This window comes from Metabacillus sp. B2-18, assembly GCF_021117275.1.
GTDB lineage: Bacteria > Bacillota > Bacilli > Bacillales > Bacillaceae > Metabacillus.
In genome coordinates, this window is record NZ_CP088245.1 from 3438774 (window position 1) to 3496444 (window position 57671).

General features: G+C 35.7%; 58 protein-coding genes, 1 pseudogene and 1 other annotated feature (1 of these 60 only partly in view). Of the genes and pseudogenes, 8 read left to right on the forward strand and 51 right to left on the reverse strand.

Annotation, left to right across the window (positions count from 1 at the left end; translation table 11 throughout):
* Nucleotides 1–25: 25 nt before the first annotated feature.
* The 4 genes from sodA to LPC09_RS17540 form a co-directional block, all read right to left on the reverse strand.
* The gene (gene sodA / locus LPC09_RS17525; protein ID WP_098799556.1) at nucleotides 26–634 is read right to left on the reverse strand and encodes a superoxide dismutase SodA; all 609 of its coding nucleotides are present in this window, start codon (nucleotides 632–634) and stop codon (nucleotides 26–28) included.
* Between the two features lie 152 nt (nucleotides 635–786).
* On the reverse strand, nucleotides 787–1272 hold the full coding sequence (locus LPC09_RS17530) for a DUF456 domain-containing protein (RefSeq protein ID WP_098799557.1): 486 nt from the start codon (nucleotides 1270–1272) through the stop codon (nucleotides 787–789).
* A gap of 183 nt (nucleotides 1273–1455) precedes the next feature.
* Nucleotides 1456–3252, reverse strand: a complete 1797-nt coding sequence (locus LPC09_RS17535; protein WP_231307900.1) for a methyl-accepting chemotaxis protein — start codon at nucleotides 3250–3252, stop codon at nucleotides 1456–1458.
* Nucleotides 3253–3454: 202 nt separating this feature from the next.
* Nucleotides 3455–5086: a Na/Pi cotransporter family protein gene (locus LPC09_RS17540; RefSeq protein WP_176551087.1), complete on the reverse strand. Its 1632-nt coding sequence runs from the start codon at nucleotides 5084–5086 to the stop codon at nucleotides 3455–3457.
* 238 nt (nucleotides 5087–5324) lie between these two features.
* Here LPC09_RS17540 and LPC09_RS17545 point away from each other — a divergent pair, with 238 nt between their 5' ends.
* The 3 genes from LPC09_RS17545 to ispG all read left to right on the forward strand — a co-directional run bounded on the left by LPC09_RS17545 (nucleotide 5325) and on the right by ispG (nucleotide 7840).
* Nucleotides 5325–6104 (forward strand): DUF1189 domain-containing protein, encoded by a 780-nt coding sequence (locus LPC09_RS17545; protein WP_098797464.1) that lies wholly within the window; start codon nucleotides 5325–5327, stop codon nucleotides 6102–6104.
* Nucleotides 6105–6257: 153 nt separating this feature from the next.
* A complete protein-coding gene (locus LPC09_RS17550; RefSeq protein ID WP_231307901.1) occupies nucleotides 6258–6590 on the forward strand; it encodes a LysM peptidoglycan-binding domain-containing protein in 333 nt (110 codons plus the stop codon).
* A gap of 152 nt (nucleotides 6591–6742) precedes the next feature.
* Nucleotides 6743–7840 (forward strand): flavodoxin-dependent (E)-4-hydroxy-3-methylbut-2-enyl-diphosphate synthase, encoded by a 1098-nt coding sequence (gene ispG, locus LPC09_RS17555; protein ID WP_176551092.1) that lies wholly within the window; start codon nucleotides 6743–6745, stop codon nucleotides 7838–7840.
* A gap of 40 nt (nucleotides 7841–7880) precedes the next feature.
* Here ispG and LPC09_RS17560 read toward each other — a convergent pair whose 3' ends face one another.
* Both LPC09_RS17560 and LPC09_RS17565 read right to left on the reverse strand, forming a co-directional pair.
* Nucleotides 7881–8075 carry a hypothetical protein gene (locus tag LPC09_RS17560; RefSeq protein WP_098797467.1) on the reverse strand — a complete coding sequence of 65 codons (195 nt, stop codon included), beginning with the start codon at nucleotides 8073–8075 and terminating at the stop codon, nucleotides 7881–7883.
* 81 nt (nucleotides 8076–8156) lie between these two features.
* A complete protein-coding gene (locus LPC09_RS17565) occupies nucleotides 8157–8543 on the reverse strand; it encodes a DUF4190 domain-containing protein (RefSeq protein ID WP_098797468.1) in 387 nt (128 codons plus the stop codon).
* Between the two features lie 139 nt (nucleotides 8544–8682).
* Between LPC09_RS17565 and LPC09_RS17570 the strand changes: the two genes are divergently transcribed.
* The gene (locus LPC09_RS17570; protein WP_231307902.1) at nucleotides 8683–9258 is read left to right on the forward strand and encodes a hypothetical protein; all 576 of its coding nucleotides are present in this window, start codon (nucleotides 8683–8685) and stop codon (nucleotides 9256–9258) included.
* Nucleotides 9259–9291: 33 nt separating this feature from the next.
* Here the strand turns inward: LPC09_RS17570 and LPC09_RS17575 are convergent, their stop codons facing one another.
* From LPC09_RS17575 to LPC09_RS17585, 3 genes are read right to left on the reverse strand one after another with little or no spacing between them, the layout of a single operon-like run.
* Entirely contained in the window at nucleotides 9292–9699 is a 408-nt protein-coding gene (locus LPC09_RS17575; protein WP_098797469.1) for a zinc uptake transcriptional repressor Zur, read from the reverse strand.
* A complete protein-coding gene (locus tag LPC09_RS17580) occupies nucleotides 9696–10541 on the reverse strand; it encodes a metal ABC transporter permease (RefSeq protein ID WP_098797470.1) in 846 nt (281 codons plus the stop codon). The genes LPC09_RS17575 and LPC09_RS17580 overlap by 4 nt, the downstream gene beginning before the upstream one ends.
* Nucleotides 10542–10556: 15 nt before the next feature.
* Nucleotides 10557–11318 carry a metal ABC transporter ATP-binding protein gene (locus tag LPC09_RS17585; RefSeq protein ID WP_098797471.1) on the reverse strand — a complete coding sequence of 254 codons (762 nt, stop codon included), beginning with the start codon at nucleotides 11316–11318 and terminating at the stop codon, nucleotides 10557–10559.
* 183 nt (nucleotides 11319–11501) lie between these two features.
* On the opposite strand from LPC09_RS17585, the gene LPC09_RS17590 reads away from it, so the two are divergent.
* Nucleotides 11502–11756 (forward strand): DUF2624 domain-containing protein, encoded by a 255-nt coding sequence (locus LPC09_RS17590; RefSeq protein WP_098797472.1) that lies wholly within the window; start codon nucleotides 11502–11504, stop codon nucleotides 11754–11756.
* 122 nt (nucleotides 11757–11878) lie between these two features.
* On the opposite strand, the gene LPC09_RS17595 is transcribed toward LPC09_RS17590, so the two are convergent.
* Together LPC09_RS17595 and LPC09_RS17600 are read right to left on the reverse strand one after the other, a co-directional pair.
* A complete protein-coding gene (locus LPC09_RS17595) occupies nucleotides 11879–12772 on the reverse strand; it encodes a deoxyribonuclease IV (RefSeq protein ID WP_098797473.1) in 894 nt (297 codons plus the stop codon).
* A 13-nt stretch (nucleotides 12773–12785) separates the two neighbouring features.
* Entirely contained in the window at nucleotides 12786–14102 is a 1317-nt protein-coding gene (locus LPC09_RS17600) for a DEAD/DEAH box helicase (protein ID WP_098797474.1), read from the reverse strand.
* Between the two features lie 199 nt (nucleotides 14103–14301).
* On the opposite strand from LPC09_RS17600, the gene LPC09_RS17605 reads away from it, so the two are divergent.
* Both LPC09_RS17605 and LPC09_RS17610 read left to right on the forward strand, forming a co-directional pair.
* On the forward strand, nucleotides 14302–14952 hold the full coding sequence (locus LPC09_RS17605) for a YqfQ family protein (RefSeq protein ID WP_231307903.1): 651 nt from the start codon (nucleotides 14302–14304) through the stop codon (nucleotides 14950–14952).
* 153 nt (nucleotides 14953–15105) lie between these two features.
* The gene (locus tag LPC09_RS17610) at nucleotides 15106–16053 is read left to right on the forward strand and encodes a 4-hydroxy-3-methylbut-2-enyl diphosphate reductase (RefSeq protein WP_098797476.1); all 948 of its coding nucleotides are present in this window, start codon (nucleotides 15106–15108) and stop codon (nucleotides 16051–16053) included.
* 47 nt (nucleotides 16054–16100) lie between these two features.
* Here the strand turns inward: LPC09_RS17610 and LPC09_RS17615 are convergent, their stop codons facing one another.
* The 39 genes and pseudogenes from LPC09_RS17615 to gpr form a co-directional block, all read right to left on the reverse strand.
* Nucleotides 16101–17222, reverse strand: coding sequence for a Nif3-like dinuclear metal center hexameric protein (locus LPC09_RS17615; RefSeq protein WP_098797477.1), 1122 nt, complete (start codon nucleotides 17220–17222; stop codon nucleotides 16101–16103).
* Nucleotides 17219–17935, reverse strand: coding sequence for a tRNA (adenine(22)-N(1))-methyltransferase (locus LPC09_RS17620; protein ID WP_098797478.1), 717 nt, complete (start codon nucleotides 17933–17935; stop codon nucleotides 17219–17221). Before LPC09_RS17620 ends, LPC09_RS17615 begins: the two co-directional genes overlap by 4 nt.
* Before the next feature lie 123 nt (nucleotides 17936–18058).
* On the reverse strand, nucleotides 18059–18421 hold the full coding sequence (cccA, locus tag LPC09_RS17625; protein WP_098797479.1) for a cytochrome c550: 363 nt from the start codon (nucleotides 18419–18421) through the stop codon (nucleotides 18059–18061).
* A 440-nt stretch (nucleotides 18422–18861) separates the two neighbouring features.
* Nucleotides 18862–19398 carry a hypothetical protein gene (locus tag LPC09_RS17630; protein ID WP_098797480.1) on the reverse strand — a complete coding sequence of 179 codons (537 nt, stop codon included), beginning with the start codon at nucleotides 19396–19398 and terminating at the stop codon, nucleotides 18862–18864.
* A 121-nt stretch (nucleotides 19399–19519) separates the two neighbouring features.
* Nucleotides 19520–20632 carry an RNA polymerase sigma factor RpoD gene (gene rpoD / locus LPC09_RS17635; RefSeq protein WP_098797481.1) on the reverse strand — a complete coding sequence of 371 codons (1113 nt, stop codon included), beginning with the start codon at nucleotides 20630–20632 and terminating at the stop codon, nucleotides 19520–19522.
* 123 nt (nucleotides 20633–20755) lie between these two features.
* A complete protein-coding gene (dnaG, locus tag LPC09_RS17640) occupies nucleotides 20756–22582 on the reverse strand; it encodes a DNA primase (RefSeq protein WP_098797482.1) in 1827 nt (608 codons plus the stop codon).
* 32 nt (nucleotides 22583–22614) lie between these two features.
* Nucleotides 22615–23014, reverse strand: a pseudogene (locus tag LPC09_RS17645) (YaiI/YqxD family protein).
* Between the two features lie 403 nt (nucleotides 23015–23417).
* Nucleotides 23418–24230: a pyruvate, water dikinase regulatory protein gene (locus LPC09_RS17650; protein WP_098797483.1), complete on the reverse strand. Its 813-nt coding sequence runs from the start codon at nucleotides 24228–24230 to the stop codon at nucleotides 23418–23420.
* A 33-nt stretch (nucleotides 24231–24263) separates the two neighbouring features.
* The gene (locus LPC09_RS17655) at nucleotides 24264–24893 is read right to left on the reverse strand and encodes a transcriptional regulator CcpN (protein WP_098797484.1); all 630 of its coding nucleotides are present in this window, start codon (nucleotides 24891–24893) and stop codon (nucleotides 24264–24266) included.
* A gap of 324 nt (nucleotides 24894–25217) precedes the next feature.
* Nucleotides 25218–27281, reverse strand: coding sequence for a glycine--tRNA ligase subunit beta (gene glyS / locus LPC09_RS17660; protein WP_098797485.1), 2064 nt, complete (start codon nucleotides 27279–27281; stop codon nucleotides 25218–25220).
* On the reverse strand, nucleotides 27274–28164 hold the full coding sequence (glyQ, locus tag LPC09_RS17665; RefSeq protein ID WP_098797486.1) for a glycine--tRNA ligase subunit alpha: 891 nt from the start codon (nucleotides 28162–28164) through the stop codon (nucleotides 27274–27276). Before glyQ ends, glyS begins: the two co-directional genes overlap by 8 nt.
* Before the next feature lie 156 nt (nucleotides 28165–28320).
* Nucleotides 28321–28492, reverse strand: a binding site (T-box leader).
* A 56-nt stretch (nucleotides 28493–28548) separates the two neighbouring features.
* Nucleotides 28549–29301 carry a DNA repair protein RecO gene (recO, locus tag LPC09_RS17670; protein WP_098797487.1) on the reverse strand — a complete coding sequence of 251 codons (753 nt, stop codon included), beginning with the start codon at nucleotides 29299–29301 and terminating at the stop codon, nucleotides 28549–28551.
* 33 nt (nucleotides 29302–29334) lie between these two features.
* On the reverse strand, nucleotides 29335–29478 hold the full coding sequence (locus tag LPC09_RS17675) for a YqzL family protein (RefSeq protein WP_098797488.1): 144 nt from the start codon (nucleotides 29476–29478) through the stop codon (nucleotides 29335–29337).
* Between the two features lie 157 nt (nucleotides 29479–29635).
* Nucleotides 29636–30547: a GTPase Era gene (era, locus tag LPC09_RS17680; protein ID WP_098797489.1), complete on the reverse strand. Its 912-nt coding sequence runs from the start codon at nucleotides 30545–30547 to the stop codon at nucleotides 29636–29638.
* The gene (locus LPC09_RS17685) at nucleotides 30537–30974 is read right to left on the reverse strand and encodes a cytidine deaminase (protein WP_098797532.1); all 438 of its coding nucleotides are present in this window, start codon (nucleotides 30972–30974) and stop codon (nucleotides 30537–30539) included. The genes era and LPC09_RS17685 overlap by 11 nt, the downstream gene beginning before the upstream one ends.
* 189 nt (nucleotides 30975–31163) lie before the next feature.
* A complete protein-coding gene (locus tag LPC09_RS17690; protein ID WP_098797490.1) occupies nucleotides 31164–31550 on the reverse strand; it encodes a diacylglycerol kinase in 387 nt (128 codons plus the stop codon).
* On the reverse strand, nucleotides 31522–32004 hold the full coding sequence (ybeY, locus tag LPC09_RS17695; RefSeq protein WP_098797491.1) for an rRNA maturation RNase YbeY: 483 nt from the start codon (nucleotides 32002–32004) through the stop codon (nucleotides 31522–31524). The genes LPC09_RS17690 and ybeY overlap by 29 nt, the downstream gene beginning before the upstream one ends.
* Entirely contained in the window at nucleotides 32001–34169 is a 2169-nt protein-coding gene (locus tag LPC09_RS17700; RefSeq protein WP_098797492.1) for an HD family phosphohydrolase, read from the reverse strand. Before LPC09_RS17700 ends, ybeY begins: the two co-directional genes overlap by 4 nt.
* 274 nt (nucleotides 34170–34443) lie before the next feature.
* The gene (locus LPC09_RS17705) at nucleotides 34444–35406 is read right to left on the reverse strand and encodes a PhoH family protein (RefSeq protein ID WP_098797493.1); all 963 of its coding nucleotides are present in this window, start codon (nucleotides 35404–35406) and stop codon (nucleotides 34444–34446) included.
* 3 nt (nucleotides 35407–35409) lie between these two features.
* The gene (gene yqfD, locus LPC09_RS17710) at nucleotides 35410–36597 is read right to left on the reverse strand and encodes a sporulation protein YqfD (protein ID WP_231307904.1); all 1188 of its coding nucleotides are present in this window, start codon (nucleotides 36595–36597) and stop codon (nucleotides 35410–35412) included.
* 158 nt (nucleotides 36598–36755) lie between these two features.
* Entirely contained in the window at nucleotides 36756–37043 is a 288-nt protein-coding gene (gene yqfC, locus LPC09_RS17715) for a sporulation protein YqfC (protein ID WP_098797495.1), read from the reverse strand.
* A gap of 70 nt (nucleotides 37044–37113) precedes the next feature.
* On the reverse strand, nucleotides 37114–37653 hold the full coding sequence (locus LPC09_RS17720) for a hypothetical protein (RefSeq protein WP_098797496.1): 540 nt from the start codon (nucleotides 37651–37653) through the stop codon (nucleotides 37114–37116).
* Between the two features lie 68 nt (nucleotides 37654–37721).
* Nucleotides 37722–38714 (reverse strand): flotillin-like protein FloA, encoded by a 993-nt coding sequence (gene floA / locus LPC09_RS17725; RefSeq protein ID WP_098797497.1) that lies wholly within the window; start codon nucleotides 38712–38714, stop codon nucleotides 37722–37724.
* Between the two features lie 27 nt (nucleotides 38715–38741).
* The gene (locus tag LPC09_RS17730; RefSeq protein ID WP_442919997.1) at nucleotides 38742–40058 is read right to left on the reverse strand and encodes an NfeD family protein; all 1317 of its coding nucleotides are present in this window, start codon (nucleotides 40056–40058) and stop codon (nucleotides 38742–38744) included.
* Nucleotides 40059–40244: 186 nt separating this feature from the next.
* Nucleotides 40245–40691, reverse strand: coding sequence for a GatB/YqeY domain-containing protein (locus LPC09_RS17735; protein ID WP_098797498.1), 447 nt, complete (start codon nucleotides 40689–40691; stop codon nucleotides 40245–40247).
* Between the two features lie 14 nt (nucleotides 40692–40705).
* Entirely contained in the window at nucleotides 40706–40879 is a 174-nt protein-coding gene (rpsU, locus tag LPC09_RS17740) for a 30S ribosomal protein S21 (RefSeq protein WP_015595024.1), read from the reverse strand.
* A gap of 236 nt (nucleotides 40880–41115) precedes the next feature.
* Nucleotides 41116–41784 (reverse strand): deoxyribose-phosphate aldolase, encoded by a 669-nt coding sequence (deoC, locus tag LPC09_RS17745; protein WP_176551089.1) that lies wholly within the window; start codon nucleotides 41782–41784, stop codon nucleotides 41116–41118.
* Between the two features lie 609 nt (nucleotides 41785–42393).
* On the reverse strand, nucleotides 42394–43755 hold the full coding sequence (gene mtaB, locus LPC09_RS17750) for a tRNA (N(6)-L-threonylcarbamoyladenosine(37)-C(2))-methylthiotransferase MtaB (protein WP_231307905.1): 1362 nt from the start codon (nucleotides 43753–43755) through the stop codon (nucleotides 42394–42396).
* A 5-nt stretch (nucleotides 43756–43760) separates the two neighbouring features.
* Nucleotides 43761–44516 carry a 16S rRNA (uracil(1498)-N(3))-methyltransferase gene (locus LPC09_RS17755; protein WP_098797501.1) on the reverse strand — a complete coding sequence of 252 codons (756 nt, stop codon included), beginning with the start codon at nucleotides 44514–44516 and terminating at the stop codon, nucleotides 43761–43763.
* Between the two features lie 17 nt (nucleotides 44517–44533).
* Entirely contained in the window at nucleotides 44534–45472 is a 939-nt protein-coding gene (prmA, locus tag LPC09_RS17760) for a 50S ribosomal protein L11 methyltransferase (protein ID WP_098797502.1), read from the reverse strand.
* Between the two features lie 32 nt (nucleotides 45473–45504).
* A complete protein-coding gene (gene dnaJ, locus LPC09_RS17765; protein WP_098797503.1) occupies nucleotides 45505–46626 on the reverse strand; it encodes a molecular chaperone DnaJ in 1122 nt (373 codons plus the stop codon).
* Between the two features lie 157 nt (nucleotides 46627–46783).
* On the reverse strand, nucleotides 46784–48613 hold the full coding sequence (dnaK, locus tag LPC09_RS17770; protein ID WP_098797504.1) for a molecular chaperone DnaK: 1830 nt from the start codon (nucleotides 48611–48613) through the stop codon (nucleotides 46784–46786).
* A gap of 33 nt (nucleotides 48614–48646) precedes the next feature.
* Nucleotides 48647–49225: a nucleotide exchange factor GrpE gene (grpE, locus tag LPC09_RS17775; protein WP_098797505.1), complete on the reverse strand. Its 579-nt coding sequence runs from the start codon at nucleotides 49223–49225 to the stop codon at nucleotides 48647–48649.
* A 102-nt stretch (nucleotides 49226–49327) separates the two neighbouring features.
* Nucleotides 49328–50359, reverse strand: coding sequence for a heat-inducible transcriptional repressor HrcA (gene hrcA, locus LPC09_RS17780; protein ID WP_098797506.1), 1032 nt, complete (start codon nucleotides 50357–50359; stop codon nucleotides 49328–49330).
* 140 nt (nucleotides 50360–50499) lie between these two features.
* Nucleotides 50500–51642 (reverse strand): radical SAM family heme chaperone HemW, encoded by a 1143-nt coding sequence (gene hemW / locus LPC09_RS17785; protein ID WP_098797507.1) that lies wholly within the window; start codon nucleotides 51640–51642, stop codon nucleotides 50500–50502.
* 108 nt (nucleotides 51643–51750) lie between these two features.
* Complete coding sequence (gene lepA / locus LPC09_RS17790) at nucleotides 51751–53574, reverse strand: translation elongation factor 4 (protein ID WP_098797508.1); 1824 nt, start codon at nucleotides 53572–53574, stop codon at nucleotides 51751–51753.
* A 169-nt stretch (nucleotides 53575–53743) separates the two neighbouring features.
* A complete protein-coding gene (locus LPC09_RS17795; RefSeq protein WP_098797509.1) occupies nucleotides 53744–54091 on the reverse strand; it encodes a YqxA family protein in 348 nt (115 codons plus the stop codon).
* Nucleotides 54092–54113: 22 nt separating this feature from the next.
* Nucleotides 54114–55313, reverse strand: coding sequence for a stage II sporulation protein P (gene spoIIP, locus LPC09_RS17800; protein WP_231307906.1), 1200 nt, complete (start codon nucleotides 55311–55313; stop codon nucleotides 54114–54116).
* A gap of 108 nt (nucleotides 55314–55421) precedes the next feature.
* Nucleotides 55422–56531 (reverse strand): GPR endopeptidase, encoded by a 1110-nt coding sequence (gene gpr / locus LPC09_RS17805; RefSeq protein ID WP_231307907.1) that lies wholly within the window; start codon nucleotides 56529–56531, stop codon nucleotides 55422–55424.
* Nucleotides 56532–56764: 233 nt separating this feature from the next.
* On the opposite strand from gpr, the gene rpsT reads away from it, so the two are divergent.
* Nucleotides 56765–57031, forward strand: a complete 267-nt coding sequence (gene rpsT, locus LPC09_RS17810) for a 30S ribosomal protein S20 (RefSeq protein ID WP_231307908.1) — start codon at nucleotides 56765–56767, stop codon at nucleotides 57029–57031.
* Nucleotides 57032–57120: 89 nt separating this feature from the next.
* Here rpsT and holA read toward each other — a convergent pair whose 3' ends face one another.
* Nucleotides 57121–57671 carry the 3' portion of a DNA polymerase III subunit delta gene (gene holA / locus LPC09_RS17815; protein ID WP_231307909.1) on the reverse strand. 472 nt of this gene lie beyond the right edge of the window, so 551 of the gene's 1023 nt are visible here — the last part of the coding sequence; its start codon lies off the right edge, out of view — the gene reads right to left on this strand; it ends in the stop codon at nucleotides 57121–57123.

The window sequence follows — 57671 nt, forward strand, 5'->3', positions numbered from 1 at the left end:
GTTAGCCCTTCTCTTTAACTTCTTATTATTTCGCAGCGCTGAAACGCTTAGAAACTTCATCCCAGTTTACTACATTCCAGAAAGAAGCGATGTAATCTGGACGGCGGTTTTGGTAGTTTAAGTAATAAGCATGCTCCCAAACATCTAAACCAAGGATCGGTGTTTTTCCTTCCATTAAAGGAGAGTCTTGGTTTGGAGTGCTTGTTACTTCTAATTGACCATTGTTTACAACTAACCAAGCCCAACCTGAACCGAAACGAGTTGTTGCCGCTTTAGCAAACTCTTCTTTAAAGCTGTCGTAGCTGCCGAATTTAGCATTAATTGCTTCACCAAGTTCACCAGTTGGCTCACCGCCACCATTTGGAGATAAGATTGTCCAGAATAGACTGTGGTTTGCATGTCCACCACCATTATTACGTACTGCTGGACGAATAGCTTCAGGTACAGCGTCTAGATTAGAAACTAATTCTTCAACACTCTTACCTGCTAGATCAGCATTTCCTTCTAAAGCAGCATTTACATTTGTAATGTAAGTGTTGTGGTGTTTTGTGTGATGAATGTTCATTGTTTCTTTGTCAATATGTGGTTCTAGTGCATCATAAGCATAAGGTAATTGTGGTAATTCGTATGCCATTTTTAGTTCCTCCTTAATATATGTACGTGATAAAAGCCTGTGTAAGCTTTTCAAGTTTAAGGTTACCAAAATTGCCCTGTACTTTCAATTGAAAAGCATTCAAACACATAACAGTTTTCTCACAAGTAATAAATTATATACAATAGAAGAACCTATCTTAAAACCTGAAAAAGAAAATACGCTATCATACTTAATTGAATGAATCCTTTTGCAAACACACCTGAAATAAATCCTAATAGAGAACCAACACCTGATTTTATAGCTAATTTAAATTCCTTCTTATGAAATAATAACTCTGCAATTACAGCGCCTATAAAAGGCCCAATTATTACACCGATAAACGGAACAATAAAAGGTCCAACTAATAGACCAATCGTACTTCCCCAAATAGCCGCTTTACTACCGCCAAATTTTTTTACCCCTAACAGATTTGCTAAATAATCTGCTCCGAATAGTAATGCAATAAAGAATCCCTGTATAATCCAAAATAACCATGTTAGTTCAGTAAATTCAAAAAACCATCCATATAGTAAAAATCCCGCAACAATAAAAAGAACACTTGGAATAATTGGATAGATAAGTCCAATAAAGGAAACAACAAACAATAAACTAATAACGGACCAATAGATTATTTGCATAAAAGAACCTCCTTAAAGTAAATAGTGGCTAATACAGACTTCTTTTATTACATTATTCAAGTACTCTTTTCTAATAATATATGATGAAACAAAATAAACGGTATCCCATAGAACCGCACAATTTAATATGAATAATTAAAAGACAGATTGCCTAAATATGAGTGTTTAGACAATCTGTCTTTTTTAGTTTACGTTAAATTGTTTTGAAATACTAGACAATGAATTAGATAAGCCTTTTAATTGTAAACCAATTTCATGGGTGCTTTCCATCTGCTGTATTTGATCACCACTAGTTGAAAGCATCTGTTCTGAACTTGCAAGAGTTTCTTGTGAAATGGATGCAAAGCTTAACGTTCCTTCCTCCAGGTCTGGGAGAACTGATTTTAAGCCTTGAAGTTCTCCTTGCATTCCTTGCAGTCGCTTACTCACCGTCTCAATTTCAACCATTAATTCATCAAAAGATGCTTTTGATGAATTTGCTGTTTCTAAGTTGCGTTTAATTTTCATAAGCATATCATCGAATTCTTTTGTAGCCCGAATCGTTACATCTTCCATTTCAGCAATTGATTTTGAGATATCTACAGTTGCCAATGATGATTGTTCTGCTAGTTTACGTACCTCATTTGCAACAACAGCAAAACCTTTTCCTGCTTCCCCTGCTCTTGCCGCCTCAATCGTAGCATTAAGAGCTAATAATTTCGTTTGATCGGCGACACCTTTAATTAAACCTACAAGATTTGTGATTGAAGAGGAATGATTCTTTACTTGTTGAATCGTTGAGGTCATGTGCTCAAAATCTTGTTCAAAACTATGGATGGTATTGATTAAATATGTGTTGTTCTTTTCTCCTCGCTTTGCAGATAAATTCATATCTTCAGAGCTCTGAAAAACTGTGTCCATCCCTGAAATCAAAAGTTCAATTCTATGTTTCATTGATTGAAAGCCATTTACACTGCTTTCTGAGCTACTTGCTGTTTGTTCTGCACCTTGTTTCACAACATTAATGGCTTCAATTAGCTGACGGCTATAAGAAAGAGCATATTCTGAAGAATGGCTCAGATTTTCCCCGGTATTTTCTAGCTCTGTTGTTGTTTCATTGATTTCATTTATCACGACTCTCATCTGTTCAATCATCATATTAAAACTAACTTTGAGAGATTGAAGCTCAGGAATTGTTGTATTAATTAAGGCTTTTTTATTTAGATTTCCCTCACGCACCTCAGTCATAACATTTTGAAGCTCATTAAGTGGCTTTGTTAGACTTCGTACAAACATAATTAAAAGGATAGTTGAAATAATTAAGCTAACAGCCATTACAATAATCATAAATTGTGCCATTTCATTTACTGGACCTAAATAAGATTCAGTTGGAACCACAAGAAACGTTTTCCCATTAATCTCTGGCACTTTTATGACAGAAATTGTATAGTCTTTTCCATCAATTGTTTGATGAAAAACAGCATTTTTTCCATTTGCTATTTTTTCTTTAAAAGACTCAGTAAAAGGAATGTATGCTTTATTACTTATTTTAAATGGTTTAATTACATTTTCCGAATAAAAAAATATATCCGATTGGATGCCGTCTGATTCTAACTGTCGTTGCTGGTCACGAATACTAATCTCTAATTGTTGCATAAAATATAGGTCATCACTCACATATAAGAACTTTAAGTTCTTAGCAACGTATGCCATCACTTCTGATTCACGGCTTATTCGGTTTTCAATCGTCTCAATCGTTGTATCTTTTGCCTTTAGGTAAGAACTAATTCCAACAATATTAATAGAAACAATCAGTAAGAAAATAAATAAAAACAATAAACGATCTTTTAAACTGAATTTTGAAAAAACTCTACTCATTACAGAACTGGTTTCTGGTATCTTTTCCTTTTCTGTATTCTTTCTCTTTTTTAACTTTTTCGGTGTGAATTTCTGCTTATGTATTGGTGTCTTTTTTATGTAGTTCGCCCATTTCAATCCCAAGTTGAGCCCTCCATATCTCGTGTAATTTCGACTAATTATAACATCGAAATGTTAAGCTAGTGTTAAGATTAAAATCCACGTCAATAAGACCTTCTTCATATTTTTTAAAAAAAGATCCACCAATTTAGCTATTTTAATGGTAATTATATAAAAAACACCACTGCTACTATAGCAGTGGTGTTCTGATATTTTAATGAATAGATTAATCTCTGTATCCTAAAACAGCTTCTGCGATGTTAACTGAATGATCACCAATTCGTTCTAAGTTGCTAATAATGTCAACAAATACAATACCAGCAGAACCTGTACAGCTTCCTTCATTAATTCGCAATATATGTTTTTTACGAAGAGTTCTTTCCATTTTATCAATTTGCTCTTCTGACCTTAAAACCTTAGATGCTAAAGATGTGTCTTTATCATCTAAAGCTGCTATTGCATCTATTAATGTTTGAATTGTTAAGTCAAACATTTCTTGAAGATCCTGCTTTGCTGAATCCGTAAGTTTCACTTTATTTGTTATTTGATAACCAACCAATTCGACCACATTTTCAAAATGATCTCCGATGCGTTCAATATCTCTGACTGTATCCATTAGCATGCTGTGCTCTTCTGATTCAGCTGTCGACATCTCACTTCTTGAAATCAGAATTAAATAATCAGTTATTTTTCGATCTAAGTTGTTAATGGCATCCTCAAGTTGCAAAGCAGTGTCCGCATTTTTTTGAGAGAAGGTCATTTGATAATCCCTTGCAGCTTCTAAACCAACAGTTGCAAATTTCCCCATTCGAAGTACTTCTTCTTTTGCTTGCCCTAGGGCAATAGAAGATGATTGTTCAATAAAAATTGGGTCAAGGTGCTTTGCTTTATATTCAATAACTGAATCTTCACCTGGGATTAATTTTGTAACAATCCAGGCTAATACACCAATTAGAGGTAATTGAATAATTGTGTTAGAAAAGTTAAATGTTCCATGTGCAAAAGCAATGGTCATTTCAGGGTTAAGATTTAATTTTGCTTGTAAAAATTGCATGAGAACCGTAAAAAGTGGTAAGAAAATTAAAAAGATCGTCGTACCAATTAAATTAAAAATAACATGCGTTAAAGCAGCTCTTCTTGCAGCAACAGAAGCTCCAATAGAAGCTAATACAGCTGTAATGGTTGTACCAATATTATCACCAAAAAGTACCGGTAAAGCTGCCTTAATATCTAATAGACCTTGACCAAAAAGCTCCTGCAAAATTCCAATTGTCGCGCTTGAACTTTGAACAATAACTGTAAAGATTGTACCTACTAAAACACCAAGCAGCGGATTAGAGCTCATACTTACAGTTAAATCATGGAAGGCCTCTAAAGATCTCAACGGCTTCATTCCGTCACCCATTAATTCTAAACCAAAGAAAAGTGCTCCAAAACCAAACACAATTTGACCGATGTTATGTATTCTTTTATTTTTAAAGAAGAATAAAAGGATTGCACCTACAGCAATAATAGGTAAGGCATAATCAGAAATCTTAATTCCAATAATAAATGCTGTAACAGTGGTTCCTATATTAGCTCCCATAATAACACCAATAGCTTGTCTAAGTGACATAAACCCAGCACTAACTAAACCAACAGTAATAACTGTTGTGCCACTACTTGATTGAATTAATACTGTTACTATAATTCCAGCTAAAACACCCATTAAGGGGTTTGTCGTAAACTTATCCAAAATATCTCTTAGTTTGTCACCAGCGGAGCGTTGCAGACCATCTCCCATATATTTAATTCCAAATAGAAATATCCCAAGTCCACCAATGAATTCAAATATCATCTTCTGGATATCCAGTTCCAAAATTTCCAACTCCTCATTTCGTCTTTTGTCGACAAACATCTACAACCCTTACAATTATTAACGATATTCCGTTTTATTGTAAAGATGTTTTTCTAAAATATTTACAAAAAATTTATAAAAACTTTACAAAAGATCCTTAATTTAAAAATAAACCTTAACTTTGACTTCATTCCTTGTCATATTTCTTTTTCATCTATAAAATATAAGACGTATAAATTATAAGGATGTGTTTCATAACATGAACGTTTTTAAACAGTTATATACTAGCATATACTCACCTAAAACCATATCCACTTTTCGCTTTCAGGGAATAGGAAAAACTATTTTATATGTCTTTATCTTATCGTTACTTAGTACAATTCCGACTGGTTATCACTTTTCCACTGGCTTAAGTGAGGGTATAAAAGGGTTTGATCAAACATTACAAAATGAACTTCCCGACTTTATTATTGAAGATGGTCTTCTTTCAGCTGACACAGAAAAGCCAATAGAAATAAAAGTAGATGATTTTATCATTATTTTAGATGAATCAGGTGCTTTCGGTGTAGAAGAAATCGAGGCAAAACAAAATGCTATTGGTATTTTGAGCGATCGATTTGTATTCTCTGCAAATGGGCAAGCACAATCATACGAATATAGCCTATTGAACATGTCAATAACAAAGAAAGATTTAATGGAAATCACTTCACAGTTTAATCAACTTCTACCTATTGTTTTAACTATATTATTTGTTGTTATGTACTTATTCGGAGCATTCGTAAAGTTTATAGAAGTAACTTTTTTAGCATTGCTGGGATTAGCCATCAAAAACAGCTTACAAAGGAAACTTAACTTTAAGCAGGTTTGGGTTATGGCCGCCTACTCAACTACACTTGCAACTGTCTTTTTCTTTATAATGGATAGTCTACAGGTTATTGTTCCAAGCGGATTCTTAATCAACTGGTTTGTTCATTTAATTGTTATCTATTTAGTTTTAAAAGAAGTGCCTCCTATTAAGAAGAAAATAAAAGATGCTTAACAAAGCGCGGATTATCCCGCGTTTTTTTTATGTCTTCATTCCTTCATTCCTGTTATCAGGTCTATTCTATTAACTCTATTATTTTTAACATAATATTTAGGTTCAAAACATAGAGTGTATTATAGAATATTTAAAAAACCCTGGGAGGCAATGATGAAGCGATTCTCAACTATTCTAATCGGAGTATTTCTTTTGTACATTATCTATTACGACTTCCAAATTGGAACACTTCCAGTTACAAATAAAACATCTACAGTACAAGTAGTAGCCTCTGCGAGTATAGATAAACAGCAATCGAAAATCCAAACCTTTGAAATGACAGTAAAACAGGGAGACACCGTATTATCCATTATTGAAAAGCATCATGGAACCCTCCCTGTATCAATTGAACAAGTAATCAAAGATTTCGAAACCTTAAATCCTAAAATGGATGCAGAAGAAATTATGATCGGGAAAAAATATACTTTTCCAAATTATAATCAATAGATCATTCTTGTCATTTCCACCCCATCACTGTAAAATGAGGGTTGGTAAGTATAATTACTAGTAAAATAAAATGTAGTCAAGTAATATAAATATTGGATAAGATTGTCGAAGGTTTAAACTTATTGTTAAGGAGCGATTTACACGTGAGTGAAATCATACATCGTACGAAAACCAGACCCGTTAAAGTTGGTAATTTAACAATCGGTGGAAATAATGAGGTTGTTATTCAAAGTATGACAACAACGAAAACACATGATGTCGAAGCAACTGTCGCTGAGATTAACCGCCTAGAGGAAGCTGGTTGCCAAGTTGTACGTGTTGCATGTCCAGATGAACGTGCAGCAAATGCAATTGCTGAAATAAAAAAGAGAATTAATATACCACTTGTAGTTGATATTCATTTTGATTATAAACTTGCTCTAAAAGCTATTGAAGGCGGAGCGGATAAAATAAGAATTAACCCAGGAAATATCGGTAGAAAAGAAAAAGTTGAAGCTGTAGTAAAAGCCGCAAAAGAACGTAACATACCAATACGAATTGGTGTAAATGCTGGTTCTCTAGAAAAACGAATCTTAGAGAAATATGGATACCCTACTGCAGATGGTATGGTAGAAAGCGCTCTTCACCATATTAAAATTTTAGAGGATTTAGATTTTCATGACATCATTGTATCGATGAAAGCTTCTGATGTAAATCTTGCTATTGAGGCTTATGATAAAGCTGCAAGAGCATTCGATTATCCATTGCACTTAGGAATTACGGAATCAGGAACATTGTTTGCTGGGACGGTAAAAAGTGCTGCTGGCTTAGGTGCCATCTTAAGTAAAGGAATTGGGAACACAGTACGTGTATCGCTAAGCGCTGATCCTGTAGAAGAAGTAAAAGTTGCTCGAGAGTTGTTAAAATCCTTTGGATTAGCAGCGAATGCCGCTACTTTAATTTCTTGCCCAACATGCGGTCGTATCGAAATTGACCTCATTAGTATTGCAAATGAAGTTGAAGAATATATCGCAAAAATTAAGGCTCCAATCAAAGTTGCTGTATTAGGATGTGCCGTTAACGGACCTGGAGAAGCTCGTGAAGCGGATATTGGGATTGCTGGAGCTCGTGGTGAAGGTCTACTCTTCCGTAAAGGAAAAATTGTGCGCAAAGTACCTGAAGAAACTATGGTAGAGGAATTAAAAAAGGAAATTGATAAAATTGCTGAAGAGCACTATGCAAAACAAGAGGCTGAGAAAGCAAAAGCATAACATTTGAAAGGAATCGGTGACCCACCGATTCCTTTTTTTATTAATCATCCTTAGGAAGAATAACCGCTCCTATATTCGCATTATTTGATAGAGAAGTATCGATATCGTCTTCAAGCGGCTTATCACCATAAAATCGATCTTGAATAGCCATATTGGCATTATACGCATCACTTTCTAAGTCAGTTGATTTTACTCCATTATGAACAGATGCTTTAATCGTTTGCTTCTCTCTCAAATGGAATCCCCCTCCTAATACAATTTACATAACGAGGGATTGACCTTTTGGCCAATCCCTCTTTCAGTTCGTTTTCTTTTCCTAGAAGAACGGCATAATAAAGATGCCTAAAATAATCGATAAGGCGCCGATTCCAATGGCCCATGCACCTGTTCCAGTAGCACCGCGTCTACGTGCAATAAAGCCGACAATAATACCTGCTGCTCCTAATATGACAGGTAAAATGAACAATGAGATGATGGATAGGGCAAGGGCAAGAAAGCCCATTCCTCTTCCTTCTCCAACAGCTTCCCCTCGGTCTGCTTCTGTGTTAACAGTAGCGTTTGTACGACCCATATTAATTGGGGCTGCGATCTCAGCAGCTGATTCTGTTTCATAATTCTCAAGTTCTCGATCTAGCGGCGTAATCCCCTTATAATCAGGATTGTCAAAACGATCTCGTTCATTGAACTTATTTTCGTCTGCCATTTAGATCCCATCCTTTCTGAATTAAAGGAGCATTAATATTATGAGCAAAGAGAGAAAAACTATAACTGTAAAACTTTTCTGTTCGCTTAAAAATTCATTATGTTACACTTATGTAGTAGGAATCAACGAAGGAGAGAACATGATGTTACGACTAGGAATTGACATTGATGGAACCGTTACAGATCCAAGAACATTTGTCCCGTATTTAAATAAATCATTTAATAATTCTTTAACGTACGAAGATTTAAATCAATATGACTTAACAAAAGTCCTCAATATTACGGAAGAAGAATTTTGGGTTTGGATGGATAAATTTGAACCCATCATTTACAAAGAAGCTCCGCTTGCCCTTCATGCCAAAAACGTCTTAAATGAATGGAAGCATCAGCACGAATTATTATTTATCAGTGCAAGGAGAAAACATTTGTTGGATATCACGCACAACTGGTTTAATGATCAGGACATTTCTTACCACCATATTGAACTGGTAGGAAGTCATGATAAGCTTGAAGCCGTAAAGAATAATAAGATCTCCATCTTTTTTGAGGACAAGCATGATAATGCCTGTATGATAAGTGAAGAACATCAAATTCCCGTTATTTTGTTTAATACACCTTACAATCAAGATCCGATTCCCAAAGGAGTCATTCGGGTAAATGACTGGCTTGAAGCAAAGAATTGGGTAAATCAATGGTATAATGTGAAAGTTTTATAAAGCCAAAAGCTCTGACACATCGTCAGAGCTTTTTTAATGACATTGCGGACATTTACCATATACTTCAAATTTATGTCCACTTATCTCATAATCATTTAAATTCTCCAAATTACCCATTGGACAACCTGGTAATTCCTTCGTTTTTCCACACTTCAAGCAAATAAAATGATGGTGATGATGTTTACTATCACATGTAAAACGGAAATGTTTTTCCCCAGACAATTCAGTCATTTCAAAAATTCCAAGTTCAGCAAATAAAGATAAATTTCTATAGATTGTATCGAAGCTTAATCCAGGATAATTGTCTTTCAAAGATTCCAAAACATCTTTTGCCGTTAAATACTTATCATAATCTGCAAAAAGTTGAAGCATTTCCTCACGCTTACTTGTATATTTGTATCCTTTGTCTTTCAATAAGTCGAGAGCTTCTTGAACGTTCATGAAACTACTTTCCCCTTTGTCAATTTAGTCCATAAAATTGTCAATATTAAAATAAGCACTGACAAAATAACAATAGTCCCACCTGGTGCTAAGTCTAAATAATAGGCTAGGAATAATCCAATAATAACAGATAATTCGCCAAATAGTACAGAAAAGAAGATTGTTTGCTTAAATCCTTTTGCAATTCGAATGCTCGCTGCAACCGGAAGGGTCATAAGTGAAGATACTAATAAGATCCCTACAATCCTCATAGACCCACCGATTACAAGGGCAAGCATGAATATAAAAATAAAATGAATGGATTTCGCTTGAATACCAGATGCATTTGCATGCTCCTCGTCAAACGATAGTAAAAAAAGCTCTTTATAAAGAATAAAAACGATACTAATGACCAAAATAGTAATTCCTAGAATAACAAGCATATCTGTTCTACTAACAGCACTTATACTTCCAAATAAATAACTAAATAAATCGGTATTAAAGCCATCTGCTAAAGAAATAAAGATAACACTGATTCCAACACCTGCTGATAATATAATTGGAATGGCTAACTCTTGATAATGTTTATAGACTGTTCTTAGCTTCTCAATAAAAAGTGAGCCTATAACAGAGAAACTCATCCCAAGATAAATAGGATTAAGACCAGCAAAAGTTGAAATTTTCTTTTCAAGCAATAAACTCGCAGCAATTCCTGCCAAAGTAACATGACTTAGTGCATCAGCAATAAGTGACATTCTTCTGACAACTACAAAAACACCTAATAAAGGCGCAATTAAGCCTATGAGCATACCTGATATAAATGCATTTTGTAAAAATTCATATTCAAAAAGACTACTTAACATCTTGTATATCCTCCATTAATGGGAGTGATCATGTGACAACACATGTAGAGAGTGCCCATAAAAGTCAGACATCTCATCGTCCTTTAATAATTCAAATTCCTTTGAGTTTCCATGGAAGTGCAGGTGCTTATTAATACATGCAACATGGGAAACTTTATCTGATATTGTTCCAATATCATGGGTAACTAGTATAAGGGTGATACCTAATTCCTTATTTAAGTTAAGAAGCATATCATAAAAATTTTGAACTGTCTTCGCATCAACGCCTACAGTTGGCTCATCTAAAATTAATAATTTTGGATCACTAACAATTGCCCTTGCAATAAAAGCTCTTTGTTGTTGTCCACCAGACAGCTCTCCTATGTTCCTTTTTGTAAATTCACTCAATCCAACAGCATCAATCGCTTCATACACTCGCTTCCGATCTTGTTGATTCATAAATTTAAACAATCCGAGTCTTGATGTTAATCCACTGGAAACGACTTCAAAAACCGAAGCAGGGAATCCTGTGTTAAAGCTATTTGCTTTTTGCGAAACAAATCCAATTTCATGCCAGTTTTTGAACTTTTGGATAGATTGACCAAAGAGTTTAATCTCACCTTGTTGGGGTTTCAAAAGACCCAATAAACATTTTAATAATGTTGTTTTTCCAGATCCATTTGGACCAACAAGACCAAGAAAGCTTCCTTGTTCAATCGTTAAATTTATATTTTCAAGAACTTTTTGTCGTTCATACGTATAATCTACATGTTTTATTTCTACTATAGGTTGATTCATCTTTCTTCATCCTTTACGATTTAAGAATCGTTCCGATTTAATAAAAATACGTTTAAAAGGTATTCTTATTTATAACATGAAAATTGTACAGGAATCTTACTTAAAAGTAAAGGATAATTACTTGTAAAAAAACAGCACATTTTAGATCAAATCTCCATACATTGTTTCAGAGGAGGTTTGAAAATGATCTTATTTCAAAAAATTATTAATCAAAAGTTAAACAACATTTCTGTTGAGGAACTTATGCAATATGCCAAACAATTTAATATTTCAATAGGTCGAGCCCAAGCAGCCGAAGTAGTGAAAGCAATGAATGGAAAAAATATCAATATCTTTAATGTGAATGAAAGAAAAAAGCTGTTATCGCAAATTGCATCCATTACCTCTCCACAAACGGCACAGCAGGTTAATCAATTATTTCAGAAATTTACTAATTGACCATATACTTAGAAACATAAAAGCAATCAAATTTTATCAAGGAACAGTACATATTTGTTACTGTTCCTTTTTATTTGCCATAAAAAAGAGAGCAGCACTGATTGCAGCTCCCTCCCTAATTGTTACTGATTTGCTATTTTATCTAGTAATCCCTCATCAAATGTTTTTTCTTTTAACATATTGATTTCAAATTGATAAGGAGGCTTCTTGTACTTCTTATCTTCCCCGACAAAAGGTGTTTCTAATATTTTTGGAACATCCATTAAAGAAGGATGATGAACAATATGACTAAGTGCTCCAAAGCCAATATGTCCAAAACCAATGTTTTCATGACGGTCCTTTCTTGCTCCCATTGGATTTTTACTATCATTAATATGAAGAACTTTTATCCGGTCGATTCCAATTATGGAGTCAAACTCTTTTAACACACCATCAAAATCATTTACAATATCGTAACCAGCGTCATGAGTATGACAAGTGTCAAAGCAAACAGATAAATGTTGATTATGTGTTACACCATCAATAATTTTCGCTAACTCATCAAATGAACTTCCACATTCTGAACCTTTACCAGCCATTGTTTCAAGTGCAATTTGAACTTCTTGGTTATTTTCAAGAACTTCATTTAAGCCCTCAATAATTTTTCTGATTCCTTCATCTGCTCCAGCACCTACATGTGCACCAGGGTGAAGAACAATTTGCTTTGCACCAATTGCATGAGTTCTTTCAATCTCAGAGCGTAAGAAATCAACACCTAATTGAAAGGTTGCGGGATTTGTTGTGTTACCAATATTAATAATATAAGGGGCATGTACAATAATTTCATTGATTCCATGCTCCTTCATATGTTCTTTACCCGCTTCTATATTCAAATCTTCTATTTTTTTACGTCTTGTATTCTGAGGGGCACCAGTGTATACCATAAATGTATTGGCACCGTATGATACAGCTTCTTCACTAGATGTAAGAAGCATCTTTTTCCCGCTCATTGACACATGTGAACCAATTTTCAACATTTACTCTCTCTCCCTATTTTTGTTTTTTGTCTAACCTTCTTTTTCTCTTTTTAATTTGTTCCATTTCTCGGCCCATCTTCTTTTTATAGCCTGGTTTTACCTTTTTAGGTTTTTGAACAATACTTTTCGCTAAAGCATCTACCTCGTCTGTTACTCTTTTTCGATTTTGACGACGTTTTCTATCATCAATGTCACGCCATTCTCCACCAACAAAATCTTTATTAATAAATTCAATACCTTGCTTTTCAAGCTTGTTTAACGCATCTTCATCAGAAGTCTCATATAATGTCACAGCAATACCTGAACTACCTGCACGAGCTGTTCTTCCAACACGATGAATATAGAATTCTAAATCATTAGTAGGAATTTCATAGTTTAAAACATGACTTATTCCTTTAATGTCAATTCCACGTGCGGCTAAGTCTGTTGCAACAACATATTGGAATTCTAGCTCATTAATCTGCTTCATCATTTTTTTCCGATCACGCGGGGATAAATCACCATGTATTCTTCCGACCTTTAAACCTTTTTCAATGAGTGCATCTGCTAATTCATCCGCATTCTTTTTTGTGTTTGTAAAAACAATGGCTAAAAAAGGATTAAAATCCTTAAGCATATCATGAACAAGTTGTTTCTTATCGCGATGTCTAACTGGAACAAGAATATGTTCAATCTTTGCTGCAGTCGCTTGTTTAGGAGCTACATGTGTAAATTTTGGATTTGCCAAGTATTTTTTCAAAAATGGTTTTAGCTTTTCTGGAATAGTCGCAGAAAAAACTAAAATTTGTAATTGTTCAGGCATTTGCCCTGCAACCATATCCACATCTTTTATAAATCCCATATCTAAGATCATATCTGCTTCGTCAACCACAAATGAACGAACCCGATTGATAACTAGTGCGTTTTCTTTTACGAGGTCATTTATTCGCCCCGGTGTACCTACAACGATTTGTGGTTGGGTTTTTAATTTTTCTATTGTTCTTTGTTTGTCTGTACCACCTATAAAAAGCTTTGCAGATATATTATCCGGTGAAAAAGAAATTAGTTTTCCAACCTCATTGTAAATTTGTGATGCTAATTCTCTTGTCGGAGCCGTTATAACGACTTGTACTTCTTGTCGATCAGTATCAACTTGATTAATTAATGGTAGTAAGTAAGCATGTGTTTTTCCTGTACCAGTTTGAGATTGCCCAATCGCACTTTCACCTCTTAAAATAGAGGGAATTAATCGCTCCTGTATCTCAGTTGGCTCAAAGAATTTTAATTCTTTTGTGATCGCTTCTATAATAAAAGGCTTTAATGAAAAACGCTCAAATTTTGTTTGTTCCATCCGTATCTCTCCTTTTTGATAAAGTTCTTATTTTATACATAAATCGACACTTTATCAGTCCATCATTAGATTATACCTTATTGAATAAAAAACTCAAATTATGTAAAACATTTTTTCATTTTTTTATATAACAGAAACCAATTGACGTTTAAATGCATAGTCTAAAACAGGGTAATGAACTTTGAAAGGAGGAATTTTAATGTTTCAGCAAAGACCGATGCCTCCTATGAATTCCAGAGGTTACTTCCCACAACAAGGGCAATTTCCGATGGGACGACAAGTAAATCCAGGCTCATTCATGGGCAGAGGACAATTAGGGTCGCAAATGGCTGCTAGAGGTGCAGGTGGTGGCGGTGGATTAAAAGGTATTCTTTCAAAAATACTGCCGGGCTCACAAGGTGCAGCTGGAGGAGGGATAAACCCCCAAAGCTTTATTGGTGGTGCAAATGCTGCTTCAAATGCAACTAGAGCCACCGGATCTCTACAAGGGCTGATGAATCCTTCAAACATTTCAGGAATGCTTGGTAATGTGCAACGTGTATTAGGAATGGCACAGCAGGTAACACCAATGGTCCAAAAATACGGTCCATTAGTAAAGAATCTTCCGGCTATGGTAAAGATTTATCGTGAGCTAAACAGCAGTAATGATAATGAGTCAAATGAATCCACAAATGAAACAGCACAAGCAGCTACTGTTACAGAACAGTCGAATCAGCCAACAAATCCAAACGTTAGTAAAAAAACATCTAAAAAAGAGTCTCCAAGTATATCTGAAGAAGTTATGCAATCAACTGAAACCAAAAAGCGTAAACCAATGCCAAGAAGCTCTCAGCCAAAAATGTATATCTAATATTCCTCTTTGTATTCTTTCCTGAATTTCGTTATAATATTAAGAGATTGTGAGACATAAGAGCCGTTTAGCGGCTTTTTTTTCAGTAGAAGCAGGGGACAAAGGGTCAATCATTTGTCAGCTCTCTATTTGATCTCTTAAGGAGGCAATATAATGGATATAATTAAAATCGCTCCACGCGGTTATTGTTATGGTGTTGTCGATGCAATGGTTATTGCAAAAAATGCAGCATTAGATAAATCTTTACCTAGACCTATCTACATTTTAGGAATGATTGTTCATAATAAACATGTAACAGATGCCTTTGAAGAGGATGGCATTATTACTTTAGATGGGGAAAACCGCTTAGAAATCTTAGAAAAGGTTGATAAAGGAACGGTTGTATTTACTGCCCATGGAGTTTCACCTGAAGTAAGAAAGCTTGCTAAGGAAAAAGGACTTGTTACTATTGATGCCACATGTCCAGATGTTTCTAGAACACATGACCTTATTCGTGAAAAAAAAGCTGAAGGGTACAACGTGATTTATATCGGCAAAAAAGGACACCCTGAGCCAGAAGGTGCTGTCGGGGTGGCACCAGAAATTGTGCATCTTGTCGAATCGGTTGAAGATGTGGAACAGCTCTCTCTTGAAAATGAAAAACTGGTCGTTACGAATCAAACAACAATGAGCCAATGGGATGTTGCCGACATTATGGAAAAAGTAAAAGAAAAATTTCCGCATGTTGAAATTCATCGTGAAATTTGCTTAGCTACTCAGGTCCGTCAAGAAGCTGTTGCTGAACAAGCAACAGAAGCAGATTTAACAATTGTTGTAGGTGACCCGAAAAGTAATAATTCAAATCGATTAGCACAAGTATCTGAGCAAATTGCCGGTACAAGAGCATATCGAATCTCAGATATAAGTGAACTTAAACTCGAGTGGTTAAAAGATGTGAAAACTGTTGCAGTAACTGCAGGAGCATCCACTCCAACGCCTATTACAAAGAAGGTTATTCAGTTCTTAGAGCAATATAATCCGGAGGACGAATCAACATGGAGTTTGGATCATAAAGTTCCATTATCTAAGATCCTCCCAAAAGTAAAGGTGAAAAATTCTTAATATAAGAAACAAAAACCCATTCAGAAATGAATGGGTTTTTTCTTATTCTATACAAATTTAAATGGATTTGTATCAACCTGAGATCCAAAGACCTTCACATCAAACTTTTCGTTCAAGCATAATTCTCCTAATTTTTTAGAAACTCCATCAATCATCACTTTTTCCACATGATGACCTGGATCTATAACATTTAAATCCATCATCATAGCATCATGGGCAACATGGAAGTAAAGATCTCCCGTAACATAAACATCTGCACCTTTAAATTTTGCCTGTTGGATATATTTATTACCATCTCCACCCAAAACGGCAACTTTTTTTATTTTCGCATCTGGTTTCCCTACCATTCTTACTCGTTCAACATGCAAAGAGCTTTTAACAAGTTCAGCAAACTCTTGAAGGGTTAGTTCCTTATTTAATTTCCCAATTCGCCCTAGGCCCAGAATTTCTCCCTTTTGTTCTACAGGATAAATATCATAAGCTACTTCCTCATAAGGATGTGATTTCAACATAGCTTGAATGACCTTTTTTTGTATTGACAGAGGGAAAATGGTTTCAATTCTGTGTTCGTCTACATACTCAAGTTTGCCCTTTTCGCCTATGAATGGATTTGCCTGATCTAGAGGCAAAAAGCTTCCCTCTCCTTTAGCTGAAAAAGAACAGTGACTATAGGCACCGATATGACCAGCTCCTGCACTTCCTAACGCATCTCTCACTACTTTTTCATGGGTACCAGGTACAAACACCACCAGCTTCTTTAATTGATCCTCATACGTAGGAACAAGCACTTCTAAATTGGTTAATTGCAATGCTTCTGCTAATAAATCATTAACCCCGCCAACTGCTACATCCAAATTAGTATGTGCAGCATACAACGCAATGTTGTGTTTGATACACTTTTCAAGCATTCTTCCATAAGTGGTTTCAGTTGATAGGGTTTTAATTGGTCTAAAAATCGGAGGATGATGAGCAATTATTAAATCAACATTTTGATCGATCGCTTCATCAATGACAGATTCAACTACATCTAATGTGATCATTACATTTTTGACTTTTTTGTTTAAACTACCAATTTGAAGCCCAATTTTATCTCCTTCAACAGCATATGCTTTTGGAGAGAATGCCTCAAATAATTGAATGACTTCATAACCATTTGGTATTTTAGTCATATGGTAAGAACCTCCTCCACCAGCTTCATTTGCTTTATTATTTCTTGATATTTCTCATTATTTTCATATGTATGTCCAGCTTCTTCAAGTTTCGCAATGATGGATTTCCAATGTTGATATTCCCCAGACCATTTTTTTTGAAACGTTTCTGATTTCTCCTTAGCTAAAATTGGTCCTAATAGCAGTCCTGCTTCATAAGAATAATGATTATATGGACGCTTTGCTTCACCTTTCTCCGCTATTAGTACTTCGTAAAGCTTTTCATCTTCCTCTAAAATTTCTTCTTCAATAAGCTCCCATCCGTTTTCTACTAACCACTCACGTATATAAATGGCATGAATGTTAGGCTGAAGGATTAAACGGGTAACATCTGTTAATTTTGATTTTCCTTCCTCTAATATCTTTTTAATTAGAGCACCACCCATTCCTGCAATGGTAATACAGTCAACAGGCTCACCGTCCTCTATTACTGAAAGTCCATCACCTTGTCTTACAGATATTACATTAGAAAGATTACATTTCATTACCTGATTTTTAGCAGATAAAAAAGGACCATCTGTAATTTCCCCGGCAATCGCAGCCTTAGCCTTTCCTTGTAAGATAGAGTAACAAGGTAAATAAGCATGATCCGAGCCTATATCAGCAAAGATCGCATCTTTTGGAACATAAGATGCAACTGTTTCAAGTCTTTTTGAAAGCTTTAATTCATTCATAAAGTTAGTCACCACAATTCGTTATTCTACATTTTCTTGGACATCATTAGCTTGTCCAAAAGCTCCTAATTAAAAGTATAAAAAAAGTCCTTCACAGATGCAAAGGACTTCTTTATTTGTAGGTTATTTAATTTGAGATACCCATTCAGCCATTTCGTCCAGCTTTTCATCTGGAACAAGACCAGCAGGCATAATTCCTCTACCTTCTTTAAGTGTTGTTTTAATATCATCTACACTTAGTTTCTCACCAACGCCTACAAGTGCAGGACCAGCTCCACCCTCATAGTTTTGTCCATGACATGAAATACAATTTTGTTGGTAAATTTCTTCCGGTGTAGCGTTTGCAACATCTTCGGTTTTTGGTTCTTCTTCTCCGCCACTAGCTAGTTCTTCATGATCGCCAATACCTTTAAAAGATAAAAGGAACATAAGGCCGATTCCTAGCACAGCAATTAATAAAAATGGAATAAGTGGATTGCGATTCATCATGTAACCTCCCTTATGTAAATAGTGAGCCTTTTCATCAGTGGCAACATATCATTGCCGTCTAATGATGAGTAGAATTATCGTCTGTCTTACGAGCAGTCCCCTCCGATAATTCTTTTATCTACTTTCATTTAGCTTTGTTATTTTGATGGATGATTTTCTTCTCCATGGGTGGTCGCTGCCCATTGGAATACTTTCGATCATCAACATATAGTCAAAATGAACAATATAGCTACATTTCATAGGGTTCTACTGCCCGGTACTGCTTGATAATCAACATAAGTACTATTTTTATAAACAATCTCTATTTTACTGTAATTTTTGAAATAGGAAAAGACCTATCTTTTAACATCTCCATGTTTTTCACACTTTAGACAAAAAACAGACAATAGTTATATGTAAGCGTAATTCTTTGTTGACATTATATCCAGTAAATACTTTCAAAATATAATACTTAACATAACGATGAAGAGGGCTATAATACCACTTACAAGCAGATAATAGATTCGAAATAACTTCCCAATTACAACCCAGAGCATACAATTACAAACAACTGTCAGTACAACCCAAAGCTCAGTCCCTTTCACAGCAAAATCTACAATTGTTATGGAACTAATTAATAGTTGCACAAGTGTGATTACTAACGGAATTTGAAATGCAGCTTTTTTTCTAATTACGTAAGCGGTAACAAGTCCAGAAGCTAAAACAAATATTCCTGCTGTAACTGTTTGCAAAACAAAAGACAATTCAGTAAAATAGGTGACAAGAAGAGTACAAAGAAGAAGAAAACTAAGAATACCAATTCCAATAAACGCCACATTAGGTCTCTTTGTTTTTTCTACTGGTTGTCCCTTTTCATCATGGGAGCCTTCTGTATAGAGGGCAAGTAAAAAATTACAGTAAGTGTCAGGAAGCAACTTACTTTCTTTCCAATATTTAATCTCGTTAACAATAATGTCTTTCTTTTCTCTATTCATGTAGTCATCCTTAAAAAGTTGTTTCCTTTATTTTAAAAAGGAAAACTGGACTTGTAAATGAAAAATTTAAAGATCCTTTTGCACAAGAAAAAAAGACGGACAATTGTGTCCGCCCCTTATCCTATTCTAAGAAATCCTTTAGACGTTTACTGCGGCTAGGATGACGTAACTTACGAAGCGCTTTTGCTTCTATTTGTCGAATACGCTCGCGTGTTACACCAAATACTTTTCCAACCTCTTCAAGAGTTCGTGTTCTTCCATCATCAAGACCAAAGCGCAGGCGCAATACGTTTTCTTCACGGTCTGTTAATGTATCTAACACATCTTCAAGTTGCTCTTTTAATAATTCATAAGCAGCATGTTCAGAAGGTGAGGTAGCATCCTGATCCTCGATGAAATCTCCTAAATGTGAATCATCTTCTTCACCGATTGGAGTTTCTAATGACACAGGCTCTTGAGCAATCTTCAGAATTTCTCTTACCTTATCAGGAGTTAGTTCCATATCTTCTCCAATTTCTTCTGGAGTTGGTTCTCTACCTAGATCCTGTAATAATTGACGTTGAACACGAATTAATTTATTAATTGTTTCAACCATATGAACCGGAATACGGATTGTTCGGGCTTGGTCTGCAATTGCACGTGTAATTGCTTGACGAATCCACCAAGTAGCATACGTACTAAATTTATAACCTTTTTCATAGTCGAATTTTTCGACAGCCTTCATTAACCCCATATTACCTTCTTGAATTAAATCTAAGAATAACATCCCACGACCAACATAGCGCTTAGCAATACTAACTACTAAACGAAGGTTAGCTTCAGCAAGTCTACGCTTTGCTTCTTCATCGCCTTCCTCAATACGCTTAGCTAAATTAATTTCTTCATTAGCTGATAATAAATCAACACGGCCAATTTCTTTCAGATACATTCTTACAGGGTCATTTATTTTAACTCCAGGTGGAACACTTAAGTCATTTAAATCAAATTCTTCTTCCTTAGCAAGATCTTGAATATTTGGATCAGCATCTTCACCTGCTTCACCAATTAGTTCAACACCTTGTTCACCAAGAAACTCATAATACTCATCCATTTGGTCTGATTCGATTTCAAAGTTAGACATACGTTCTGCAATTTCTTCATACGTCAAAACTCCACGTTTTTTCCCAATTTCAGTTAACTGATCTTTCACCTGTTCAAAGGTTACTTCTGTTTCATGGGTTTGTTTATCAGCCATAGGATCCCCTCCTTCCAGACTTACCATCGTAAGAAAAGCATTTGGATTACTGTTTTTTTGTTAGTATTCCTATATTTAAGATGATTTGGACTTTAATGAACCACATCATCAATTGCTTACTTATTATGATTTTAGAGCTTGTTTTAATTGAATAATTTCCATTGCAATTTGAGCTGCTTCTGTAAATTGCTTGTTTCGTTCAGCTTCATTTTTTTCAACTTCTTTTTCTTTTATCATTAACATTTTTTGATGATTCAACACCTGTTTTATATAATCTGATAACTCCTGTTCACTTACTTCAGAGTTTAAGGTGATCATCGCAATGTTGGATACGGTATGTTGTAATTCAGGATTTGGTAATCTAGAAAGAAAAGAACTTACATTTTCTTCATTTCCTTCCTCATAAAAACCATATAAATAAGTAACAATTGCCTTGTGTTCTTCAATATTAAACTGAAGACCAAGCCGATCTAGTACCTTTTCAGCAATATCTTTACTTCTTAGCATATGTGCTATCAACAATCTTTCAGCCGTATGAAATGCTGGTAATAACCGTTTAGATTGAATAGGCACTCTTTTGGGCTGCTGCTGAGACATTTTGTTTTGCTGCTGCAGAGGCTGCTGCTTACTTATTTGTTTTTCCTTTTGAAATGTTTGCTCCTTCAATACATCCATTGATAAATCAAATTCCGAGGATAATTGTTTTAAGTAAATTTCTTTTTCAACAGCATTCTCTATTCTAGATAGTTCGGAAAGAACAGAATCTATATACTGAAGTCTTTCCCCCTCATTATGAAGATTTTTGCCTCTTCGATAATAAGTCATCTTAAACGTCATAATCGGTACACTTGCCCCTATTACATCATGTTTAAACTTCTCTTCTCCGAACTTTTTGATGTAGTCATCAGGGTCCATACCATCTGGAATCATCGCAACTTTTATGTTACATCCTGCTGCCTTTAATATCTTAGAGGCTCTCATTGTTGCCTCAATTCCAGCAGAATCAGAATCATAACATATTATAACTTCAGACACATTTCTTCGTATGATTTTTGCCTGTTCTTCTGTTAGAGATGTTCCCATCGTTGCAATGGCCTGTTGTACTCCAGCACGTGTTGATGAAATAACATCTGCAAATCCTTCAAATAGGACAACTTGTTGATTTTTACGAATATGTAATCTTGCACGGTGAAAATTATAAAGCAGCTTGCTTTTATTAAAAATTTTCGTCTCTGGGCTATTTAAGTATTTTGGTTTTTCGTCACCAAGCACTCTTCCGGAAAAGGCAATTGTATTACCATGATGATCCATAATCGGGAACATGATTCGATTCCTAAAACGATCAAAGAATTCGTTGTCAGAGTTGTTTTTTTTAACAAGTAACCCTGCTTCCTCCATTAATGATAGGTCAAACCCTCTTTTATCTAAGAACTTTGATATAAAATCCCAAGAATCTAAAGAATAACCAATTTCAAATGCATCGATTGTTTCTTTTGTAAATCCTCTGTTCAGTAAGTAATCTAAAGCAGGTTGACCTTCCTTTGTATTTACTAACAAATGGTGGTAAAATTTCTTTAACAGCTCATGTGCTTCGACCATTTTGTCTGTACTTTTCGAAGCAACTTTCCCTTGATTTTGATCAACTGGCGAAATGGAAGGCAAATCGATTCCAGCCTTGTCTGCTAAATGCTGTGCTGCTTCTATAAATGTATATCCCTCATGTTGCATAAGAAAAGAATAGACATTACCTCCAGCACCACATCCAAAGCAATGGAATATTTGCTTATCAGCTGAAACAGAGAACGAAGGTGACTTTTCACCATGAAATGGACATAACCCAAAATAGTTCCGTCCTTGTTTCTTCAATTGAACATATTCACTTATCACATCAACAATGTCAGAAGTTCTTTGTATTTTTTCGAGTAATTCCTCGGGAATTCGATTTCCCATGCTAACAACTCCGTATTACAGATATTCGATATTTATTCAAGTTCTCCTGCATGTTTCGACAAAATTTTTTCTAAATTTGTGATAAAATTTAAAGTATCATCATCTGTAAACTTTTTTGGACCTTTCGTATATTTGCCACTTTTTCTTTCCACAGCAGACAAATATCGAAATTGAAGAGCTGTATCAATATTAGCTTCAGTATATCGTTTTCCCCTTGGGGTAATAAAAATAACATCTTTTCTTATTAATAAGCCCGCTAACCCAATGTCTTGCGAAATAACAATGTCGTTTTTATTGACGTGGTTTATTATGTATAAATCAGCTTCTTCTTTACCCGTGTCAACAAAAACCCATTCCATAAGTATTACCTGTTGTATGGTTATAAGAAGCAACAAATATGACATGAATGTTATACTTTCCCGCAAGATCCATAATTTCCACTTTAACTGGACATGCATCAGCATCTACATAATTTTTTTTATTTTTTTCGTCATATTTCTCTATTCTACATCACTCCGAAAATTCCTTCTTATTTCACACCTTTGATCGTTTACTATTCAAGAGAACTTTCTAAAATTCCTTTTGTCGAAAATTTTTTTATATAATATCTTGACAGTTTACAATTAATAGTTTATTCCCATATGTCAAGTTCTAAACCTAAAAAAAGTATTTTTTATCACAATTTTTTATTATAATACAAAGGTTCATAAATTTCTATTGTTTTTTTGTCGTAATCAATCGTAAAATATCACCATTTGACAAATGAAACCAAGAACACGAAGGAAAAGGATGACTATTACAGCCACCCCTTGGAATTTATTCCCTTTCCTAATCTTTAATTTTGGTTATTCATAAAGTTAGCAATAATATTTGCTGTTTCCTCAACCGCCTTATTTGATACATCCACAACCTTACAGCCTATTTTGTCTACCACTTTATCAAAATAATTCAATTCCTCTTTAATGCGATCGATATTTGCATAAAAGGCCTCATCATTTAAGCCTAATGATTTTAACCTTTCTTTACGGATATTGTTTAATTTCTCCGGCATGATACGCAATCCGATACATTTTTGTGCTGAGACCTTATAAAGCTCTTCAGGTGGCTCTACTTCTGGAACAATCGGTACATTTGCCACTTTGAACCGCTTATGAGCTAAATACTGAGAAAGTGGAGTTTTAGAAGTCCTTGACACACCTATTAAAACAATATCAGCCTTTAGTATTCCTCTTGGGTCACGGCCATCATCGTATTTAACAGCAAATTCAATAGCTTCAACCTTTTTAAAATAATCATCGTCTAACTTTCGTACTCTTCCTGGCTCATATTTTGCAGTTATCCCATAAGAAGTTTCCATCTTATCAATAAGGGGACCAATGATGTCATAATAAACAACACCTTGTCTTGTTGCTTCTTCAATGAGAAATTCTCTTAATTCTGGTACAACTAATGTGAAGCACACAATAGCTTTTTCCTGCTTTGCCAACGAAAGAACCTCAATAATTGTTCCTCTATCCTCAACGTAGGGAATTCTTTTGATTTTCGTATTTGCTGATGCTCCATTAAATTGACTTGCCGCTGCCTTAACTACTAGTTCAGCAGTTTCACCTACAGAGTCCGAAACTACATAAATCAATTGATAACTCATATTCTATTCCCCATTTCAACAGTTAGCTATATATTATTCATTAAGAAAGCTAACAAGTATTTTCGTCATATTTGTTTTCGTAATTCTCCCAATAACTTCAAGACCTTGCTCTGTATCTTTTACAACTGGTAAACCGTCAATTTGTTTTTCTATGAGAACTTGAGCTACGTCTATAATATAATCTTCAGGCCTACAAACAGTTATATTTGGCATTCGTGTCATGATAATGTTTACCGGGATCGTCGTAAGTTCCTGCTTTCCAATGCTTGTTCGAAGTAAATCCTTTCGAGAAAGAACTCCTATTAAGTGCGATTGTTCATCAACTACAAATAGTGTTCCAACATCTTCTAGGAACATCATACAAATGGCATCATAAACAGAAACATTAACATTTACAACAATTGGAATGGACTGATAGTCTTTAACTTGAAGACCCTTTAGCTCTTCCATAATCAAATGGGTATTTGTTTTACCTGTGAAATAATATCCTACACGTGGTCGTGCCTCTAGATATCCAGCCATTGTCAAAATAGCTAGATCCGGACGAAGAGTAGCTCTCGTTAAGTTCAATTGATCAGCAATTTGTTCACCTGTAATTGGACCATTAGCTTTAACGATTTCAACAATTTGTTCTTGCCTTTTATTTAATTCTATAAGACTCACCGCCTTACTATTAGATATGTATTATTTCATTATGGCTTTTCCAAACATTTTGCAAGGTTGCTCATTTCCGCTAAATCAACCTTATACAGCGGTTCAAAGAACCTCTTAATAAGAACAATCTATATGAGATCTTAATTAATATAATAACATTAAACCTCATGTGTATAACACATTAAAAAATCAAATAAAACTTCAAATGGATTTATCCATATGTCGATTATATACTATCTACCTATAATGAAAAGATATTGTTTCCGCTTTAATACCTTTGTATCTAAAGAAAAAGGGCTGACAAAGTTAAGTCAGTCCCTTCATATTTGATCATTACTTTACTAAAATGACATTCATTTTTGCAAAGGATTCTATTAATTGAGATAGTTTGACCATTTGAGCCAGACGATTCGCCTTTACATTTTCATCATCTGACATTACCATTGTATGATCAAAATAATCAATAATTACCGGTTTCAATTCTGCTAAAATACCATAATTTTCTCGGATCTTTTCTACAGTTTTAAAGTTGTTTAACTGTTCAACCGCTTGAAGATATGCCTTATAAAGTGATCTCTCATGTTCACTTTCAAATAACTCTTCGTTAATATCTAAGTTATTCCCTTTTTTAGCAATATTCATCACACGAGCCAGTGCTTCAACAGTTTCTTTAAATTCAGGTTCAACCGAAGCCTCTTGAAGAACTTTAGCACGTGCAACAAGTGAATTTACTTCAAGTATAGATGATTCTAAAACTGCATCGTTTAAGTCATAACGAATGTTTTCTTCAGCTAAACGATATTTTAATCTTAGTCTAAAGAATGATTGTAATTCTTCTTTCGCTTCAGTAGAACCTTTATCACCATAAAAAGATAGTGCTAGCTCAAATAACTCCGGCAAAGCAATTGTCCATTGCTTCGATAAAAGAATTTGAATAATTCCGCTTGCCTGCCTTCTTAAAGCATACGGGTCCTGTGACCCGGTTGGGATTTTGCCAATGGAGAAAAATCCAACAATTGTGTCTAATTTGTCTGCTAATGCAACAATTGCCCCAACATTTGAAGCAGGTGCTGCATCCTCAGCGTGCCTCGGCATATAGTGTTCGTTAATAGCTCTAGATACTTCTTCCGTTTCACCGCTTAGTCTCGCATACTTTTCACCAATTTTCCCTTGAAGCTCAGGGAACTCATATACCATATGTGTAACCAAGTCAAACTTACAAATAGACGCAGCTCTTTCCACGTCTTGCTTTTCATTTGAAGGTACTTGAAGTAGGTCTGCTAATTTGCCAGAAAGGCTTACAATTCGTTTCACCTTTTCTCCTAAAGTTCCTAACTCCTCATGGAAAACAATTTTATCAAGTTTTTTTACGGCATCCCCAATATTGAGTTTCTGATCTTCTTTATAGAAGAAATTTGCATCAGAAAGGCGCGCACGTAACACTTTTTCATTACCTCTTGCAACATTTTCAAGATGGTTTTGATCACCGTTTCTTACCGTAATAAAATAAGGCTGTAATTCTCCGGCTTTGCTTCTTACCGGGAAATAACGCTGATGCTCCTTCATCGTTGTAACCAACACTTCATCTGGTAACGATAAATATTCTTGTTCAAACTTACCAAACAAAGCGGTTGGGTATTCAACAAGATTGTTTACTTCCTCTAACAGGTCCTCATCAACCGGGATGACCCAGTTATGTTCTTGTTCGAGATCTGATAGCTGCTGACTTATTGCTTCTTTTCTTTTTACAGGATTTGCAATGACGAATTGTTCTAGTAATACTGTTTCATACAATGAAGGCATCGCAATTTCAACTTTCTCTCCTAGAAAACGATGACCATATGTATATGAATCTGTTTTTACCCCAGTAATTTCAAAAGGAATCACTTCTTGTCCAAATAAGGCTACAAGCCATTTAATTGGTCGGATATATCGTAATTCCTGGCTTCCCCAACGCATGTTTTTTGGGAATGTTAATCCCGTTATTAATTGTTTAGCCTCTGTTAATAATGTTTTTGCTTCTATTCCTTTTGTAAATTTTTGAACGTGAACATATTCAACGCCATTAATTTCCTTAAAGTAGATATCCTCAATAGAAGCACCTTGTCCTTTTGTAAAGCCTATTGCAGCTTTTGACCAGTTGCCATTCTCATCAAGAGCAATCTTTTTAGCAGGTCCTTTTGCTTCTTCTTCAATATCTGGCTGTTTTTCTAGCACATCTTTTATTAATACAGCTATACGACGGGGAGTGGAATACGTTCTCACTTCGCCATGTGATAATTGTTTTTCATCAAGCCATTTTGTTAATTTGTCTGCAAATTGATTCATTGCATCTGTCACATAATGTGCAGGCACTTCTTCTAAACCAATCTCTAATAATAAATCTTTCTTACTCATGATTTACTCCTCCTTCCTGTTGTAACATAGGGAAGCCTAATTTTTCGCGTTCTTCATAAAATGTTTTTGCGACTTTTCTAGCTAAGTTTCTTACACGGCCGATATAGCCTGTTCGCTCAGTAACAGAGATCGCTCCTTTTGCATCTAAAAGATTAAATGTATGAGAGCATTTTAAAACATAATCATATGCAGGATGGACAAGACCCTCATCCATCTGTCTCATCGCTTCTTTTTCATAGGTAGAGAACAGATGAAAAAGCATATCCGTATCAGATGTTTCAAAGGTATATTTTGAATGCTCATACTCAGGCATTAAAAAGATATCGCGCACTGTGTATCCATCCGTCCACTCTAAGTCAAATACATTTTCTTTATCTTGAATATAAGATGCCAGCCTTTCAATACCATACGTAATTTCAGCTGAAACTGGCTTACATTCTAACCCGCCAACTTGCTGGAAATAAGTAAATTGAGTGATTTCCATTCCATCTAACCATACTTCCCAACCTAAACCAGCACATCCAAGTGAAGGGTTTTCCCAGTTATCCTCAACAAAGCGAATATCATGCTCTAATGGATTAATTCCTAATGCACGTAACGAATCAAGGTAAAGCTCTTGAATATTGTCTGGTGAAGGCTTCATTATCACTTGAAATTGATGGTGTTGATAAAGTCTGTTAGGGTTTTCCCCATAACGTCCATCAGCGGGTCTTCTAGATGGTTCAACATAAGCCACCTTCCATGGCTCTGGTCCAATACTTCTTAAGAACGTATAAGGACTCATAGTACCTGCACCTTTCTCAGTATCATATGCTTGCATAAGCACACAGCCTTGATCAGACCAATGCTTTTGCAATGTTAGAATCATATTTTGAATATTCATCTTCATAAACCTCCATTATTTTTTAAAAAACAAGTTTTTGCTCTAGGGTTAAACGGCCTGGCTTATGTGATGTTTCTATTAAATACTAGAAGTACACCAGTTTTGGTAACACTCTTTAAAATTAAAAAAGCTCCCGTCCCTATGTCAAACTAATGACATAGGGACGGGAGCTAGCCCGCGGTTCCACCCTAATTGCTTATATGTATAAGCCACTTTAAATTAGTATGCTCCAGAATGCCTTTCATTACGGATCAATCCTTAGCTTTCACCATCCTAAGGTCGCTATCATTGAGGTTTCGTAATTACTTCTTTCCTTCAACGCAACAATTGTTAAATTATATTTGCATCTTAATTGAAAATTGTTCTAATGTCAACAACGTCCTTCTATAACTTTCCCTTTAAAGAATCCATTTGATCTAAAAAACGCTTTGATTTAATTGTAAGACCTGTATATTCCTGATAATAGGAGTTGATGACCATTTTCAATTCATTCTTCGTCTCCTGTTTAACAGAAATATTTCCTAATCGGTTTAAATCAAAATAATAAAATAGACGGAGGAGCTTTACTGTCATCGGTGATATCTGTAATCGATAAGGATCATTTTCAAAACATCGATGACATAAAAAACCTCCCTCACGTATGGAAAAATGAAATGTTCCATCTTTTTGACCACAAATAGAACAAGCATTAAGCTGCGGTTGCAACCCTAACACTGGCAACATCTTCATTTCAAAAATATGAATCAGAATATCCGGGTCTACATCTTCATCTAGAAATTGAAGGGTTTGTTTTAATAATTCAAACAAAAAAGGGTTTCTGTCTAGATTATCAGTACTTTTGTCTAGTAACTCAGCTAGGTATGAAGCATATGCTGTTAAAAAAATATCTTCTCGAATACTTCTAAATGACAAAATTGTTTCTCCCTGCTGCAAACCACCTAAACCACTGGATTTTTGAAACAAAAACGTCCCATACGTAAAAAGTTGGGTAATTGACGTAAGGCGACTATTAGGTTTCTTAGCGCCCCTTGCCATAACCCCAACTTTTCCAAGTTCTCTCGTATATAATGTTATTATTTTGTTTGTTTCACCGTAATCGGTAGAACGTATAACAATTCCTTCACATTTTTGAAGCAAATTTCCCCTCACCTTTCAAAGGTTCAGGCAAGATCAGGAAATTGGAAAATCTAGTTCAGCTAGTTCATCATCTTGAGAATCGGGTCCTTCATCATTCTCCTTTTCTAACTCTTTAAAAAGAAGATACGTATCAATACTACCTGTTTGCGAAAAAACCTTCCAGGTAAAATCCAACATATAAACCCCACCTTTCAGTTGTTAAGACTAGCAAGCAATAAATCCAATTTCTTTATAGTTATCTTGACCTTATTTTCTTCATTTCATGTTAAACAATTTTTACTAATGCTTTTCATGAATACGATTATTTTTTTGTTATTGTTTCATCCTAAACGCTTTAGTATTCATCTTCTCTAAATCCATAATCACGAAGCTGTGAAGCTTTATTTCGCCAATCTTTTTGCACTTTTACCCAAAGCTCTAAAAACACTTTAGATCCTAACAATGCTTCAATATCGACTCGTGCTCTTTGACCTACTTCTTTTAGCATGCTCCCACGTTTACCAATTACAATACCTTTTTGCGAATCACGCTCGACAATTATCGTTGCACCAACATATATTGCAGCATTGTTTTCACGGCGCTCAAGTGTATCCATTACCACTGCAATGGAATGTGGAATTTCTTCTCTTGTTAAATGTAAAACCTTTTCTCGTATTAGCTCTGTAATAATAAATCGTTCCGGGTGATCTGTCACTTGGTCTTCCGGGTAGTATTGCGGCCCTTCCGGTAGGACAGCTTCGATCTGTTGCAGTAACGTATCAATATTGTTTCCCTGCAGTGCTGAAATGGGAACAATTTCTTTAAAAGGATATAACTCTTTATATTTTTCAATGAGAGGCAGCAGTTGATCAGGATGGATTTGATCTATTTTGTTAATAATTAGAAAAACAGGTGTGTTTGTTTGCTTTAACTTCTCAATGATGAATTCATCACCACGTCCATACCCTTCTTCTGCATTAATCATAAATAAAATTAAATCAACCTCTTTTAACGTGTTTTGTGCTACTTTCATCATAAAATCGCCAAGCTTATGTTTTGGCTTATGAATTCCTGGGGTGTCAATAAAAATTGTTTGAGAATGATTCGTTGTATAAACCCCTTGAATTTTATTACGAGTTGTTTGCGGCTTATCACTCATAATAGCAATTTTTTGACCAATCACCCTGTTGATAAAAGTAGATTTTCCTACGTTTGGTCTTCCTATTATTGATACAAATCCTGATTTGAAAGATTGATTATGATTCATGTAAATCCTCCGCCGAAAAAGCTCCTGGTAGTAATTCACTAACTGTAAGTTCTGAAACATCACCTTGGAGGTTCGTTAATACAACCTTCATATCTTTTGGACAAAGCTCAGCAATAACTTGACGACAAGCACCACAAGGTGGAACAGGTCTAACGGTATCTGCTGCAACAGCTATAGCTGTATATTCTTTGTCACCTTCTGAATATGCTTTGAATATTGCTGTTCTCTCAGCACAATTACACATGCTGTAAGCAGCATTTTCAATATTACAGCCTTTATAAACTTTTCCATCCTTTGTTAATAAAGCTGCACCTACTTTAAACTTTGAGTAGGGAGTATAAGCCATTTCCCTTGCTGCTTTCGCTTCTTCGATGAGTTGTTCAATGTTCACTAAATCTTTCTTCCTTTCTCTAAGAGAATGACTAATTCTCTCTTTTATTTTACCTAATTTCCGGTTAAATTTCACGCCTAATTCAAACTTTGTAATTTAATTGTAAGAATTTTCGGACAGTGTATTTAATACACTAAAAGGTTTGTCTTTAAAGATAAAAATCTTTTTTCAGTGAAAGAGGCCTGATTTAAAATGGGTAAGCTATCTCGCTTCGACAGCTCATAGCTATAAAAATAATTTAAGATGACTCCATATAATAATTACACCAATTATAACCGAAAGAAACGCATATACCAAAACCGCTCCAGCCGCAGCATCTTTTGCTGCTTTTGCAAGCGGATGATAATCTGGTGTAATTAAATCTACAACATGCTCTAAAGCGGTATTGATCAATTCTAACGAAAGCATACCACCGAGCAAAAACAAGAGAAGGACCCATTCAAATGTTGTAAACCCAAGAATCATTCCCACTATCAGCATGATGAAGGAGATAGAAACATGGATTTGAAAATTCCTCTCGGATTTAAAGGTTTGAGTAATACCGGACCAGGCATATATAAAGCTTTTAAAAAAACGCTTCCATTCAGATAGTTTCGGATCTTTTAAGTCCATATTGATTTAAAATATCCTTTTGTTTAGTAAACATCTCTTTTTCATCAGCTTCTGTCATATGATCATAACCTAAAAGATGAAGAAAACCATGTACGGCTAAAAACCCCAGCTCCCTCATAAATGAATGACCATATTCCTGAGCCTGTTCTTTGGCACGAGGAATCGATATAATGATATCTCCAAGCATTCTAGGCTGATCTATACCTACAATTTCAACCTCGCCTTCTCCCATCTCTTCTAAAGCAAATGAAATAACATCTGTAGGTTGATCTTTGTCTCGATATTCCCGGTTTACTTCTTGTATACGTTCATTTGTAACGAATGTGACTGAGATCTCAGCACCTTCTGTTATACCTTCTTGTTCAGCAGCAAACTGCAGGAGTTCTTCAACTGTATGTATTTCCTTTTCAGTTAATTCATTTGTTTCATCATGACTATCGATAGATAATCTCATTCTTTCTTCACCTTCTGTTTTTTTGTTAGTTCAGGGTACTCAATTCTAGAATGGAAAATTCCTTTTAATGACTCACAAAAAGACTTAGCAATAATATCCAGTTCCTTTAATGTTATATCACATTCATCTAACTGATTATCTTGTAATCGATCAGAAATTATTGACCTGACCAGCTTTTCAATCTTTTCAGGAGTAGGGTTTGACATAGAGCGTACTGCAGCTTCTACACTATCCGCAATCGAGATAATCGCAATTTCTTTTGTTTGTGGCTTTGGACCTGGGTAACGGAACTCCTCCTCATAGATGGAATCATTCGTTTGCTTAGCCTGATGATAAAAATACTTTAAAAGTGTTGTCCCATGGTGCTGTTCAGCTATGTCAACAAATTCCTTTGGCATTTTATGCTTTCTTAACATTTCCACGCCATCTGTAACATGGGAAATGATGATATTTTTACTAAGTTGTGCAGATAGCTTATTATGTGGATTTTCAATATTCATCTGATTTTCAATAAAATACTGTGGACGTTTTGTTTTTCCAATATCATGATAATAAGCAGCCACCCTTGCAAGAAGTCCATTTGCACCAATAGCTTCACAAGCAGATTCTGATAAATTAGCAACCATAACACTATGATGATATGTTCCTGGGGTCTCCGTTAAAATTTTCCTTAGTAAAGGGTGATTAGGATTGGCCAACTCAATTAGCTTCATCGTTGATAGTATGCCAAAACCTGTTTCAAAAAATGGCATAAAACCTATCGTCAATACCGAAGACACAAGACCTGACGCACATGCCATTACAAAATACGAGGATATTTCCATATTAGAATATCCACCATTACGAATAAGCATAATGGCTGTAAGAGCTAGCACATTGATTCCAGCAACAAATAAACCTGCCTGTAAGATTTTTGAACGCAGGTTATGTTCACCTAAAAACAACACCCCTGCAAGACAGCCAAAAAGATAATAAATTCCGATAGAAAAGTTAAAATTGCCTGTTATTCCTTCATTAAATATAACACTTCCACAAACAGCAAAGATCATACTAGTTAAAATGGCTAATCGTTCATTTAATAATAATTTAACCAGCATCACTCCCATTGCAACCGGAACGATATAACCAATATGTGTATAATCAATCTTTTGAAATAAGCTGACAATTTTCATTAATAAAATCGTAATAGCAAAGATTAAACAATATAATAACAAAGAATTGTTTTTTCTTGAAATCGGACTGTCTTTCTTTTCGAAAAAATAAACAACCGCAGCCAAAATTAGTAGAATAAATAAACCGAGTCCCAAAAATGGTTTAAAAGATTGATGATCATCTAATAAACCAACAAGGCCAAGTTTTCGATAAACTTCACGGTTAATGAGTTCATCTTCTTCTACTAAAATTTGCCCTTGTTTTATTTGCGCTTCTTTTACACTATCTACAGCTAACTGTCTTTGTTCTTCTGTTGCTTCAAGGTCAAACACATAGTTTGGCGTGATTGCAAATCTAGCAAGAGTTGTGGCTGATTCAGAAACTTCTGGTCGCAACGATGTATATTGGAGCTCATCCTCGACCTGCTTTTTTGCTTCTGTTAATTGAACAATAGGTATTTCTTTGCTCATTATATTATTCACAGCTGTTACAACAGCATCTTTCGCTAACTCAAGTTCATCTTCAGATGTTTCAACTAATGATACAAATGTGTTAGCCGGAATTTTCTTGTTAATCGATTCTGTTAATTTCCCTCTAATTTTCTCAACTTTCTCATTTGACGTTGTAGTTGAAGCACCCTCTTCATTGCCTTTTTCTTCTTCTTTTCTAACTTCTATTACAGTGTCAAAGATAGACGAAACAAGATCTACTTGCTTTTCTGAGATTTCCTTTTTTAAAACATACTGATCCTCTACTGAATCATATGCTTCCTGTTGTTTTCTTTCTGTCTCAACTTTATCTTCCACCGTTGTAGGAGCATAAATTGTCTGGTCTGAAACAGTAAAGAGCTCAATATCCAGCGTTTCGGGCTTTACATTACTATACAGAGCAACAAATAAGATAACGGCTAATATGCTGTACAAAAAAATATGTAGAAACTTGTAACTATTTAACTTATCTACCACTTTGTTCGTTCTTTTATTTTCCTTTGAATTGGCATTTTTTTTCTTCATGATTGGCACCACCCTCTAACAACCTTCCAAAGAAAAGCCGCTATAAACAATTCTCTACTACCATTATTCATTTTTATCGAAAAATGTTCAACTGTTAAGACAAAATATGACAAAAAAAGAACAAAAGTGCAAGCACTTTCATAAACAATACCTTAAAAAGGATAAAGGCGAAAGTGCCTTATGAATTAATAACTTATTCAATTAACTGATGCACAAATCTTAATCCTTACTTCAAAGAAAAATGACCCGATTAAGGGTGCTCGGGTCATTTTTCTTATTTTGAATTTTCATCATATGCCGAGATAATTTTAGCTACAAGTGGATGTCGAACAACGTCTGACTGCTCAAGAATCACAAATGATAATCCACTAACATTTGTGAGAATATCTTTTGCGGTAGCCAAGCCTGATTTGACTCCTTTTGGAAGGTCCACTTGAGTAATATCACCAGTTATAACCATTTTGGAGCCAAATCCCAGTCTTGTTAGGAACATTTTCATTTGCTCTGGCGTAGTGTTCTGTGCTTCGTCTAAAATGACGAAAGCATCATCCAATGTTCTACCTCTCATATATGCCAAGGGTGCAATTTCAATTGTCCCACGCTCAATCAGCCTTTGGGTATGCTCCATTCCCAATACATCATGAAGAGCATCATATAATGGTCTTAAATAAGGATCAACTTTTTCCTTTAAGTCTCCCGGTAGAAATCCTAAACTTTCTCCGGCTTCCACAGCTGGTCTTGTTAAAATAATGCGTTTAACAGAGCCAAGTTTTAATGCATTAACGGCCATTACTACAGCTAGATACGTTTTTCCCGTTCCTGCAGGGCCAATTCCAAAAACTAAATCCTTTTTTTGAATAGCAGAAATATATTGACGCTGACCTAAGGTTTTTACGCGTATAGACTTTCCTTTAGCCGTTTTTCCAATTTCCTGCATATAAAGATTTTCCAGCTGATCTAACTTTTGTTCTTTCGCCATATTAATGGCATAAATAATGTCTCTTTCACTTATGTTAATACCTTTTCTAATAATGAGAAGCAGTGATTTAAGAAGTTCATCGACGAGTTTAACATTCTCCGCACTTCCTGAAACATAAACTCCTTCTCCTCTTGTTACAATCGAAACATTTAAACCTTCTTCGATTCGTTTTAAGTGAAGATCATGGTTACCAAATAGAGCAATTGCTTCGTTTGGATTTTCTACTTGTTGATTCATTGTCACTAATTCTTCTGGCATTCTTTAATCTCCCTGAACAATTGGTGTGGTTTTTACAATATTTTCTATCGCTTGATAAAGAACTGTCAACTTAACTTTACCATTCTCATTCGATTGGTGCAAAACTTTTTCACCTATGACCTTTTCTTCTTCATCCAATTTGTCTTCAATATCTTTACGTCCTCTATCTAATGCAGCTTCTTTTGCTTGTTCAATACTATATTCTCTTTTTATCTGTTCCTTTTCACGATATGTTTCATTCACATAGGCAATAGGAAGTGTAAACTTTAAAAATTTGACATGATAAACATCATCTTCAACTTCAAAAGATTCAAATTTACTAGCTCCAAATCCCCATATTGGAATTCTAAATGAACCAAATTGAAGATAATGTTTAACTTTAGCTTCCCCAGTTAACACATCAAAAGTCGTTTTTAATGGAATTGTTATTGAAGATTTATACCAAGTTTCCCCGAATATCTCAGCCTTAGCAGCAACTTTCTTCTGTTCATCTTCTTTACCAATCAAACCGGATACCAATACCTGTCCCTTTGAAACATGTTCATTTAAGGTTGTTAGCGGTTGACCTTGTTCAACGAACATCTTTTTAATAACAGCTTCCTTCTGTGCCACAATATGTCTTGGACTTACTAACTCTTCTTCCTCAGGCTGATTTTTTTCTACAACTTTTAGATGATAGGTTGTACCTGTTAACTCTACTCCAACCCATGTAATTTGTTGTATATTATCTGTTAAAGTCTTTTGAATATCATCTGGATTTTCAACCAAGAATTGGAACTTTCCGGTTTTAACTCCGATACTAGATAATTCTTTTTTTATTAAGTGTTCTGTTTCAGGTGATGCACCTTCGACCTTTATTCCCCAAATCATATTAGATAAAACAAAAATGACCAGTAAAAATGCAAGTAATCCTAAAACAAAACCATTATTTTTCCATGACTTTTTAACGAAAAAAGGAAAGCCCAGCCTCTTTTCAAACCTACATTTACATTCATTTTTCTTTACAACAGCTCGTAAAGCATGTACATCTTGAAGGCGTATAAAAAAACTTAAACTTTCTGACTCATATCGTTTAACATTCCACACCACAATATTGTTTCGGATACAATCGTTTAAAAACCGCTCTGTACCTCTTCCACTAATACTCACTTTCACTACACCAAACAAATAACTCGTCCATTGATTCTTCATACTCATCCCCCTGTTTAAGAAACACATCAATAAAAAAGAGATATATACTTGTCTGCCGTGTTGCTGAAACACAGCAGACAACTAGACAAATTCACTTAGATATTCCTTATGATTACATGAAGTTCTTTTCCAATTACGAACGATAGGAGTAAAAACATTTAAGACTCATCAAGGTATGAAACTTGGCTTATCTTACCTTCTAATAAAATTTCTTCCGGAAGTATTGTTTTTATGACAAAGGCTTCACCTTTAATTAAAAGCTGACCTTGCTTTAGTAATAGGCGAAGCTCAGTATCAGTAAATGTAAGGAGTCCTCGATGATTCTCTATGTAAATATGCAGCTGTCCGACCATCGTAATTCTAGGAAGATCCATCATGACATCCGGCGGGAGTTCAATGTTATTTGTTATCCATCTCGTTAATTGCTGGCGCCATTTTTTTGCCATAAAAAAAGACCCCCTTTCATCTCATATGTATGAGAGAAACCGGAGTCTTATAACACGTTTATTTGTTAAGTTACAATCGTCTTTTATTTTGGGTGTAATGTGGATTTTTTGAACGAGGTGGCCCTAGAATTTCACTCCAGATAACACCTTGAGCAGCACTTTGTTGATCAACAATAAGCTGATTACGATTTACATTTCGGTTAACTTTTGGTAACTTCTCCTCTTTTAAGGCTTGAGGTTTACCAAGACGCTCTTTTACAGTATTTACCCTATCATCTTTAACAGGATTGCGTTTCATCTTCTCATAAGCCTCTTGTACGGTTTGAAGAGGTGGCCTGTTTTCTTCTCTTGGTTTTGTTTCTACAGTTGTCATAACCGGTTTCGGGACAGGCCTCGGATTTGGTCTAGAGCTAGTCCTTGGATTCGGTCTTGGATTTGGCCTTGGACTTGGCCTAGAATCTTGCCTAGTATCCTGCGGAGAAACCGTTTGTTTAGTTGGTTGTTTTTGATTCGTTTCATCTTCTTTTGTCTTAGAAGTGAAAACGCGAGAGAAGAGCCATGCTAAAGCCGCCCAGACAAGAGGGTTTGTGAAAATTTCTGTTATATCCACTCTTTACTCCCTCCTTTTTAATGAGGAATAGGGATTGAGTACTCAATCCCTTTTATTGATAACGCTTCTTAGTATTGATCTGAATCATTATGATCTTTATTTGTTTTTCCAATTGAATCTCTCATGTCTGTATCTGCGGATATATTTTTAATATTCATATAATCCATAACACCAATATTACCTGAACGAAGAGCCTCAGACATAGCTAGCGGAACTTTCGCTTCTGCTTCCACAACCTTAGCTTTCATTTCCTGAACACGTGCAAGCATTTCTTGTTCTTGTGCAACAGCCATTGCTCTTCGTTCTTCTGCCTTTGCCTGAGCAATCTTTTTATCTGCTTCAGCTTGCTCTGTTTGTAATTCTGCACCAATATTTTTACCGATATCAACATCCGCAATATCAATCGAGAGAATTTCAAAGGCTGTACCTGAGTCAAGTCCTTTTCCTAAAACAGTTTGGGAAATCAAATCAGGGTTTTCAAGTACTTTCTTGTGATTATCTGATGAACCAATTGTACTTACAATCCCTTCACCAACACGGGCAATAATCGTGTCTTCACCAGCACCACCGACAAGTCGTTCAATATTTGCTCTAACAGTGATTCTAGCTTTAGCTTTTACTTCAATACCATCCATCGCAACACCAGCAATAAACGGTGTTTCAATCACTTTTGGGTTTACACTCATTTGTACAGCTTCTAGTACGTCACGACCGGCTAGATCGATTGCAGCACATCGTTCAAAAGTTAATTCGATGTTTGCACGTTCTGCGGCAATTAAAGCATTAACAACTCGGTCAACATTACCACCTGCTAAATAGTGGCTTTCTAGTTGGTTAGTTGTCACATCAAGACCTGCTTTATATGCTTTGATCAATGGGTTAACAACTCTACTTGGAATGACACGACGTAACCTCATTCCGATTAGCGTAAAAATACTTATCCTTACACCAGCTGCTAAGGCAGAAATCCATAGGGCAATCGGTACAAATGTAAAGAAAACACCTAAAACGATTAGCCCCAATATGATAAGTCCAATTAATAAGATTGCAGAAGCATCCATTTTGTTATTCCTCCTAATGTTTTTTCTTTATAATTCTCTCACAACAATACGTGAGCCTTCTACTTTTACTACTTTTACCTTATTTCCTTTTGTAATATATCCGCCTTCTGTCACTACATCAAGGCGTTCATCACTAATAATAGCTGTCCCTGACGGCCTTAAAGTTGTTAGCGCTACTCCTTCAGCACCAACTAATTCAGCTCTAGATACATTGGATACATAGCCACTTTCGGTATTTGTTGAATCACGCAAAATTAACTTTTTAAATATATTCATACGCTTTCCAAACACCTTTACTAATAGGATAGATGCTGTTATTGAAACAGCAAAGGAAATCAAAAGAGATATTGTCATGTGCACAAAATCACCTGAAGCTACATATAGGCTAGTGATAATGCTAACAAATCCTACTATTCCCAATATACCTCCTGGGACAAAAAACTCGGCTATTATAAAGATAATCCCAAGAATAAATAGAATAATGGATTCCATGCCAGCTAATCCCGCTACTAAGTGACCATAAAAGAATAAAAGAAGTGCTGCAAGTCCCATACTTCCTGGAACACCAAAACCAGGTGAATAAAGCTCCACAACCAACCCAAGACTTCCTATTGAAAGTAGAATTGGAACAACAACCGGATTCGTCAGAAACCTTGCAACTTTCTCAGCAAAGCTTTCTTCAGCTACAATCTCCACGGCATTATTATAACCTAATTGTTTTAGTAGATCATCTCGATCAATAGCCGTTCCTTCTGAATATCCAACTTCGAGTGCTTGTTTTGTCTCTAAAGTTAGCAAATCACCTTTACCCGCTCCGTATTCAGGAATATCTACATCTTTATCAGCCATTGCCAGCGCATATTTTGGATCACGACCATTACGTTCTGCTGACTCTCTCATTTCGGATAACCATAAAGACTGAGCTTTATCATCTGCCGCATTTCCATCACCTGTGATAATAGCAGCTGAGCCCATTTGACTGCCTGGTGCCATGTATATTTGATTTGCATTAAGAGCAATATAGGCGCCTGCAGAGATTGCTCTTCTATTAATATAAGCAGTAATCGGGATCTCACTTGAACGAAGAGTATCAGCTATTTCCATAGCCCCATCAACAGCCCCTCCAAGTGTATCAATCTCTAAAATAATGTGATCAACTTTTTGAGACTGTGCATCGGATACGGTTCTTTTAATATATTGCGATAAACCTTTTTCAACCGTTTCTTCAACAGGAATAATATAAACCTTTTCATTTGATTCTGCACTAATAATAGAAGTAAAACCTTGATAAATACTTAATATAAAAGCGAAGACAATCAAGAAAAGAAAAAACCTTTTTCTCACTTTACACCCCCCTTTCTATATCCTATTAGTAATACGGTTATGCAGATGAATTAGTTTCATCTTTTTTTGTGAAAGATGATTATATTATAAACATATTTATTCTTTGCTATTTTTTTATTGTCATGTAATGATTTTTTATGTAATAAAATAAAAGACATCTTGCAGAGCAAGATGTCTTTTTGTCATTTATGATAGTTGTTGTTGCACAAGCTTGTTAACAAGACTTCCGTCTGCTTTACCTTTTACTTTGGGCATAAGTGCTCCCATGACTTTCCCCATATCGGCTTTAGAAGTAGCATTTACCTCAGAAATTGTTTGCTTAACAATTTCTGCAACTTCTTCTTCGGAAAGCTGCTCAGGCATATAATTGACCAGTACATCAATCTCTGCTTGTGTTTTTTCAACTAAGTCCAAACGATCAGCATTTTTGAATTCCTGGAGGGAGTCTTTACGTTGTTTTAATTCGCGAGAAAGAACCGTCAATTCTTCTTCAGCAGACAATTCATTATTGCCAAGCTTTATCGCTTCATTTTGTAAAGCAGCTTTGACCATACGAATGACAACTAATTTTTCTTTTTCCTTGTTTTTCATCGCTTGTTTCATATCTTGATTCAAATGATCAAGAAGACTCATACGTACACCCTCTTTTAGAATTTGCGCTTTCTAGCTGCTTCAGACTTTTTCTTACGCTTTACGCTAGGCTTTTCATAGAATTCGCGCTTTCTTGCTTCTTGTATTGTACCACTTTTTGATACAGTACGTTTGAAACGACGAAGAGCATCTTCAAGCGACTCGTTTTTACGAACGACCGTTTTTGACATTCTCTTTCCCTCCCTCCGAATACAACCAATCGACTACTTGTAAATAAAACATGCCTATAGATAAACATGTACTTTGATATTATAATATAATGACTATAACAGGTCAACTCATATAATAAATTCTTATTCTTTTATTAAAAACCTTTATCTTAAGGTTATCTTATGAACATACCTGTCATTTGTTTGTACAAATGCTCAAAAAGGAATAAATTGTTTGTTATTATGGTATTCATCCTTTAATAATCAGATGTAGATACTTCGCCTTTAACGATTGCAACACCGGAACTTGCTCCAATACGAGTAGCTCCTGCGGCAATTAATGCCTCTGCACCTTCAGTGTCTCTAACCCCGCCTGATGCTTTTACTCCAATATCAGGACCTACTGTTTTTCTCATTAATGCAATATCTTCAACAGTAGCTCCGCCAGTAGAGAAGCCTGTTGATGTTTTTACAAAGTCAGCTCCTGCTTTAACTGCAAGTTCACAAGCTCTCACCTTTTCTTCTTCAGTTAAAAGACTCGTCTCTATAATAACCTTTGTTAGAGCCTTTCCTTTTGCCGCTTCCACAACAGCTTCAATATCGCGCTGAACAAGCTCATCATTTTTATCTTTTAAAGCACCGATATTTATAACCATATCAACTTCTGTTGCACCCTTAAAGATAGCATCCTTCGTTTCAAATCCTTTTGTCTCAGGAGTGTTCGCACCTAGTGGGAAACCTATAACAGTACAAACTTTTACTTCTGAATCTTTCAAAAGCTGGGCCGCTGTTTCAACCCAAGTTGGATTTACACAAACAGATGCAAACTGAAATTCAATTGCTTCCTGACAAAGCTTTTCTACTGTTTCTTTTGTTGTATCCGCTTTTAAAGCTGTATGATCTATCATTTTTGCAATTTTAGACATTATGTATCTTCTCCTTTATTTTTGATAGTTGTCCGACATCTTACATCTTATCATTTATCATATATAAAAACGAGTATAAAAATAATTTGTGCCAGTTAGAGAAATTTAGTCATTTTTATGTTTTTTTGAGGTCGGAAATTTAATAATGCAATTAGAATGAAGAGTTAATTTTAGTTATGAAGTTAAATAAAATTGCAAGAATAGGATTTTGGTTTTAGTAGCTCTTCACATATATGTATGAAGACCGTTTTCTATAGATTCTCTCTGGCTTTTGGTCTTCATTACCCATATGAAGACCATTTCCTCTGGTGTTTCTCTGGCTTTTGGTCTTCATTACCCATATGAAGACCATTTCCTCTGGTGTTTCTCTGGCTTTTGGTCTTCATCACTCTTATGAAGACCACTTCCCCTTATGTTTCTCTGGCTTTTGGTCTTCATCACTCTTATGAACGACACTACCCGCTCTTCCCCTTACACTTTTGTCGTTCATCACCCTTATGAACGACACAAACCACCGCCAATCTTCTTGTCGTATTGTTAAGACCCAAATATGCTCAAAAAAATTAGGCGCGAATTCCTAAGAATCCGCGCCTAACCTAAAGTCTCTTATCATGAAGTTAAACGAACTTCTTCTTCTACCTTAACAGTCTCTTCCATCACTCTTACAAACTGACCCTCATTGTATGGGTAGCCGGCTTTTGTGATTTTCACCTTCACGATTTTTCCGACCATTTCCTCATTTGCTGGGAAAACAACTTTTAGATAATTGTCTGTATATCCAACATACAAGTTTTCGTTTGTTTCTTCTTTGTATCTTTCTTCAGGAATTACTTCTAATACTTCATTCTCGAATTGTGATGCATATTCTTTTGCTAATTGATTTGAAAGTTCAATTAGGCGATGAACACGTTCGTTTTTTACATCCTCATCCACTTGATCTTCCATACGTGCAGCAGGCGTACCTGTTCGTTTAGAATAAGGGAACACATGTAGCTCTGAAAACTTATGTTTTTTAATAAAATTATACGTTTCCATGAACTCTTCTTCCGTTTCACCTGGGAAACCAACGATAACGTCAGATGTAATCGCTAAGCCAGGTAATGCTTCTTTTAAACGCTCAATACGCTCTGCAAAAAATTCCATCGTATACTTTCTACGCATACGTTTCAAAACAGTATCTGAGCCTGATTGAATTGGAATGTGCAGATGACGAACCACTTTATCTGAGTTTTGAAGCACTTCAATTACTTCGTCAGAAATTTGACTTGCTTCAATTGAAGAGATACGGATACGCTTTAAGCCTTCCACTTGCTCATCTAAATCTTTTAAAAGCATAGCTAAGTTATAGTCCTTTAAGTCCTCACCATATCCACCTGTGTGAATACCTGTTAGAACGATTTCTTTATAACCCGCATCTACGAGCTGTTGAGCTTGCGCAACTACCTCTTTAGGGTCACGAGAACGCATTAAACCACGAGCCCAAGGAATAATACAAAAAGTACAGAAATTATTGCAGCCTTCTTGAATTTTTAATGAAGCTCTTGTACGGTCTGTGAATGAAGGAACATCAAGTTCTTCATAAACACGCGTTTTCATAATGTTTCTAACGCTGTTAATTGGTTTTCTTTCTTCTTTGTATTGCTCAATATACTCTAACATTTTTACACGATCTTGAGTTCCAACAACAATATCAACACCCGGAATCGCCATGATTTCTGCCGGAGAAGTTTGCGCATAACAACCTGTTACACAAATAACACCATCCGGATTTTTTCGAATGGCACGACGAATAACTTGACGACTTTTTTTATCACCAGTGTTGGTAACTGTACATGTATTAATAACATACACGTCCGCAACACGTTCATAGTCAGTGCGTTCATAGCCAGCTTCTTTAAAGAGCTGCCATATCGCTTCTGTTTCATAATGATTTACTTTACAACCTAATGTATGAAATGCAACTGTAGGCATGATCTTCACCTCGATAGTTCGAAATTATAAGAAACAGCAGATAATAAATACAACGGTGCTGTCTCAGTTCTTAATATTCTTGGGCCAAAACTACAAATAATAAAACCTTCTTGCTCGAGTTTTGCAACCTCTTTTTCTGTTAATCCACCTTCAGGTCCAAACACAGCCAGCAGGGAACCACCAACCTGAAGTTCGTCTAATGCTTTAACCAAGTTTTTCTTTTCTCCCTGTTTAGCGGATTCTTCATAAGCAACAATTTTCACATCGAAATTTTTTGCTATAGAAATCAGTTCATGAAAATCACATGGTTCACAGATTGATGGAATTGTATTACGATATGATTGCTCTGATGCTTCCTTTGCGATTTTGGACCAACGCTCAAGCTTCTTACCGACCTTTTTAGTCTCAAGCTTTACAATTGAACGAGCAGCATTAAAAGGGATAAATGAAGAAGCACCTAATTCGGTGCCCTTTTGAATAATCCATTCAAGCTTATCCCCTTTAGGCAACCCGCTCGCAATGGAAATAGAAACTGGTAATTCATGATTCACTGTCATCCATTCTAATACAGAACAACTCACTTGGTCATTGGTAATTTCAACAATTTCACAAAGTGCTTCAAAGCCATCCTTCGTACAGCAGACAACCATATTACCTGATTGCATACGCAAAACACGTGAAATATGGTGTACGTCGTCACCTGTAATAAAGATATCTCCCTCAATATTTTCTTTAGCTGCTTCTATAAAATATCGTTGCAAAGGGATTCCCTCTTTCTTTACTTCTTTTTCGCGATAAACGCAACCCAATCTTCCATGACCATAGTTTCTTCAATAATAAAACCAGCATTTTGCAGCGCTTCTTTTACTTCATACTTTTTATTTTGAATAATACCTGATGTAATAAAAGTTCCGTCTTGTTTGAGTACTTCATATGCTTTATCAATAAAGCGAACAATAATTTCCGCAAGAATATTGGATACAATTAAATCAACTGGTCCTTCAACATCGTCTAGAAGATTTTTTTGAGAAACATTGACAATGTTTTGTACTTTGTTAATCTTACAATTTAAACGGGCACTATCAACTGCTACTTGATCTAAATCGTATGCATCAATACTTTTTGCACCGAGTAAACCTGCAGCAATACTTAGAACACCAGAACCTGTTCCTACGTCAATAACTGTATCATCCTTTTGTACAGTACGTTCTAATGCTTGTATACATAATACAGTGGTAGGATGTGTTCCTGTTCCAAAAGCCATCCCTGGATCTAGTTCTATGATTAATTCATCTGAGCTCACAGGTTCATAGATTTCCCAAGTTGGAACAATCGTAAACTTTTCAGAAATTTTAACAGGGTGGTAATATTTTTTCCAGGCTGTTGCCCATTCTTCTTCATTCACTTCACTTATTGTAATATGATTTCTTCCGAGATCGATATCATATACCAATAAATTATTAATAGCAGCCTTTATGCCCTCAACTGTTTCGCCAAGAAAACTATTAACAGGCAGATAAGCCTTTACAACAACACCTTCTTCTGGATAATCGGTTGGATCTAGTTGGTAGATTTCGCCGAGGGATGTACTCCGTTCCTTCATTAAGTCAGCTAAATCCTCAATGACCACCCCACTTGCTCCAGCTTCATGTAAAATATTTGAAATGGGTTCCACCGCTTCTTGTGTTGTATGGATGCTTAATTCAGACCATTTCATACCTACCAACTCCAATCCTTAACCTTTAAATATTAATCACCTTTGAACGCTCGTTTTACTTTATCAAAAAAGCTTTCTTCATGTTCATCGGGCTTTGCCCCACTGATTTCAGCAAATTCTCTTAACAAATCCTTTTGTTTTTCCGTTAAGTTTGTAGGAGTTAACACACGTAAAATAACATATTGATCACCTTGACCATAGCCTCTTACATTTGGTACTCCCTTACCAGATAAGCGGAATTTTTTTCCTGTTTGAGTTCCAGAAGGTACTTTAAGTTTTACCTTCCCGTGTAATGTTGGAATCTCAATTTCATCTCCAAGTGCAGCTTGAGCGAAAGTTAATGGCATTTCACAATAAATGTCATCACCATCTCTTTCAAAAAATTCATGTTCTCTCACATGGAAAACAACATATAGATCTCCTGGAGGTCCACCATTTACTCCTGGCTCTCCTTGTGCTGATACACGTAGTTGTTGACCATCATCAACACCTGCAGGAATTTTCACTTGGATTTTTTTGCGTTTTTTCACTTTACCTGTTCCACGACAAGTTCCACATTTATGCTTAATGATTTTACCTGTTCCTTCACAGTAGTGACAAACTCGTCTATTTACAATACGACCAAACGGTGTATTTTGTTCAACACTTTGTTGGCCGCTACCGCCACAATGCGAACATGTCTCAGGAGAAGTCCCCTTTTGAGCGCCCGAGCCATCACATGTTTCACACGTTTCTTCACGTGGGATTTCAATTGTTGTTTCTTTACCAAAAACAGCTTCTTCAAAATCCAGCGTCATAGTATATTGTAAGTCAGCACCTTGTCTTGGGGCATTCGGATCTCTTCTTCTTGTGCCACCGCCAAAGATTGAGCTAAAAATATCCTCAAAGCCAAAACCATCACCACCGAAACCAGCACCGCCACCAAAGCCTTGATTTGGATCAGTATGTCCAAATTGATCATAATGAGCTTTCTTTTGATCATCACTTAATGTTTCATAGGCCTCTGTAATTTCTTTGAATTTTTCGTCTGCATCTGCTTCTTTGTTGATGTCTGGATGATATTTCTTTGAAAGCTTACGATAAGCCTTTTTTATCTCATCCTTACCTGCGTTCTTACTTAACCCGAGCACCTCATAGTAATCACGCTTGCTCATAATTTCTCACTCCCGATTTTCTCACATAAGGTAAATTGTATCACTCAAAAGAGAAGAAAAGCAACATATTGTTACTGCTTATCACAAGCCTCTCACTTTTACAAAAAAAGCCAAAGTCAAGACCTACCCTGACTTTGACTTTTCACCTTAATATGACTTATTTTTTGTCGTCATCATTTACTTCTTCAAACTCTGCGTCAACAACATCGTCAGCTGCTTTATTACCAGCTTCTCCACCTTGTTGTGCCTGAGCTTGTTGTGCTTGCTCATATAGTTTCATAGAAAGCTCTTGTACAATTGTTTGAAGAGCTTCTTTTTTCACTTTAATTTCTTCTAATTCGTTTTTCTCAATCGCTGCTTTTAAAGCATCTTTTGCTTCATTCGCTTTCGCAACTTCAGCTTCGTCTACCTTACCTTCAAGATCTTTTAATGTTTTTTCTGTTTGGAACACTAATTGATCTGCTTCGTTACGTAGTTCAACTTCTTCTTTACGAGCTTTGTCTGCATCTGCGTTTTCTTCAGCTTCTTTAACCATACGGTCGATTTCATCATCAGATAAACCAGTGTTTGATTTAATTGTGATCGCTTGTTCTTTGTTTGTACCTAAATCTTTTGCACGAACATTTACGATACCATTTTTGTCGATATCAAATGATACCTCAATTTGAGGTACTCCACGTGGTGCTGGTGGAATATCTGTTAATTGGAAGCGACCTAATGTTTTGTTATCAGCTGACATTGGACGCTCACCTTGTAGCACGTGAATGTCTACTGCTGTTTGGTTATCAGCTGCGGTTGAGAACACTTGTGATTTACTTGTTGGGATTGTTGTATTACGTTCAATAAGCTTCGTAAATACCCCACCCATTGTTTCAATACCAAGTGAAAGCGGAGTAACGTCAAGTAATACAACGTCTTTTACGTCTCCAGTGATAACTCCACCTTGAATTGAAGCACCAAGTGCTACAACTTCATCAGGGTTTACGCCTTTATGAGGCTCTTTTCCTAATGCTTTTTTAATTGCTTCTTGTACAGCAGGAATACGAGTAGATCCCCCAACAAGAATAACTTTATCAATTTCACTAGCTGAAAGATCAGCATCGCTTAATGCTTGGCGGACAGGTCCCATTGTTCTTTCAACTAAATCTGAAGATAACTCGTCAAATTTAGCACGAGAAAGGCTTACTTCTAAGTGAAGTGGTCCAGCTTCTCCAGCCGTGATAAACGGTAATGAGATTTGAGTTGAAGTAACACCTGAAAGATCTTTTTTCGCTTTTTCAGCTGCATCTTTTAGACGTTGCAGGGCCATTTTATCTTTTGAAAGGTCAATGCCGTTTTCTTTTTTAAATTCTGCAACTAAGTAATCGATAATTACTTGGTCAAAGTCGTCTCCACCTAGACGGTTGTCCCCAGCAGTAGAACGTACTTCAAATACACCATCACCTAGTTCAAGTACAGATACGTCAAACGTACCGCCACCTAAGTCATAAACTAGGATTGTTTGGTCTTCGTCTGTTTTGTCTAAACCATATGCTAAAGCTGCAGCAGTAGGTTCGTTGATGATACGTTCAACTTCTAAACCTGCAATTTTACCAGCATCTTTTGTCGCTTGACGCTCAGCATCATTAAAGTAAGCTGGAACTGTAATAACTGCTTTTGTTACTGGCTCACCTAAATATTCTTCTGCATAAGATTTTAAATGTTGAAGAATAATGGCTGACATTTCTTGTGGTGTATAGTTTTTACCTTCAACTTCAACTTTATAGTCAGTACCCATATGACGTTTGATTGAGATAATTGTATTAGGGTTTGTGATAGCTTGACGCTTTGCTACCTCCCCAACTTGACGTTCGCCGTTTTTGAAAGCAACTACAGAAGGAGTTGTACGGTTACCTTCTGGATTTGGGATCACTTTCGGTTCTCCGCCTTCTAAAACTGCGACACATGAGTTTGTTGTACCTAAGTCGATACCGATAATTTTACTCATAGATAGAACCTCCTAATATGTAAGTTATGATAATTATTGATTTACTTTAACCATTGCAGGTCGAATCACTCGATCCTTCAATTTATATCCTTTTTGCAGTTCTTCAATGACAGAATTAGAATCATAGTTTTCATCCTCAACTTGCATCACTGCTTGATGTAGATGTGGATCAAATTGTTCACCAACTGATTTGATTGTTTCTACACCTTCGTTTTGCAGGGCTTGAACTAATTGGTTGTACACCATGTTCATTCCTTGTAGCAATGATTTGGTTTGATCATTGCTTGCTTCTATTTGTAACGCTCTTTCAAAGTTATCAAGAGCAGGTAAAATTTCAGAAACTAAGCTTTGTGCACGATACTTTTGAGCAGCCTCTTGATCTAAGCGAGCACGTCTTCTAAAGTTGTCAAAGTCTGCTTGAGCTCGAAGCATTTTGTTTTCTGTTTCATCAAGCTGTGCTTGTAAGGCAGCAATTTTAGCAGCTGACTCATCAACTACTTCAGCTTCTTCTACTTGAACATCATCTGCATCTACTATTTCAGCATCTGATTCGACGTTTTCAATTGTATCTACTGTTTCTTCTTGTTCTGCAACGTTTTTTTCATTTGACACGATCTTTCACCTCCCTTAAAGAAAGATATATATATCTAGTATTTATAAGCATGGGAATCGGATGGAATAGCGCTTATTCCATCCTTATCAATATAACCAAGCTTAAGAACCATGATACAAGTCGGTAAGAGTTTTAGACAGGTCACGTGTCATTCTTGTTAATAAACTTACAACACGGGAATATTCCATTCGAGTAGGACCAAGCACAGCTATTGTACCTAACTGATTGTCTCCTAATGAATAGGTGGCGGTAATAAGACTGCAGTTTTCCATTGCTGAAAGGTCATTTTCCTTACCAATTTTTATTGAAATGCCTGCAGAATTTGCTTTTAGTAGTCCATACAACTCTTTTTCTTGCTCAATCATTGTTAAAAGTGACCTAATTCTCCCAATATCTGAAAACTCTGGTTGACTGAGCATATTTGTTTTACCACCAAAATAAATTTTCTCATTTGACTCTAGCTTTAATGAACCAGCCATGATCTTTAATAGCATGTCATAGTTCTCAATATGATTCTTTAAGACAGTAACAACTTCTTTAAAGATTTTATTCTGGAGATCAACCAGTGGAACACCTACTAATCTTTCGTTAAGAATGTTCACCATTTTTTCAATATCACTTGGCTCTAGTGAATCTGGGAAAGTAATCGTACGATTTTCAACATGTCCAGTATTTGTGACAATGATGGCAACTGCAGTTTCCTTACTAATTGGCACGATTTGGATTCGTTTTAATCGATTTTCATTCACTTTCGGCCCTAGTACAATCGATGTATAATTTGTCATTTCCGACAAAATTTGTGCTGATTTTTGAACTACCTTTTCTAGTTCAAAAATTTTCTCAGCATAAATAGATTTAATTTGAGTTACTTCTGTTTTTGTTAATCTCTGTGGAGAAAGTAAATGGTCCACATAATAGCGATATCCCCTCTCAGAAGGAACACGTCCTGAGGAACTATGTGTTTTCTCAATAAATCCCAGGTCCTCTAAGTCAGCCATATCGTTCCTAATAGTAGCCGAGCTAAACGTAATTTCGTCTTTTTTCGCTAGTGATCGAGAACCAACAGGCTGAGCTGAATGAATAAAATCATCAATGATGACTTGAAGAACCAACAATTGGCGATCTGTAAGCACTATTCATCACCTCTGTTAGCACTCTTATAACGTGAGTGCTAAATATATATAAAAAGTTATCAAAACCAAAATAAATTGTCAATTATAAAATACTTGATTTATCAATGAAAAGCTCACAATTTTTAAATAAAGTCTGGTTTTTATGAAATTAAAAATTCTTGGAAAACTTCATTGCCTAATAGCTTCCCTTTATGAGTAAGAAAAAGGGATTCATCGTCATCTACCAGTAATCCTTGTTTAACAAGTTTTTGGATTTGACTACCAAATTTCTCTTCCAATTTAACTGAAAATCTTTTATGAAAAGTTTCCTTGTTAACACCTTTTACTTTTCGTAACCCAAGAAACATTTGCTCTTCCATTTCTTCTTCTTTGCTCACTTTTGTTTGTGCAGAAAAAGCTGTCCCGGATTCATCAATGTTCTCCATATACTTTCTGATTGGACCAACATTAGATGTTCTTAGCCCATTAACATATCCATGTGCACCTGCACCAAATCCATAGTAATACTCGTTGTTCCAATATGTTAGATTATGTTGACTTTCATATCCTGGAATGCTGTAATTACTTATTTCATATTGCTTAAAGCCATGCTTCTCCATTTCTTCCATTGCCAATTCATACATTTGCGCCTCATGCTCTTGAGGTGGCAGTGTTAATTTTCCTTTTTGCATTAAATTATAAAACACTGTTTTCGGTTCAATGATTAAAGAATATGCTGAGAAGTGTTTCACATTTAGAGTAAATGCAGTTTCCAGCGTTTCTCTAAATTGCTCGATTGTTTGTCCGGGCAGTGCATACATTAAATCGAGACTTAAATTATCAAAACCTACCTGTTCAGCTTGTTTTATTGTACGAAAAACATCATCTTTTCGATGAACTCGTCCAATTTTATTGAGAAGCTCATCGTCAAAACTCTGAACCCCAATACTTAAGCGATTAACTCCTGCATTCTTTAACACTTCCAATTTTTCTATAGAAAGCTCACCAGGATTTGCTTCAACCGCGAATTCAATAAGTTCATTTGTTGACAGCAGCTCGGTCGAGATACCTTCAAGAAGTCGATCAAGTTGTTTTGCCGATAGGGCTGTAGGAGTTCCACCACCAATAAAAATGGTTTTAAGCGGCTCCTGTTGTTTATTAATTTCCTTAGCATAATGCATTTCTGTTATAAGACTTTCAATATATTCATCAACAGGTTGTTGTTTGAAAAAAACCTTATTAAAATCACAATAATGACAAATATGATGGCAAAAAGGAATATGAATGTATGCGGATTTAATCATTTTTTCACCTTCTAATTAAGAAGCCGCAGACATCGCTGCGGCATCCATTTTCTTTCATATAACTTAAGAGAATTTATTATAGCATGTATCCGATTCTATCTAAAAGAATCAGCTTTCATCCATACGCAATACAGCCATAAAGGCTTCTTGTGGCACTTCAACAGAACCAACTTGCTTCATTCTCTTTTTACCTTCTTTTTGTTTTTCTAATAACTTACGTTTACGTGAAATGTCACCACCGTAACATTTCGCAAGTACGTTTTTACGCATTGCTTTGATTGTTGATCTTGCCACAATCTTTTGGCCAATCGCTGCTTGAATCGGCACTTCGAATTGTTGACGCGGAATAAGTTCTTTCAGTTTTTCAACAATTATTTTTCCACGCTCATACGATGAGTCACGGTGAACAATAAATGACAATGCATCAATCTTCTCAGCATTTAATAAAATGTCCATTTTAACTAGAGTTGATGTTTTGTAACCAATTAATTCATAGTCAAAGGAAGCATAACCTTTTGTATTCGATTTTAATTGATCAAAGAAATCATAAACAATTTCAGATAATGGGATTTCGTAATTAATGTTCACGCGATTTTCATCAAGATATTGCATATCTATGAAATTTCCACGTTTCTTCTGACAAAGCTCCATTACTGCACCGACATAATCATTCGGAACCATTATTGCCGCTTTAACATAAGGCTCTTCAATGCGGTCAATCTTTTGCGGGTCAGGCATATTAGATGGATTATCGACTCTTAGTGTTTCACCATCTGTTAAATGAACATCATAGATAACACTTGGAGCTGTAGTAATTAAATCAATTTTAAATTCACGTTCAATACGTTCTTGGATGATTTCCATATGAAGTAGTCCTAAAAATCCACAACGGAACCCAAATCCTAGAGCTTGTGACGTTTCTGGCTCAAATTGAAGAGACGAGTCATTTAGCTCAAGCTTTTCTAATGCTTCACGTAAATCATTATATTTAGCGGTATCAATTGGGTATAGTCCACAGAACACCATCGGATTTAACTTACGATAACCTGGCAGCGCCTCAGTTGCCCCGTTTTTTGCATTGGTAATTGTATCACCAACACGAGTGTCTCCAACGTTTTTAATAGCAGCTGTTAAAAATCCAACATCTCCTACATTTAATTCTTTTAACTGAACGGGTTTTGGATTGAATACCCCTACCTCAGTTACTTCAAATTCTTTACCGGTTGCCATCATTTTAATTTTTTGTCCTACTTTAACCGTTCCTTCAACTACACGAATGTATGCAACAACTCCGCGGTAAGCGTCATATAAGGAGTCAAAGATAAGAGCTTTTAACGGTCCTTCAGGATCACCTTGTGGTGCAGGTACTTTTTCTACAACCTGCTCTAGTATTTCTTCAATCCCAATTCCAGCTTTAGCAGATGCCAAAACTGCCTCAGATGCATCAAGTCCGATTACATCTTCAACCTCTTGACGAACACGTTCTGGGTCAGCACTTGGTAAGTCAATTTTGTTAATTACAGGCAAGATTTCCAAATCGTTATCAAGCGCTAAATATACATTTGCAAGCGTTTGAGCTTCTATTCCCTGAGCTGCATCAACCACAAGAATTGCTCCTTCACATGCTGCAAGACTTCGTGAAACCTCATACGTAAAGTCGACATGTCCTGGAGTATCGATTAAATGGAAAGTATATTCCTCTCCATCTTTCGCTTTATATTTTAATTGAACGGCATTCAATTTAATCGTGATCCCACGTTCTCGTTCAAGATCCATTGAATCTAACAGCTGATTCTTCATTTCACGCTGAGTTAAAGCTGATGTTTTTTCTAAAATACGATCTGCTAGAGTCGATTTACCGTGATCAATATGAGCAATAATCGAAAAGTTCCGGATTCTCGACTGCCTTTTTAATTTTTCTTCTCTATTCATAATATGTTTTCACTCCTACATAGCTTACAAATACACTATTTCTCATTATATCAATTGACAAATCAAGATTCAATGGATAAAAACGGAGGATGACCGTTGTTGTAGTAAAAAAGCCGACAGTTACTAATTGCCATTAGTTGATCATGGCGATTGTTTGTCGGCTTTCTTTTTATTCTAGTAAACCATTTAACCAGTTAGTTACCATATCCAATATTGTCGATACTCCATTACTAACTATGCCTGCAAGCTGTTTACCGATTTGAGAGAAGAAGTTAAAGGCTTCAATTTGTTCAAGCTGCTCTTGTTTTTTTTCAAGATCCTGACTGGTTACTTCGTTTCCAAGAATAGACGCGGCGACATCACCTGAATCATTTTGAACTTGAAATGCACCTTGTAAATCAGGATCATTGTATCCTTTCATTTTGATCATGCCTTGGTTTGCTTGCTGCATGCCAATTAACACGCCAAATAAAAGCACAGAACATAAAACAAAGCATTTAAACATGAATTTAATCATCTTACTTCCCTCACAATGTGTTTTACTTTTTTTCAGCTGATGAATCACCGTTTACTTTTTCTGCTTGCCAATAGTACTCGCTAAATACATCAGCTACAGCTGAAACTGTGTTTTTAAGTTCTTCTAGATTATTGTCAACCCCGCCAAATTCTAAGAGCATAGCGTTTTGAGATAAATCCTGGTTATAAACTCCGTTATAGCCTTTTCCTCCCTGCTCGAAAATCCCACGACTTAAGCCAGGGTATTTCTTTTCCAATAAATCATGAAGGTCTTTAGCTAACTTTTCATTTTTGTCAGCAGTTGGATTATCTCCACCAATTACAAATGCTAGTTTGGCATATGATATATCCCCAATTTTTATGGTGGTGACACCTTTTCTTTGTGAATCTCGATGAATATCGATCATATAATTCAAGTTACGATTACTAGCCATTGCACTTTCAACGATTGGCCTTGAGGCTGTATATGACTTTGCATAATTCCAACCTTTTTGCTTTAAATTGGCTTGTACATCTGTTTTTTCTACTTGTGATCCTATCCCCTCATCTGAGAGAGCTTTTCCTAATAACTCACTCACAATTGTGACGTTTGCTTTTGAGTGAATAGCACGATTAGGATCACTTTCTCCTTCTAATAACGGAAGATATGATTCAGTGTTATGAGTGTTATATATATAAACGACCTTTTTATCTCCTGTTGTAAGAGAAGGAGGAGCTTTTGGCTCTTCGTCTCCAGAATTTACAGCATCATTTTTTGTAATAGAAGCTTCTCGTTCTTGTTCCAACACCTCAGTAGGTGGTGGAGATTCATACGGCATATTTGTATAGTTTGTCCCATCCCCAGCTACAACAATTTCACTATCAAATAGGGAGAATCCCGGTAATTCCCGTCCTAGCAAACTGCGGGGGTCATCAGGGTTAATACTCGTAGCGACTTTAAACATAATAGAAGATAACTTAATTGGTTCAGCATGTTCTGGTAATGCCGATATAAAAAAGCGGTTTTCAGCACCTAATAACTGAAGAAAAGCCTCACTATCAATATTTCGTGTTAAATCATTAATTGATGAGGAGGTTAAACGATATTCAGGTTTTAATGACGTCAAAATACCTGAAAGTAAAAAGGTCATTAACAAAACAATGAAGCTAACAACGATTCCTTTTTTAATGCTTGTCCCATTTAAGGTTACAACCATATTGTGTCTTGTACTAGATCGCTTCATTTCATAAAAAACCTCCTTATGCTTATCTACTAAAATGTATGACAAAGCATAAGAAAGTAGAACAATCTGTTTTACTTATGATTAAACCAAACAACAATTCTATTTTTACTAGTGCGTATAAGCACCTGAATTATCTTGATCAACCTGCTGATGAAGTGCAGAATTCAACCCACTAGCAATAACATTCGCCATATCATCAATGAACATATCAACTTCCTTCGGCGTGACCATTAAATTATGCCCAAGCGGTGATAAAACTTCATGTATAAGCTTCCTTTTTTCGTCTTCTTCAAGACCTCCGACTATTCCTAAAAATTGTTGACGGTGCTCATCACTTGGTAAATCTTCATCTGTTAGTACTCGACGTTCTCCAAAGTTCATTCCTGCTGGTGTTAACGACCTAGACGGTTTATTTCCTTCATTTAACTCTCTACCAAAATGCTTTAAAATATAGTCAATCGTATCACTTGTAATTGAAACAGCATCAACTACTGTTGGAATACCGATCGCAATAACAGGAATACCAAATGTTTCTTTACTTAGTGCTTTTCGTTTATTTCCAACTCCAGAACCAGGGTGGATGCCTGTATCTGAAATTTGAATCGTTGTATTTACTCGTTCAATTGATCTAGCCGCTAAGGCATCAATCGCAATGACAAAATCAGGTTTTGATTGCTCAATGACTCCTGAGATAATATCACTCGTTTCAATACCCGTTAATCCCATCACACCGGGTGCTAATGCACTTACAGGACGGAAGCCTTCTTCTACATTTTCCGGCTGTAATTTGAATAAATGTCTTGTGATTAATAGATTTTCAACTGCTAATGGACCAAGTGCATCAGGTGTGACATTCCAATTTCCTAATCCAACAACTAAACAGCTAGCATCCTTTGGGATATTAATATCTGTTAGAAATTGACTAAATAAATTTGCAAAAACATCTATAACTTTTTCTTGTAGTTCAGTATCCTTCTGTCTAATTCCCTGTACTTCCAAAGTTAAATATTTACCAGCCTTTTTCCCAACAATTTTTGACCCTTCCTCATCTATATCCAATGAAGAAATACTAACTCCTTCTTCGTCCCATTCCTTTATAACAACACCAGATATATCTGATGAATTTTCTACTTCGTTTTGCTCAAGATACATCGCCCTTGCTTCTACAGCTAAATCTGTTCGAACAGAATAATTACTTAAATCTAATGATTTACCCATAACTTTACCTCCCAAATTCATTCCTACTGCTTATCTTTTCCATTATTTTGGTGAAACATTCTTTTGTAATCGAGATCGTTTCATCGAAAGATAAAAAATTACATGCTTTCAATGTATTTTCCTTTACATTAGTATTGCAATATGAGTAGCTGTTTGATAGAATATCTTTTGTTCATGTAAAGGAAATGATCGAGCTAAATAGATCTCGATGAACTTCTTAGGAGGTGAAAGATATGCCAAATATTAAATCTGCAATCAAGCGTGTTAAAACTAGCAATGAGCGTAATGCACATAACTCTGCTATTAAATCTACAATGCGTACTGCAATTAAAAAAGTAGATGCTTTAGTTTTAAATAACGATGCTGATAACGCAAAAGCTGCACTTGTTGAAGCTAACAAGCAAATCGATAAAGCTGCACAAAGTGGTTTAGTTCATAAAAACACTGCTGCTCGCTACAAATCTCGTTTAGCGAAAGCTGTTAACGGATTAACTGCATAATAAGAAGAACGGTTGTCAATTTGCTTCAAGCAAATCTAGACAACCCTTTCTTATACGAAAAAACGATCCCACAAAGGATCGTTTTTTGTTTAATCATTTTTAAATAATTTTAACAAAAACAACTCTAGTAAAAGTTGTTTATCTTTTTTCCCTGTTTTCATTTCATAATCAGCCTCTGCAAGCTCCATTAAAATATGTGCCAATTCCTCTGTCTGAAATAGTCGAGCCTGTTGTAATGCAAGTTTTACTCTAAATGGATGAACTTTAACTGTCGAAGCGATCTGCTGTTGACCATAACCAACAGTTGACAGCTCTTTCACTTGAAGAATTAAGCGAAATTGTGTAACAAGTAAAGAAAGAATTTTAATAGGTTCTTCATTATTTTTTAATAAATCATAAAATATTTGTAAGGCCTCTTTGCTTCTTCGGTAAATAACATGCTCAATTAAATCAAAAATGTTTTGCTCTAAGGTGCGTGCCACTAATAAATTTACTGTTCCAACTGAAATGAGTCCACCTTCACCAACATAAGTGCTAAGCTTCTGTAGCTCTTGATGAATAGCCATTAGATCACCAGCAGTTAACACAAGCAATTGTTCCACTGCATCTTTGTCTAACTCTACTCTTTGTTCTTGTGCCA

Excerpts from the sequence above, each read along its gene's own strand:
- dnaG (WP_098797482.1), bottom strand. The coding sequence starts at position 22,582 with ATGGGAAATCGAATTCCCGAGGAATTACTCGAAAAAATACAAAGAACT.
- dnaJ (WP_098797503.1), bottom strand. The coding sequence starts at position 46,626 with ATGAGCAAGCGTGATTACTATGAGGTGCTCGGGTTAAGTAAGAACGCA.
- deoC (WP_176551089.1), bottom strand. The coding sequence starts at position 41,784 with ATGTCTAAAATTGCAAAAATGATAGATCATACAGCTTTAAAAGCGGAT.
- LPC09_RS17690 (WP_098797490.1), bottom strand. The coding sequence starts at position 31,550 with ATGGACTTAAAAGATCCGAAACTATCTGAATGGAAGCGTTTTTTTAAA.
- LPC09_RS17530 (WP_098799557.1), bottom strand. The coding sequence starts at position 1,272 with ATGCAAATAATCTATTGGTCCGTTATTAGTTTATTGTTTGTTGTTTCC.
- rpoD (WP_098797481.1), bottom strand. The coding sequence starts at position 20,632 with ATGGCTGATAAACAAACCCATGAAACAGAAGTAACCTTTGAACAGGTG.
- prmA (WP_098797502.1), bottom strand. The coding sequence starts at position 45,472 with ATGAAATGGTCTGAATTAAGCATCCATACAACACAAGAAGCGGTGGAA.
- yqfD (WP_231307904.1), bottom strand. The coding sequence starts at position 36,597 with ATGAAGAATCAATGGACGAGTTATTTGTTTGGTGTAGTGAAAGTGAGT.
- mtaB (WP_231307905.1), bottom strand. The coding sequence starts at position 43,755 with ATGCCTACAGTTGCATTTCATACATTAGGTTGTAAAGTAAATCATTAT.
- LPC09_RS17705 (WP_098797493.1), bottom strand. The coding sequence starts at position 35,406 with ATGCCAGAAGAATTAGTGACAATGAATCAACAAGTAGAAAATCCAAAC.
- LPC09_RS17620 (WP_098797478.1), bottom strand. The coding sequence starts at position 17,935 with ATGAATGAATTAAAGCTTTCAAAAAGACTTGAAACAGTTGCATCTTAT.
- LPC09_RS17550 (WP_231307901.1), top strand. The coding sequence starts at position 6,258 with ATGAAGCGATTCTCAACTATTCTAATCGGAGTATTTCTTTTGTACATT.
- ybeY (WP_098797491.1), bottom strand. The coding sequence starts at position 32,004 with ATGAGATTATCTATCGATAGTCATGATGAAACAAATGAATTAACTGAA.
- LPC09_RS17630 (WP_098797480.1), bottom strand. The coding sequence starts at position 19,398 with ATGAATAGAGAAAAGAAAGACATTATTGTTAACGAGATTAAATATTGG.
- LPC09_RS17575 (WP_098797469.1), bottom strand. The coding sequence starts at position 9,699 with ATGAACGTTCAAGAAGCTCTCGACTTATTGAAAGACAAAGGATACAAA.
- dnaK (WP_098797504.1), bottom strand. The coding sequence starts at position 48,613 with ATGAGTAAAATTATCGGTATCGACTTAGGTACAACAAACTCATGTGTC.
- LPC09_RS17605 (WP_231307903.1), top strand. The coding sequence starts at position 14,302 with ATGTTTCAGCAAAGACCGATGCCTCCTATGAATTCCAGAGGTTACTTC.
- glyQ (WP_098797486.1), bottom strand. The coding sequence starts at position 28,164 with ATGAATATTCAAAATATGATTCTAACATTGCAAAAGCATTGGTCTGAT.
- LPC09_RS17595 (WP_098797473.1), bottom strand. The coding sequence starts at position 12,772 with ATGTTGAAAATTGGTTCACATGTGTCAATGAGCGGGAAAAAGATGCTT.
- gpr (WP_231307907.1), bottom strand. The coding sequence starts at position 56,531 with ATGGGTAAATCATTAGATTTAAGTAATTATTCTGTTCGAACAGATTTA.
- LPC09_RS17600 (WP_098797474.1), bottom strand. The coding sequence starts at position 14,102 with ATGGAACAAACAAAATTTGAGCGTTTTTCATTAAAGCCTTTTATTATA.
- LPC09_RS17700 (WP_098797492.1), bottom strand. The coding sequence starts at position 34,169 with ATGAAGAAAAAAAATGCCAATTCAAAGGAAAATAAAAGAACGAACAAA.
- LPC09_RS17565 (WP_098797468.1), bottom strand. The coding sequence starts at position 8,543 with ATGGCAGACGAAAATAAGTTCAATGAACGAGATCGTTTTGACAATCCT.
- LPC09_RS17610 (WP_098797476.1), top strand. The coding sequence starts at position 15,106 with ATGGATATAATTAAAATCGCTCCACGCGGTTATTGTTATGGTGTTGTC.
- cccA (WP_098797479.1), bottom strand. The coding sequence starts at position 18,421 with ATGAATCGCAATCCACTTATTCCATTTTTATTAATTGCTGTGCTAGGA.
- era (WP_098797489.1), bottom strand. The coding sequence starts at position 30,547 with ATGAATCATAATCAATCTTTCAAATCAGGATTTGTATCAATAATAGGA.
- glyS (WP_098797485.1), bottom strand. The coding sequence starts at position 27,281 with ATGAGTAAGAAAGATTTATTATTAGAGATTGGTTTAGAAGAAGTGCCT.
- sodA (WP_098799556.1), bottom strand. The coding sequence starts at position 634 with ATGGCATACGAATTACCACAATTACCTTATGCTTATGATGCACTAGAA.
- floA (WP_098797497.1), bottom strand. The coding sequence starts at position 38,714 with ATGGATGCTTCTGCAATCTTATTAATTGGACTTATCATATTGGGGCTA.
- LPC09_RS17580 (WP_098797470.1), bottom strand. The coding sequence starts at position 10,541 with ATGTTAAGTAGTCTTTTTGAATATGAATTTTTACAAAATGCATTTATA.
- rpsT (WP_231307908.1), top strand. The coding sequence starts at position 56,765 with ATGCCAAATATTAAATCTGCAATCAAGCGTGTTAAAACTAGCAATGAG.
- hemW (WP_098797507.1), bottom strand. The coding sequence starts at position 51,642 with ATGATTAAATCCGCATACATTCATATTCCTTTTTGCCATCATATTTGT.
- rpsU (WP_015595024.1), bottom strand. The coding sequence starts at position 40,879 with ATGTCAAAAACGGTCGTTCGTAAAAACGAGTCGCTTGAAGATGCTCTT.
- LPC09_RS17585 (WP_098797471.1), bottom strand. The coding sequence starts at position 11,318 with ATGAATCAACCTATAGTAGAAATAAAACATGTAGATTATACGTATGAA.
- LPC09_RS17590 (WP_098797472.1), top strand. The coding sequence starts at position 11,502 with ATGATCTTATTTCAAAAAATTATTAATCAAAAGTTAAACAACATTTCT.
- LPC09_RS17675 (WP_098797488.1), bottom strand. The coding sequence starts at position 29,478 with ATGTTGGATTTTACCTGGAAGGTTTTTTCGCAAACAGGTAGTATTGAT.
- LPC09_RS17795 (WP_098797509.1), bottom strand. The coding sequence starts at position 54,091 with ATGATTAAATTCATGTTTAAATGCTTTGTTTTATGTTCTGTGCTTTTA.
- LPC09_RS17650 (WP_098797483.1), bottom strand. The coding sequence starts at position 24,230 with ATGAGTTATCAATTGATTTATGTAGTTTCGGACTCTGTAGGTGAAACT.
- LPC09_RS17735 (WP_098797498.1), bottom strand. The coding sequence starts at position 40,691 with ATGAGTCTTCTTGATCATTTGAATCAAGATATGAAACAAGCGATGAAA.
- lepA (WP_098797508.1), bottom strand. The coding sequence starts at position 53,574 with ATGAATAGAGAAGAAAAATTAAAAAGGCAGTCGAGAATCCGGAACTTT.
- LPC09_RS17570 (WP_231307902.1), top strand. The coding sequence starts at position 8,683 with ATGATGTTACGACTAGGAATTGACATTGATGGAACCGTTACAGATCCA.
- yqfC (WP_098797495.1), bottom strand. The coding sequence starts at position 37,043 with ATGGCAAAAAAATGGCGCCAGCAATTAACGAGATGGATAACAAATAAC.
- spoIIP (WP_231307906.1), bottom strand. The coding sequence starts at position 55,313 with ATGAAGCGATCTAGTACAAGACACAATATGGTTGTAACCTTAAATGGG.
- LPC09_RS17615 (WP_098797477.1), bottom strand. The coding sequence starts at position 17,222 with ATGACTAAAATACCAAATGGTTATGAAGTCATTCAATTATTTGAGGCA.
- LPC09_RS17545 (WP_098797464.1), top strand. The coding sequence starts at position 5,325 with ATGAACGTTTTTAAACAGTTATATACTAGCATATACTCACCTAAAACC.